Source organism: Mesorhizobium sp. M4B.F.Ca.ET.143.01.1.1 (assembly GCF_004792275.1).
Lineage (GTDB): Bacteria > Pseudomonadota > Alphaproteobacteria > Rhizobiales > Rhizobiaceae > Mesorhizobium > Mesorhizobium abyssinicae.
In genome coordinates this window covers 1-57671 of the sequence record NZ_SRSR01000001.1, presented here as the reverse complement: position 1 = coordinate 57671, position 57671 = coordinate 1, and the positions used below count along the sequence as shown (strand labels likewise).

The 57671-nt window shown below is 61.0% G+C and carries 47 protein-coding genes and 1 pseudogene; 24 read left to right on the top strand and 24 right to left on the bottom strand.

Features of this window, described 5'->3' with window-relative positions:
- Positions 1-71 precede the first annotated feature (71 nt).
- The 10 genes from EN786_RS00245 to EN786_RS00200 form a co-directional block, all read right to left on the bottom strand.
- Positions 72-287, bottom strand: a complete 216-nt coding sequence (locus tag EN786_RS00245) for a hypothetical protein (RefSeq protein ID WP_127308652.1) — start codon at positions 285-287, stop codon at positions 72-74.
- Positions 288-483: 196 nt separating this feature from the next.
- Positions 484-1650, bottom strand: coding sequence for an MFS transporter (locus EN786_RS00240; protein WP_189340159.1), 1167 nt, complete (start codon positions 1648-1650; stop codon positions 484-486).
- 432 nt (positions 1651-2082) lie between these two features.
- Complete coding sequence (locus EN786_RS00235) at positions 2083-3111, bottom strand: Gfo/Idh/MocA family oxidoreductase (protein WP_127308654.1); 1029 nt, start codon at positions 3109-3111, stop codon at positions 2083-2085.
- A gap of 1140 nt (positions 3112-4251) precedes the next feature.
- On the bottom strand, positions 4252-5256 hold the full coding sequence (locus EN786_RS00230) for a 2-dehydropantoate 2-reductase (protein WP_127308655.1): 1005 nt from the start codon (positions 5254-5256) through the stop codon (positions 4252-4254).
- 2 nt (positions 5257-5258) lie between these two features.
- Positions 5259-6785 carry an acyl--CoA ligase gene (locus EN786_RS00225; protein ID WP_127308656.1) on the bottom strand — a complete coding sequence of 509 codons (1527 nt, stop codon included), beginning with the start codon at positions 6783-6785 and terminating at the stop codon, positions 5259-5261.
- 67 nt (positions 6786-6852) lie between these two features.
- A complete protein-coding gene (ggt, locus tag EN786_RS00220; protein WP_127308657.1) occupies positions 6853-8439 on the bottom strand; it encodes a gamma-glutamyltransferase in 1587 nt (528 codons plus the stop codon).
- Positions 8440-8571: 132 nt separating this feature from the next.
- A complete protein-coding gene (locus EN786_RS00215) occupies positions 8572-9264 on the bottom strand; it encodes an ABC transporter permease (protein WP_127308658.1) in 693 nt (230 codons plus the stop codon).
- On the bottom strand, positions 9261-9974 hold the full coding sequence (locus EN786_RS00210) for an ABC transporter permease subunit (RefSeq protein ID WP_127308659.1): 714 nt from the start codon (positions 9972-9974) through the stop codon (positions 9261-9263). Before EN786_RS00210 ends, EN786_RS00215 begins: the two co-directional genes overlap by 4 nt.
- Before the next feature lie 71 nt (positions 9975-10045).
- Positions 10046-10897, bottom strand: a complete 852-nt coding sequence (locus tag EN786_RS00205; protein ID WP_127308660.1) for a transporter substrate-binding domain-containing protein — start codon at positions 10895-10897, stop codon at positions 10046-10048.
- Between the two features lie 90 nt (positions 10898-10987).
- Positions 10988-11629: a GntR family transcriptional regulator gene (locus tag EN786_RS00200; RefSeq protein WP_245478062.1), complete on the bottom strand. Its 642-nt coding sequence runs from the start codon at positions 11627-11629 to the stop codon at positions 10988-10990.
- 229 nt (positions 11630-11858) lie between these two features.
- On the opposite strand from EN786_RS00200, the gene EN786_RS00195 reads away from it, so the two are divergent.
- The 4 genes from EN786_RS00195 to EN786_RS00180 all read left to right on the top strand — a co-directional run bounded on the left by EN786_RS00195 (position 11859) and on the right by EN786_RS00180 (position 17714).
- Complete coding sequence (locus EN786_RS00195; protein ID WP_127308661.1) at positions 11859-12755, top strand: LysR family transcriptional regulator; 897 nt, start codon at positions 11859-11861, stop codon at positions 12753-12755.
- Between the two features lie 173 nt (positions 12756-12928).
- Entirely contained in the window at positions 12929-15304 is a 2376-nt protein-coding gene (locus EN786_RS00190; protein ID WP_127308662.1) for an aminotransferase class III-fold pyridoxal phosphate-dependent enzyme, read from the top strand.
- Between the two features lie 145 nt (positions 15305-15449).
- The gene (locus EN786_RS00185) at positions 15450-16547 is read left to right on the top strand and encodes a polyamine ABC transporter substrate-binding protein (RefSeq protein WP_127308691.1); all 1098 of its coding nucleotides are present in this window, start codon (positions 15450-15452) and stop codon (positions 16545-16547) included.
- 195 nt (positions 16548-16742) lie between these two features.
- On the top strand, positions 16743-17714 hold the full coding sequence (locus EN786_RS00180) for an acetylxylan esterase (protein ID WP_127308663.1): 972 nt from the start codon (positions 16743-16745) through the stop codon (positions 17712-17714).
- A gap of 928 nt (positions 17715-18642) precedes the next feature.
- On the opposite strand, the gene EN786_RS38450 is transcribed toward EN786_RS00180, so the two are convergent.
- Positions 18643-18783 carry a CocE/NonD family hydrolase C-terminal non-catalytic domain-containing protein gene (locus EN786_RS38450; protein ID WP_245478063.1) on the bottom strand — a complete coding sequence of 47 codons (141 nt, stop codon included), beginning with the start codon at positions 18781-18783 and terminating at the stop codon, positions 18643-18645.
- A gap of 218 nt (positions 18784-19001) precedes the next feature.
- A complete protein-coding gene (locus EN786_RS00170) occupies positions 19002-20045 on the bottom strand; it encodes a LacI family DNA-binding transcriptional regulator (RefSeq protein WP_127308664.1) in 1044 nt (347 codons plus the stop codon).
- 214 nt (positions 20046-20259) lie between these two features.
- On the opposite strand from EN786_RS00170, the gene EN786_RS00165 reads away from it, so the two are divergent.
- The 5 genes from EN786_RS00165 to EN786_RS00145 all read left to right on the top strand — a co-directional run bounded on the left by EN786_RS00165 (position 20260) and on the right by EN786_RS00145 (position 24969).
- Complete coding sequence (locus EN786_RS00165; RefSeq protein WP_127308665.1) at positions 20260-21303, top strand: ABC transporter substrate-binding protein; 1044 nt, start codon at positions 20260-20262, stop codon at positions 21301-21303.
- Between the two features lie 36 nt (positions 21304-21339).
- Positions 21340-22377 carry an ABC transporter ATP-binding protein gene (locus tag EN786_RS00160; RefSeq protein WP_127308692.1) on the top strand — a complete coding sequence of 346 codons (1038 nt, stop codon included), beginning with the start codon at positions 21340-21342 and terminating at the stop codon, positions 22375-22377.
- Positions 22374-23261, top strand: a complete 888-nt coding sequence (locus EN786_RS00155; RefSeq protein ID WP_127308666.1) for an ABC transporter permease — start codon at positions 22374-22376, stop codon at positions 23259-23261. Before EN786_RS00160 ends, EN786_RS00155 begins: the two co-directional genes overlap by 4 nt.
- Entirely contained in the window at positions 23254-24045 is a 792-nt protein-coding gene (locus EN786_RS00150; protein ID WP_127308667.1) for an ABC transporter permease, read from the top strand. Before EN786_RS00155 ends, EN786_RS00150 begins: the two co-directional genes overlap by 8 nt.
- A 63-nt stretch (positions 24046-24108) precedes the next feature.
- Positions 24109-24969 (top strand): 5'-methylthioadenosine phosphorylase, encoded by an 861-nt coding sequence (locus EN786_RS00145; RefSeq protein WP_245478064.1) that lies wholly within the window; start codon positions 24109-24111, stop codon positions 24967-24969.
- Positions 24970-25520: 551 nt separating this feature from the next.
- On the opposite strand, the gene EN786_RS00140 is transcribed toward EN786_RS00145, so the two are convergent.
- A complete protein-coding gene (locus EN786_RS00140; RefSeq protein ID WP_127214130.1) occupies positions 25521-26111 on the bottom strand; it encodes an amino acid synthesis family protein in 591 nt (196 codons plus the stop codon).
- 165 nt (positions 26112-26276) lie between these two features.
- Here EN786_RS00140 and EN786_RS00135 point away from each other — a divergent pair, with 165 nt between their 5' ends.
- The 10 genes from EN786_RS00135 to EN786_RS00085 all read left to right on the top strand — a co-directional run bounded on the left by EN786_RS00135 (position 26277) and on the right by EN786_RS00085 (position 37023).
- Positions 26277-28091 (top strand): helix-turn-helix domain-containing protein, encoded by a 1815-nt coding sequence (locus tag EN786_RS00135; protein ID WP_127308669.1) that lies wholly within the window; start codon positions 26277-26279, stop codon positions 28089-28091.
- Positions 28092-28227: 136 nt separating this feature from the next.
- Complete coding sequence (locus EN786_RS00130; RefSeq protein WP_127308670.1) at positions 28228-29214, top strand: flavin reductase; 987 nt, start codon at positions 28228-28230, stop codon at positions 29212-29214.
- 20 nt (positions 29215-29234) lie between these two features.
- Positions 29235-30746, top strand: coding sequence for an aldehyde dehydrogenase (locus EN786_RS00125; RefSeq protein WP_127308671.1), 1512 nt, complete (start codon positions 29235-29237; stop codon positions 30744-30746).
- Positions 30747-30787: 41 nt separating this feature from the next.
- Positions 30788-31867 carry an LLM class flavin-dependent oxidoreductase gene (locus EN786_RS00120; RefSeq protein ID WP_126098644.1) on the top strand — a complete coding sequence of 360 codons (1080 nt, stop codon included), beginning with the start codon at positions 30788-30790 and terminating at the stop codon, positions 31865-31867.
- Position 31868: 1 nt separating this feature from the next.
- Positions 31869-32678, top strand: coding sequence for an alpha/beta hydrolase (locus EN786_RS00115; RefSeq protein WP_127308672.1), 810 nt, complete (start codon positions 31869-31871; stop codon positions 32676-32678).
- Positions 32675-32989, top strand: coding sequence for an NIPSNAP family protein (locus EN786_RS00110; protein ID WP_127308673.1), 315 nt, complete (start codon positions 32675-32677; stop codon positions 32987-32989). The genes EN786_RS00115 and EN786_RS00110 overlap by 4 nt, the downstream gene beginning before the upstream one ends.
- 144 nt (positions 32990-33133) lie before the next feature.
- Positions 33134-34402, top strand: a complete 1269-nt coding sequence (locus tag EN786_RS00105; RefSeq protein WP_245478065.1) for a glycine betaine/L-proline ABC transporter ATP-binding protein — start codon at positions 33134-33136, stop codon at positions 34400-34402.
- The gene (locus EN786_RS00100; RefSeq protein WP_127308674.1) at positions 34395-35333 is read left to right on the top strand and encodes a proline/glycine betaine ABC transporter permease; all 939 of its coding nucleotides are present in this window, start codon (positions 34395-34397) and stop codon (positions 35331-35333) included. Before EN786_RS00105 ends, EN786_RS00100 begins: the two co-directional genes overlap by 8 nt.
- A gap of 159 nt (positions 35334-35492) precedes the next feature.
- On the top strand, positions 35493-36527 hold the full coding sequence (proX, locus tag EN786_RS00095; RefSeq protein ID WP_127308675.1) for a glycine betaine/L-proline ABC transporter substrate-binding protein ProX: 1035 nt from the start codon (positions 35493-35495) through the stop codon (positions 36525-36527).
- Between the two features lie 235 nt (positions 36528-36762).
- A complete protein-coding gene (locus EN786_RS00085; RefSeq protein ID WP_127308676.1) occupies positions 36763-37023 on the top strand; it encodes a hypothetical protein in 261 nt (86 codons plus the stop codon).
- Between the two features lie 1041 nt (positions 37024-38064).
- Here the strand turns inward: EN786_RS00085 and EN786_RS00080 are convergent.
- Complete coding sequence (locus tag EN786_RS00080; RefSeq protein ID WP_127308677.1) at positions 38065-39399, bottom strand: four-carbon acid sugar kinase family protein; 1335 nt, start codon at positions 39397-39399, stop codon at positions 38065-38067.
- A gap of 3 nt (positions 39400-39402) precedes the next feature.
- On the bottom strand, positions 39403-40653 hold the full coding sequence (oiaX, locus tag EN786_RS00075; protein ID WP_127283196.1) for a 3-oxo-isoapionate-4-phosphate decarboxylase OiaX: 1251 nt from the start codon (positions 40651-40653) through the stop codon (positions 39403-39405).
- A 188-nt stretch (positions 40654-40841) separates the two neighbouring features.
- Between oiaX and EN786_RS00070 the strand changes: the two genes are divergently transcribed.
- Positions 40842-41555: a transcriptional regulator NanR gene (locus tag EN786_RS00070; protein ID WP_127283197.1), complete on the top strand. Its 714-nt coding sequence runs from the start codon at positions 40842-40844 to the stop codon at positions 41553-41555.
- A gap of 4 nt (positions 41556-41559) precedes the next feature.
- Here EN786_RS00070 and EN786_RS00065 read toward each other — a convergent pair whose 3' ends face one another.
- From EN786_RS00065 to EN786_RS00035, 7 genes are all read right to left on the bottom strand, one after another.
- Positions 41560-43452 carry a hypothetical protein gene (locus tag EN786_RS00065; RefSeq protein WP_127283198.1) on the bottom strand — a complete coding sequence of 631 codons (1893 nt, stop codon included), beginning with the start codon at positions 43450-43452 and terminating at the stop codon, positions 41560-41562.
- On the bottom strand, positions 43449-44483 hold the full coding sequence (locus tag EN786_RS00060; RefSeq protein WP_127283199.1) for a Gfo/Idh/MocA family oxidoreductase: 1035 nt from the start codon (positions 44481-44483) through the stop codon (positions 43449-43451). The genes EN786_RS00065 and EN786_RS00060 overlap by 4 nt, the downstream gene beginning before the upstream one ends.
- A gap of 2 nt (positions 44484-44485) precedes the next feature.
- Positions 44486-45550: an ABC transporter permease gene (locus EN786_RS00055; protein ID WP_127283200.1), complete on the bottom strand. Its 1065-nt coding sequence runs from the start codon at positions 45548-45550 to the stop codon at positions 44486-44488.
- Positions 45543-47099: a sugar ABC transporter ATP-binding protein gene (locus EN786_RS00050; RefSeq protein WP_127283201.1), complete on the bottom strand. Its 1557-nt coding sequence runs from the start codon at positions 47097-47099 to the stop codon at positions 45543-45545. Before EN786_RS00050 ends, EN786_RS00055 begins: the two co-directional genes overlap by 8 nt.
- Entirely contained in the window at positions 47096-47755 is a 660-nt protein-coding gene (locus EN786_RS00045) for a DUF2291 family protein (protein ID WP_127283202.1), read from the bottom strand. The genes EN786_RS00050 and EN786_RS00045 overlap by 4 nt, the downstream gene beginning before the upstream one ends.
- Positions 47756-47833: 78 nt before the next feature.
- Positions 47834-48775: a D-ribose ABC transporter substrate-binding protein gene (locus tag EN786_RS00040; protein WP_127308678.1), complete on the bottom strand. Its 942-nt coding sequence runs from the start codon at positions 48773-48775 to the stop codon at positions 47834-47836.
- Positions 48776-49156: 381 nt separating this feature from the next.
- Entirely contained in the window at positions 49157-49984 is an 828-nt protein-coding gene (locus tag EN786_RS00035) for a phosphogluconate dehydrogenase C-terminal domain-containing protein (protein ID WP_006205031.1), read from the bottom strand.
- Positions 49985-51123: 1139 nt separating this feature from the next.
- On the opposite strand from EN786_RS00035, the gene EN786_RS00030 reads away from it, so the two are divergent.
- From EN786_RS00030 to EN786_RS00015, 4 genes are read left to right on the top strand one after another with little or no spacing between them, the layout of a single operon-like run.
- The gene (locus EN786_RS00030; RefSeq protein ID WP_127308679.1) at positions 51124-52131 is read left to right on the top strand and encodes a sugar ABC transporter substrate-binding protein; all 1008 of its coding nucleotides are present in this window, start codon (positions 51124-51126) and stop codon (positions 52129-52131) included.
- Positions 52132-52171: 40 nt separating this feature from the next.
- A complete protein-coding gene (locus EN786_RS00025; RefSeq protein WP_127282742.1) occupies positions 52172-53722 on the top strand; it encodes a sugar ABC transporter ATP-binding protein in 1551 nt (516 codons plus the stop codon).
- An 18-nt stretch (positions 53723-53740) separates the two neighbouring features.
- Positions 53741-54958, top strand: a complete 1218-nt coding sequence (locus tag EN786_RS00020; RefSeq protein WP_127308680.1) for an ABC transporter permease — start codon at positions 53741-53743, stop codon at positions 54956-54958.
- A gap of 47 nt (positions 54959-55005) precedes the next feature.
- Positions 55006-55782: a glucose 1-dehydrogenase gene (locus EN786_RS00015; protein ID WP_127282740.1), complete on the top strand. Its 777-nt coding sequence runs from the start codon at positions 55006-55008 to the stop codon at positions 55780-55782.
- A 20-nt stretch (positions 55783-55802) separates the two neighbouring features.
- On the opposite strand, the gene EN786_RS00010 is transcribed toward EN786_RS00015, so the two are convergent.
- Both EN786_RS00010 and EN786_RS00005 read right to left on the bottom strand, forming a co-directional pair.
- Complete coding sequence (locus tag EN786_RS00010; RefSeq protein ID WP_127308681.1) at positions 55803-57185, bottom strand: MmgE/PrpD family protein; 1383 nt, start codon at positions 57183-57185, stop codon at positions 55803-55805.
- Positions 57186-57539: 354 nt separating this feature from the next.
- Positions 57540-57671, bottom strand: a pseudogene (locus tag EN786_RS00005) (IS481 family transposase); the annotation flags it as partial.

Here is a 57671-nt window from a genome sequence, read left to right as displayed (position 1 = left end):
TGCGTTCCTAAGGGCAATCAGGTTCGACGGGCACGGCAATGCCCGTCACGAGATCGCAGCACGCTTTGAGTTTAGTTCAGCAGGATCGACAGGTAATGCTCCGCCGCCTTGGACTGCGCCTGGGCGATCATACCGCGCTGAACACTCTGGTCCGCCAGCATCGCCATCACGGCCGGGCTAAGTTTTGCAAACATTAGAAGCGCGAGAAGAGGGATGCAAAATTTCGCTATCTGCAGGAACACATTGCGCGTGTGATTATGCATGGCGCGCCCTTGAGGGGTTTTCACTTGATGCCTCTCGATCACAAGCCGCTAGGTGCCGACGGCGTCACTTGAAGAGTGGTAAACGTTTACAGATAACTGTCAATGGGTCTCGGACGATACGAGGCCGGCTCGATCAAAAGATACCGTTGCCGCGAGTAGGTCGGAGGCGACAGCCACTTACTTGAAGAAACAGCGGTCGAGTGTAAGGGGTCTCCGCAGTTCAGAAGCGATTGGCGACGCGGACGAAAGCCGTTCCGGCAAGCAGGAACATCCCGGCCAGCAGCAAGTAAATGTTGGCTAAGGAGGTTGCCTCGGCGAGGGTGCCGAAGCTGGGTGCCGCGGCCAGGGCGACTATGTAACCCGTCGCGAAGACGACCACTATGTTTGACGCATCGCCGCGTCGTCCCGCCATGCTCAATAGTGTGGGAAAGATATTCGATACGCCGATGCCCAACAGGACAAACCCGAATAGCGCCACAGGCACCATCTTGGCAGAGGCGACAATCGAGAGACCGACGATCACGAGGCCTGTCGAGATTGCAAGAAGTTGCTTCTCGCCCACGAGCGTTCTGAAGCGATCGCCAGCCAATCGACAGATTGCCATGGCGCTTACGAACGCCGCATAGCCGAGTCCAGAGAAGCTGAAATCGAGCGCAAAATGGCCAGTTAGGAAGAGGGGACCCCAGTCACGGACCGCTGCGTCTGTCGACATGCACACACCGGCAAGCAGGCCTGCAACAACTAGCAGCCACTTTGGGCTGATTGGCCGGGCTGCCGTAGCGCCCTCACTTGGCCTTGCAGCGAGAAGCTTGCTCTGGTTTGCCACGAAGAGACTCGAGAGTAATAGCGCGGCTATTAGCGCACCCAACGAGCTCCCCGCAAATTTGACAAGCAGGCCCCCCGAGGCGGCACCTGTAAGCCCGCCAAGGCTCCACATAGCGTGGAATGTCGACATGAGGGCCTTTTGGGATAAGCGCTCTGCCTCGACCGCCTGCGCATTCATGGCGACGTCCATGAAATTGCCCGCAAGTCCCAGCATCAGCAGGACCAGGGGGAACAGGTTTGGGGCATTCGTGAACGAGGCCAACACGACCGTCGCCAGGAGAAGGGGCGCCGACACTCGAACCACTTGTTTGCTGCCGAAACGCGTGATGAGAGACCGGCTCGCCAGCATGGCGAATAGTGAGCCCGCGACAATCATGAACAGCGACCAGCCGAACTGACTGTCTGGTATCGAGAGGCGCGCCTTGATTGTCGGCACAAGTGAAGACCAGGTGCCGAATATGCAGCCATGCAGGAAGAAAATGGAGAAAATAGCCGTGCGGCTCTTGCGGTCGTCTATTGAGGGCCAGGCAGGTTGATCTGCGAAGCGCTTCGGAATTTCCAACACCGTTTGGTTCTCCACTGGCGCCTTGCGCCTCGGTCAATGCCACCCGACGGCATGCCGGGCTCGGTCCAACGCATGCCGACTGGCCTGTCTCTTCTATGAGGCGAAAACCTTTGAATACACGCAGAGAACCCCTGCTAGGAGCACCTGATGGTCAGCTCACCGCACTCATCTTACATCGCGGCAGCTACAGGGCGATTTCGCAGGTAAAGCTTTGCATTCGCAATCTGACGCACGGGAGACGTCTTTCTAAGAGAAAGTAGATGTCGACCCTGCAGCGCAGTAGAATGCGGGTCTACCCGGTTCTAGTAACCTGAAGGGTTCACGTCATCAGCGAGCCGCTCAATGCGGCTGAAGATCCCTAGCGCATCGGAATATCCGCTGGATTCAAAATGGAGCGGTTCGACCGGAACCGCTCCTCGTGAATGAACCTCAGACCTGCACCGAGCGGCCGGTCTTTGCCGCTTCGCGTGCGGCCACGGCAAATTTCAAAGATTTCAAACCGTCGCGACCTGTTACCGTTGGTGAGCCATTGCCAGCCATGGCTGCATTGAAGTCACGGACAACCTTGTCGTAGGCATTCACATGGTCGATCTGCTCTTCGACCTGTTCGCCATTCTTGCGCACGAACACACGTCCACCACCACGCTGGAGCAGAACGTCGTCCGCAAAAACGGAAGCCTTTGTGCCAAAGAGCTCAACCGTCGTTCTAGCGTGATCAATAGCAAAGCTCTCGGTAATCTGAACAATTGTGCCGGTCTTCATTCGTGCGACGATCGCGACCGTATCCTCGACTTCCTTCGACGTTATCCCATTGTTGGCGGTCATCGCTACGACCTCCTGCGCCTCCGTGCCCAGGACGTAGTGCAAAAGGTCTGCGTCATGCACGGTAAGATCAAAGAACACGCCGGCTCCGGCGGTCACGGAATCGGTTCTCCAGCCGCGATTGGCGACCGGAAGCAGCACACCGAACGTCATGCGGGCCGCGACCAGTGCGCCCAGTTCACCATTCTTCACCAAATCGTGGAGCCTGATGTGGGTCGCCATGTTCCGCAGATGGTGATTGATGCCCAAAACGCGTTTGTGCGTTTCGGCGGCCGCAACCATGGCTTCGGCCTCGGCGATTGTCATTGCCATTGGCTTCTCGCCGAGCACATGTTTGCCCGCCACGATTGCCGCAATCGCATCGGGGGCATGCTTTTCATTGGTGTTGCTTATATAAACGGCGTCGACATCCGAGCGAAGCAGCGCTTCGATGGTATCGTAGACCTGCGGGATGCCGTTTCGCTCGGCGTAGGCGCGTCCACGGGCCGTATCGGAGGAGAACACTGCGGCGACCTCGCTGTTCGGAGCGCTGTTGATGGCCGGTATCAGCCACTCCTCGGCAATCCGGCTGGCGCCGACCAGTCCCCATTTGTAAATTTTGCTCATCGATTTCTTCCTGCTGGAATTCATGGTCATGGAGGGGGCTCATTCCAAGCTGACACACGAGGGCCCTCAAGCCCCCTGCAGAATGGAGAGACGAAACTCCGATTGCGCTCAGCCGATCCGCGGCTACCGGTTGCTATCGGCGGCGATTAGTTTCGTGACGATTTGGCTCGGAACGCGTGTGGCGCCCTTCTGGCAAGCATTTCTTCAGTGCGCCCTTTTGACGAACGGCTTGGGTGCTTGTTAGAGGTGGACGAAGAGCGCCTTCTCGCTCGGGCCTCTTCACCGCGCTTATCTTTACATCGGCGGGGTCCCACGGCGATTTCGCAGACAGAGCTTTGCATTCGCGATTTGACGCACAGGAAACGCCACTTTGTGATGAGAGTTCGCGGAAATCAGGTATCGCGCCGGCTATCAGTGCCGCAATGTAGGAAAAACACGGCGATATTAATTAGATGGGTGACAATCAAGTGGGCATCATTCCAGTTCGCGGCCCGCACAGGTAAGGCGTTCCTGTCTTTAAAGCGGTCTCGTAACTACGCGGAACGATACGGGAAGTTTTTCGATTATGGCCCACGAAAAACTCGTTTAAACATGTCCTCCGGGGCCACCAGAAGATCAATTTAAGTTATTGATCTTGCTGTGTATTTCCGAGGCTGTCCACAACGCGGACTCGAACCCCCTCTTTCTGACAATAAACTACCCAGGCGATTTTCCTTACCATCTCAGAATCGCTTGAGCCGATCGCATTGTTCCGAGGGTGGGCGGCGAGAGCGCTACTGTGTTTCCCTCCATTCGGAAACGCCGCGATATTGTCTAAGGGGCTGAGCCCTGTCTCGAAGCTTCAAAAGACCGGGGAACGGCCCCGAAGCCGACGTACGTTTTCCATGACACGAACGGCTGCAATGCGCCTGAAGTTGGCCATTGAACTTGTCATGGGCCGCCGTCCAGAAGCAGACATTCGAGCGGCTGGCCGCAGTGGCACCTCCGCGCCCAACAGCGGCCATCCTCCCCTTGCTGGTACAACCGCTTCTACTAGTTACAAGCTCGGAGCAGCGTGGACAGGCTGCTACACGCATTACACGGGCTACGGTCTCGAACTCGGTGCGGGGCTTATTTGGCGAAGCGGCTTCGGAATTCGGTAGCGACGGAAACTCCAAAATTGGTTTCAAATTAGCCAGTCTGCTTTCGGCCAACTGCGGAATAGCAGCCGCGCTCCACCGCCAGCCGCTTCAGCAGCGCCGACACCGCGTCGATCACCGGTGTCGGCCGGGCCGTCAGCCGGCCGAGTTCCTGAACGGCGGTCACCAGCGCGTCGATTTCCATCGGGCGGCCGCGCTCCAGGTCCTGCAGCATCGAGGTCTTGTGCTCGCCGACGTCGCCGGCGCCCTTGATGCGGCGGTCGACGGCGATCGGAAAGCGCACGCCGAGGCTTTCGCCGATCGCCTGCGCCTCCAGCATCATGGTGCGGGCGAGCGCGCGGGTGCCGTCGTCGGCGACGATCGCCGCCAGCGTCGAGCCGGTCAGCGCCGATATCGGGTTGAAGGACAGGTTGCCCCACAGCTTCACCCAGATTTCGCTGCGGATGTCGTCGCGCACCGGCGCCTGCAGCCCGGCCATGACCATTTCCTCGGCCAGTTGTGTGACGCGCTCGCTCTTCTCGCCGGAGGGTTCGCCGAGCGAAAAGCGCCTGCCCTCGACATGGCGGATGAGGCCGGGCGCGTCGACCTCGACGGCGGGATAGACGACCGAGCCGATGACGCGCTGCGGTCCGATCCGCTGCCAGATGGCGCCGCTTGGGTCGACACCGTCGAGCCTTGTGCCTTCGAGCGGGCCGCTTAGCCTGTGAAAATACCACCACGGCACGCCATTCTGCATGGTGACGACCGCGGTGTCCGTGCCCAGCAGCGGCGCGATCTGGTCGAGCGCCGTGGTCAGCGAATGGGCCTTCAACGCCAGCACCACATAATCCTGCACGCCGAGCTCTTCGGCCTTCGCCGCGGCTTTGACCGGCGCCACCGTCTCCGCGCCGTCCTCGATCAGGCGCAGCCCGCCCGCGCGGATCGCGTCGAGATGCGCGCCGCGCGCGACGATCGACAGATCGGTGCGGCCGGCAATGGCCAGCTTGGCGGCGAGATAGCCGCCGATGGCGCCGGCGCCGAAAATGGTGATCTTCATTGTCACAGCCCGAGCTTGGCGGCGAGCCCGATGCGCTGCAGTTTGCCGGTCGCCCCCTTGGGGATCTCGTCCAGGATCAGGATCTTGCGCGGCACCTTGAAGTCGGCTAGCCGCGTCGCAGCGTGGGCGCGGATATCGCTCTCTGAGGCGCTCATGCCTTCCCGCAGCACCACGGCCGCCGCCACCTCTTCGCCGAGCTTGTCATGCGGCATGGCGAAGGTCACCACCTGCACCACCGCCGGGTGGTCCATCAGCACGTCGTCTACCTCTAGCGGCGAAATCTTCTCGCCGCCACGGTTGATGATCTCCTTCAGCCTTCCGGTGACCCTGAGATAGCCATCCTCGTCGAGCACGCCCTGGTCACCGGTGTGGAACCAGCCATGCGCGAAGGCCGTCGCGTTGGCATCGGGGTTCTTTTCGTAGCCCAATGTGACATTGGGGCCGCGAATGACGATTTCGCCGGTCTCGCCGGCCTGCATCAGCCGGCCGTCGAGCGCCATGACGGCCACTTCGGGTCCGCCGGCGGCGCCGACGCTGCCCGGCTTGCGCAGGCCTGGCGGCAGCCGGTTCGAGGCCATCTGGTGCGCTGCCTCGGTCATGCCATAGGCTTCGATGACCGGGCAGCCGAAGGTCGCCTCGAGTTCGGCCATCACCTGCGCCGGCAGCGATGCCGAGGACGAGCGGATGAAGCGCAGCGAGGCCGCCGCCAGCACGTCCGGATTGCGCGCCGCGCGCGGCAGGATCGCCTGGTGCATGGTCGGCACGGCCGTGTACCAGCTAGGCCTGGCGTCGCTCAGCCACTGGAAGAAGCGCAGCGCGTTGAAGCCCGGCGTGCAGTAGATGCTGCCGCCGGCGGCGAGCGACGACAGCACTGCCGCGATGAGCCCGTGGATGTGAAACAGCGGCATGATGTTGAGGCAGCGGTCGTCGGCGCTCAGGCCGAGCGTCGCGCCGATATGGCGGGCGGAGGCCGCGACATTGGCATGGCTGAGCGGCACCAGCTTGGGGCGCGAGGTGGTGCCCGACGTGTGCAGCAACAGCGCGATGTCGTCGTCGCGCGCCATGTCGGGCGCCGCCTGCGGCCCCACTGACGGGCCCTCGATGACGAAGCTGCCGGCAGGGGCGCCGGCCGGCACGACCAGCCGCAGCACGGCGATGCCCAGACGCTCGGCCACCGTCACCGCCGGGCCACTCTCGTCGGCGGAGACGAGGATCGCCTTGGCGCCGATGTCGGTCAGGTAGAAATCGAGTTCGTCCGCCCGGTAGGCCGGATTGAGCGGCGCCGTCGAGGCGCTTGCCGCCACCGCGACGAAGCTCGTCGCCATCTCCGGCCCGTTCGGCAGCACGATTGCCACCCGGTCGCCCCGGCGGATGCCGCGCGCATGCAGCGCCGCCGCCGTGGCGCCTATCAGCTGGCGCAATCCGCCATGGGTGAGGGTGGGCCGGTCAGGCGCCAGGATCGCCGGCGCGTCATCGGCTCCGGAGGCGAGCGGGCGTGAAAGCCCTTGCGAATTTGCGTTGCTGGTCATGGTCACCGACTATCGTTCCAATCCGTCAAAATCCAGCCGCGACACACAGATGTGATGCCGCCGGCTCTCAATATCCCAACGCCATCCCGTCCTTGCGCGGGTCGGAGGCGCCGGTCAGCGTGCCCTTTTCCCAGTCGATCAGCACTGCCTGGCCGCCGCCAAGCGGGTGATGCGGTTCGACGATGCGATGGCCGCGCTTGCGCAAGCCCTTGATCGCCTCGTCGGGAACGTTGCGCTCAGCCTCCACGACGTCATCGTTGTAAAACACACGCGGCGCATCCATCGCCTGCTGTGGATCCATGCCGAAGTCGATCATGTTGGTCAAAAAATGCACATGGCCGAAAGGCTGGTAGCCGCCGCCCATGACGCCGAACGGCATCACCACGCGGCCATTCCGGGTCGCCATTCCGGGCATGATTGTGTGCATCGGCCGCTTGCCGGGCGCGATCGCATTGGGATGCCAGGGCTCGAGCCGGAAGCTCGAGCCACGGTTCTGCAGCACCACGCCGGTCTTCGGGCTGACCACGCCGCTGCCAAACGAATAATAGGTCGAGTTGATGAAGGAGACCGCGTTGCGGTCGCGATCGACCACGGTGATGTAGACCGTGTCGCTGCCCGGCAGGTCCAGCTTCGGCAGATGCGTCATCGCCCGCTCGGGGTCGATCTCGGCGCGCAGCCTGTCGGCATAGGCGGCGGACAAGAGCTGCTTGACCGGCACAGGGACCTGGTCCTGGTCGCCCACAAAACGGTCGCGGTCCTGGTAGGCCAGCCGCCCCGCCTCGATTTCCAGATGCAGCCGCTCGGCGCCATTGGGATCGAGCCCGCCAAGCTTGAAGCCGGACAGCACATTCAGCATTAGAAGCGCGGTCAGCCCCTGGTTGTTCGGCGGCATCTGGTGGAAGTCGTAGCCGCCGTAGGAGGTGCTGACCGGTGCCACATAGTCGCCTTTGGTCGCCGCGAAATCCTCTTGGCTATGCAGCCCGCCCAATTCCTTGAGCCGGCGCACCATATCGTCGGCGACAGCACCCTCGTAGAAGCCGGCGCGGCCCTGCTTGGTGATGATGCGCAAGGTAGCGGCGAGTTCCGGCTGGCGGTGGACGTCGCCGGCCCTCGGCGCCTTGCCGCCGGGCAGGAAGATGCGCGCGGCATGTTCGTCCGCGGCAAGGTCGATCTCCGGGTCCGCCCAGTCGAAGGCGACGCGGTCGTGCACGACATAGCCGTTCTCGGCATAATGAATGGCCGGCGCCAGCACCTCGGCGAGGTCCTTGCTGCCATGGTCCTCGAGCAGCCGGCACCAGGCATCGATGGCGCCCGGCACCGTCACTGCATGCGGTCCCTGTTTGGGAAGCTCGCTGAAACCCCTGTCCAGGTACCAGTCGACGGTCGCGGCCGCCGGCGCGCGGCCGGAGCCGTTGAAGGCCAGCACGTCACCTTGTCCCGCCGGGCAGTAGAGCACGAAACAATCGCCGCCTATGCCGGTCGATTGCGGCTCGACCACGGCCTGCACGGCGGCGGCGCAGACCGCCGCGTCCATGGCATTGCCGCCGGCGCGCAGCATCTCGATCGCCGCGAGCGTCGACAGCGGGTGCGATGTCGCGGCGACCGCTTCGCTGGCACGAACCGGCGAGCGGCCGGGAAACTGGAAATCACGCATTCTGTCTCTGTATCCCTTGGTCTGATCGAAGCGACATGTTCACCATCGCGTAACACAACACGGCAGCAGATCGTTTCGGCTTGTCGGCGCAGCCCATGTCGCCAATTCTCCTGATTATGCCCCGGTGATGTTTCATGCACGGACCCGATAGGGCGTTAGCCAGGTCTCCAGGGCATTCAGGGCCGAGATGATCGTGAAATTTATGGTGAGGTAAATCGCGCCCGCAGCCACGAAAACTTCGACGGCGCGATAAGTCTGAGAAATCAACCCCTGGGCTATGCCTGTCACTTCCATCAGGGTGACGATCGATGCCAGCGACGTACCCTTCACCATGAGGATGATCTCGTTGCTGTAGCTTGGAATGGCTTGGCGCAGCGCCAAAGGCAGAACGACGAGGCGCAGTGTCTGGATCCGTGTCATCCCGAAAGCGGAAGCGGCCTCGACAAGACCGCGCGGCACGCCTTGTATTGCGCCCCGCAGGATCTCGCTGCCATAGGCTGCGGTATTGAGACTGAGTGCGATGATGGCGCACCAATAGGGCTCGCGAAACAGCCACCAGAGCCCAACAGCCTGAAGCGTGGGACGGAACTGGCCGAGGCCGTAATAGATGAGGAATATCTGGACGAGCAATGGCGTGCCGCGAAAGACGGCGACGAAGGCGCGTATCGGCCAGACCAGCATCCGATGGTTTCCCTGCTGCGCCAGTGCGAGCAACAGGGCCAAGGCAAAGCCTATTGCGATCGACAGCCCAGCAAGCTGCAAGGTCAGCGGCAAGCCGGAGAGCAGGGTTGGAATGATCTCGACAAAGAAATGCAGGTCGATCATGCGTGGACCATGCCTCGCCACGCTCGTGTCTCGCCGTAGCGGAAGACCGATCCGGTCACCGCGGCGATGAGGAAATACAGTGCCGCGGCGGCCAGGTAAAAGACGAAGGGCTCCCTCATCGATCCTGCGCCGATCTGAGATTGCCGCATCAATTCCACGAGACCGATCACGGAGATCAGGGCCGAATCCTTGAGCACCAGTTGCCAGACATTTCCGAGGCCCGGCAGAGCGTGCCGCATCAATTGCGGTATGATGACGAGGCGTAGCGAATGGAATCGGGCCAGGCCCAAAGCCTTGCAAGCTTCGAACTGGCCGGGATCGACGGCGAGATAGGCTCCGCGATAGACCTCGGCTTGATAGGCGCCAGAAATAATGCCGATCGCCAGGACGCCGGTTGCAAATGTCGGGAGCCCGACGAAGCCGGCGCTGCCGAAGAGTTTTCCGATCTCGGTCAAGGCGATGCTGCCGCCATAGTAGAGCAGGTAGATCGTCAACAGATCGGGCACGCCCCTGAACACCGTGCCATAGGCCTTGGCCAACCACGACGGTACAGCTCTCGGTGAAAGCCCACCGCTCGCGGCCACTGCGCCGAAGAAGGCGCCGAGCAGGAAGCCTAGGATGGACAGCGCAAACGTAACGCCTGCTGCCAAGAGCAGCGCGCCGCCCCAGCCGCCCTTGCCGAGGGACAGGATATGGAGTGCATCGGTCATTTGAAACCTAGATGATCAGGGGCGTCCGGCCGATCGGTCGACACCGACCGGCCGAACAAGTCCCCAAATGGCTACTTGACCGGCGTCACGTCCGTTTTCACCCATTTTTCCGAGATGCTCTTGATGGTGCCGTCGGCGATCGCGGCGCTGATCGCGTCGTTGAGCATCTGCTTGAGCTTGGTGTCTTCCTTCCTCAGGCCCGCACCGGTTCCGGCGCCGAACAGACCGCCGACAAAGCCGGGCCCCGCTACCGTGAAGTTCGCGAATTCGGGTTTTGCAAGCGTCGCGGCGAGCGCCGTCTTCTGAGCGAATATCGCGTCGATGCGGCCCGCGGCCAGATCGAGATCGTGCTGCTCGGTCGTCTTGTACTCGCGGATCTCCACCGTGTCCCCGAAGTATTTCTTGACGAATTCGAGCATCGCCGTTGCCGCCTGGACGCCGACCACCTTGCCTTTCAGCAAGGGCTTCAACTTATCGATCGCGGCCTTGGTAGCAGCCTCATCGTCCATTTTGAATTTCTCGGTCGAAGCGCCGAGCTTGCCCAGGTCGCTGTCCTTGGCGGCTGCGAAACCACCCGGGTCGATCGCATAAGGCTGGGTGAAGTCGATGGTCTCGAGGCGTTTCGGCGTGATGAACATGCCGGCCATGATCACATCGAACTTGCCGACCTTCAGCGCAGGAATAAGACCGTCCCAATCCTGGGCGATGATGGTGCATTTGACCTTCATCCGCTCGCAAAGATTGTTGGCGAGATCGATCTCCAGTCCGTCGAGCTTGCCGTCGGCGTTGGTGAAGTTCCATGGAGCGTAGGCGCCCTCCGTGGCGATGGTGATGGCCTTGGGCGCGTCCTCGGCCAAGGCGGTGTGCATGAAGCCGAACATGCTGAGTGCGGCCGCAACTGCGGCCAAACGATTGAATTTCATTTGGTTCCCCTTTTTTTGGTAGGCTGATTGAACGATTCCCACGCCCGGCCGCATTGCCGTTCGAGGCCATTCATGCCCGGTCGGTTTTCGTCACCGGCCGGGACTCACGAGCTCGGCCAGCAGCGGCGCCGTGCCGAGAACATGTTCCTGCATCACCTGTTCCGCGTGCTGTGCGTCGCCCGAGCGCAAGGCAGCGATCACGGCGGCATGCTCCTCGCGCGCGGAAAGCGGCTTGTCACAATCGTCGAACCAGATGCGCATGTAAGGCTCGATGACCACATGCAGCGCCGATATCTGGTGGACCAGCTTGGGCCTCTGGCTCAACGCACAGATGCGGCCATGGAATTCCTGGTGGCGGACAACCCAGTCGCTACCGCCGCTCTGGCCCGCGCGTTCCATGCGTTCGAGCAGGCGGTCGAATTCCTCGAACTCCTCTTCGTCGATCCGGGGCATCGCCAGCCTGACGGCCAACCCCTCCAGAACCGAGCGAATTTCGAAAATCTCATAAAGCTCGTCGACAGTCAGCCCAGCGACCACGCATCCCCGATTTGGGCGAAGAACCACCAGCCCGTCGGATGCCAGGCGCCGAAAGGCTTCCCGCACCGGCATGCGGCTCATGCCTATTTCAGCCGCGATGTCTTCGGGAATGAGGCGGTCACCCGGTTTGTAACGACCGAGGCGAAGCGCTTGCTGAAGATGCCTATATGCCTCCTCCTCTGCGGTGGCGGGCAAGCGTGGCTCGACGGAGAAGGCTGCTGGCACTTTGCACCCAAAAGTATTTTTGTATCCACGTATTATCAAATCCGGATTTGGCTGGAGCGTCAAGACCCGATCATGACGAAGTAGGGAGGGAAGGTGGGCGATCTCGGCTGCTTCAAAGGCACGGGGCCTGGTTCCCAGAGGTCAAATCACGGTTGGCAGCCTCAATTGCCATCCAGTGCATTTGGTGCAATCTGCCCCCATGAAGATATCGGGCTCCGATCTCCATCTCTTTCGTGTCTTTGAAAGCGTGGTCCGCAACGGCGGCATGTCTGCGGCACAGATGGAACTGTCGCTCAGTCAACCTACGATTTCCAACCATCTGACGGCGCTTGAACAACGGCTCGGCGTGAAGTTGTGTGAACGAGGGCGGCGCGGGTTTTCGCTAACGGAGGAGGGGCGGCGGGTTTACGAAATCAGCACGGAAATCACCGGGATGCTGGACTCCGGTTCGGCCCGGCTTTCGCGTGTTAGAAGCGCTTTGGCGGGAAAGGTCGGCGTTGGCATTGTCGACTGCTTAACGACCGACCCAAGTTTCCGGCTCGCCGACGCTATTGCCGAGCTTTCCAAAGCTGCGCCGGAAATCGAGCTTGATCTCAAGATCATGTGCCCCAACGACATAACGAAGGCCGTGGCGGAAAACGAAATAGACATTGGGATAGGTGCCTCCGACATCAAAGTCGCAAGCGTGCAATACCAGATCATCTACCAAGAGGAGCACGCGGTATTTTGCGGTTCGGCTCATCCTTTGTTTTGCCGAAATGACGAGACGATTACGAGTGAGGAATGCTACGGCCATCCGTGGGTAGAGAGAGGATATTGGTACGGGATTAGGCGTCACCGCTTCGATACCGCCGCGAACCGGGTAGCCTTTGATATTGAGGCGCAGCTTCTGATGGTCCTGTCGGGCGCCTACCTCGGGGTCCTGCCGATACATTTTGCGAGCATGTTCGAACAGCAGGGGCGTCTTCGCCGACTTCCCATAGCCGACGAGGCCTATTCCGCCGACATCGAGGTCGCCACGCGAACAGGCGAGCAGGCTGCCAACGTCAGCTATGTCCGTGATGCGATCATCAGGGCGCACCGGATGCATTTGTGAAAACCAATGTATCCGTTCTCTGAATGATATTCTTGCCGTGTCGATAGAGGTCTAGCCTCTCGTAGGGCTGGCGATGCGCAGCGCAAAAGTGCCGCCTGCGGACTTGCCCGCCAAACGTGCAAGTTCGACGTGGTCGCCACGTCGGGTGTCGCTATTTAGCCTTAAGGCATGGGATGAGCACGGACGCACTGCTGCTTCGCAACCTTCCTAATTTTTCGCCGGAGACGACAAGGCGCCTCGTAGCAACCCGGTACGGGATCGACGGGACATACACGCAACTGGCTTCCGAGCGCGATCTGTCGTGGCGGATCGAGGGCACCGATGGCCGCGACGTCGTCGTCAAGATATCGAATGCCGGCGAGCCCGAAGGCGTCGTGGATATGCAGGTCAAAGCCCTGAACCATATCTTCGAGCGCGATCCGTCCCTGCCGGTGCCTCGCGTCGTTCCCTCCCTCGCTGGCGCCCCATATGAATGGATCGAGGACGAGCGCGGCTGCCGGCACATGATCCGTGTGCTTACTTTCCTTCCGGGGAAGATCATGGAGCAGGTTGAGGAAGCCTTTTCCGCCGCCACTCGGTTCAACATAGGAGCGATGGTAGGGCGGCTTGCCTATGCGCTGCGCGATTTTTTTCATCCATACGCAGGCAGCAATGTGCACCTCTGGGACATTTCACGTGCCCTGGCCTTGCGCCCGCAGATAGCAAAGATCTCCGACCTCGGGCTTCGGCAATTGTGCGAGGAAATCTTCGAGCGCGCCGAGCGCTTTACCCTTCCTCAATTGCTGAAAACGCGCCGGCAAGTCGTCCATCAGGATTCCCATGGCGGCAACATCCTTGTCGATCCCAACGACAGCACATCGCCGGTCGGTATCATCGATTTTGGCGATATGGGCTACAATTCCATTGTTGCGGACATTGTGACGGCTTGCGAGACATTCTCGAAATCCGATGATGATCCGATCGCCTACCTCTGCGATGTGGCGTCGGGTTTCGATTCGACATATCCGCTCGAAGAAAATGAGATCGATCTCATTTTCGACGCGATGCTGCTGCGCCTCGCACTGGCCACCGTCATCGTCGAAGCCAGGGAAGCCACGATCGAATCCGGCATTCCCCATATCGAAAACGCCGGCCAATACCCGCGAATGATGGAGTTGCTGAGCCGGCAAGGGCGCCCGGAGGCGGTACGCCGGCTTCGTCAGGCGTGCCGGTTTCCGGTCTATCATCCCTCGGGCAATGGCAGCGAGCCTCTCGCGAACGACTATGACCTGGTGAGGCATGAGCGCGACGCCCATCTTGGTCCGATATGGCATTTCTACAAGCGGCCCCTGCACATCACGCGCGCTCGAGGGGCCTGGATGTATGGCGCCGGCGGGACGGCTTATCTCGACGTCTACAACAACGTCCCCCAAATTGGTCATTGTCACCCGCACGTGGCGAGAGCCATATACCGTCAGGCCAGCGCGTTGAATACCAACACGCGATACATGTGCGACACGGCGGTCGAGTATGCGGCGCGATTGACCGCAGATCTGCCTGATCACCTGGACACCTGCATTTTCGTCAATTCAGGCAGCGAAGCCAACGATCTGGCGATGCAGATAGCCATGTCGCTCAGCGGGCATGATGGCGGTCTGATCATTGACCAGGCCTACCATGGATGCACCGAACTCACGACGACGCTCTCCAATGAAAGCTGGCGTCACTTGCCCGCCGGCGAGCATCCCAGGCAGATCGAGACCCTGATGGCCCCGGATATGTACAGGGGCCTTTTCGCCAACGACCCACAGGCAGCCGCGAACTACGCTGCGGATGCCGACCGGGCGATAGCCGCCTTGCGCGCCAGAGGGCACAGGCCGGCGGCATTCATGGTCGACACGGCCTTGTGTTCGAGCGGCGTGCTGCGGGCGCCTGACGACTATTTCAACCTCGTCGCGAGAACCGTCAGGTCGGCGGGTGGGTTCGTCATCGCGGACGAGGTGCAGGCCGGCTGCGGTCGCATGGGAACCTTCTGGGGGTTCAGGGCGAACGGGCTCTCGGATGACAATGTCGACTTCGTGACGATGGGCAAGCCGGTCGGAAACGGCCACCCGCTCGGCGTCGTCATCCTCGGTTCGGCACTTATGAAGCGTTTCCTCAACGGCACCTATCCGCTGTTGTTCAGCACATTCGGCGGCAACACCGTCGCATGCGCGGCGGGCATGGCTGTTCTGGACGTCATCGAGCGGGAAGACCTGATCGAGCGCGGCGCCGCCACAGGAGACTATTTGCGCCGGGAGCTTGGGCGTCTGGCGCAACGGCATCCCATCATCGGCGACGTACGCGGTCTAGGCATGATGACCGGCGTTGAACTGGTGACGGATCGCTTCACCAAGGAACCGGCGGCGCGGCAGACCGATCAGCTTGTCGAAGCCTTGCTCGCACGCAACATCCTGACAGGGAAAGGCACGCCGAACACCCTCAAGTTACGTCCACCGCTGATCTGGTCGCGAAAAGAGGCCGATATGTTCGTCACGGCTTTTGACGACAGTTTGAGCGGACTGCAATGACCTCTGCCAGGGCTTGCCTGGGCCAAAGCATGTCAGGCAAGCCCCCAGAAAATCGGGAACGATCGGAAGACCAGCACTGCTTCCGCTGAGAAGGGAACATCGGCCTGCCTGCAAAATGGCAAGCCGGACCAACAGGAGAACGAACATGAAGAAACAGCTACTCGGACTGGCTGTCGCGATGACGGCCGTCCTCTTTTCCGCAGGGGTCTCGTTGGCGGAGGACAAGGTCGTCAACGTCTATAACTGGTCTGATTATATCGACAGTTCCATCCTTGATGATTTCACCAAGGAAACCGGTATCAAGGTCGTCTACGACACCTTCGATTCGAACGAAATTCTTGAGACCAAGCTGCTTGCCGGCGGCTCCGGCTATGACGTGGTGGTTACAACCGGACCTTTTCTGGCCAGGCAAATTCAGGCGGGCGTGTTCCAGAAGCTCGACAAGTCCAAGCTGCCAAATCTCAAGAACATGTGGCCCGAGGTGATGGCGCGCTTGGCCCAATATGACCCGGGCAACGAATATGCCGTCAACTATATGTGGGGCACGACCGGCATCGGCTACAATGTCGACAAGGTGAAGGCCGCGCTCGGCGACATGCCGATCGACAGCTGGGATGTGCTCTTCAAGCCGGAGAATGCGGCCAAGCTAAAGGACTGCGGCATCAATATCGTCGATGCGCCGGAGGAGACTATGGCCATTGCCATGAACTATCTCGGCAAGGACGGCAACAGCAAGAAGAAAGAAGACCTCGAAGCCGGTGGTGGCATCTACACGAAAATCCGGCCCTATGTCCGCACCTTCAGCTCCTCTGCCTACATCAACGACCTGGCGAATGGCGATAAATGCATCAGCATCGGCTGGTCGGGTGACGTGCTGCAGGCCAAGAACCGCGCCAAGGAAGCCAACAACGGGGTCAAGGTCGAATACCTGATCCCTAAAGAAGGCACCTATATGTGGTTCGACAATCTGGCTATTCCTGCCGACGCCAGGCATGTCGATGAAGCGCACGCCTTCATCAACTACTTGATGCGGCCGGAAGTCATCGCCAAGTCAACCAACTATGTCCAAACTGCCAACGGCAACCTCGCCTCGCAGAAGTTCATCGACGAGGCCGTGTTGAAGAACCCTTCAGTTTATCCGACGCAGGAAACGCTCAAGAAGCTTTTCACGATTTCTTCGTATGGATCCAAGGAGCAGCGCGTCCTCACCCGTCTCTGGACCCAGATCAAGACGGGCAGCTAAACGGCACATGGATGGGGCGGTCACTGGCCCATTTTTTGGCGGCGCCTCTGGTGAAAGTCTGCCGCAATCTTATGGCTATGCGCGGAAGAATGGCGGGGGATGCGCTAGTCTGTTGGACCAGTAACGCGCAAATCCACGCTCGCCTGTGCAGCGATACATCGCCAATTTTGCTTCTAATTCAACGGCGAGGAACAAGTGCCATTCCAAGATCTGATCCAGCCTGAACTAGGCGCCTATGTCAGCAAAGTGGCCACGCCAGGCGACTTTGCCCAGTTCTGGGCCTCGACCATCGCCGAGGCCCGCCAGGCCGGCGGCAAGGTCGACATCGTACCGGCGCAGACGACACTGAAGGCGGTCCAGGCTTTCGACGTCACGTTTCCGGGATACGGCGGTCATCCGATCAAAGGATGGCTGATCCTGCCGACGCATCGTGAGGGGCGGCTTCCTCTTGTCGTGCAGTATATCGGCTATGGCGGCGGACGCGGCTTGGCACATGAGCAACTGCACTGGGCGACCTCAGGATTTGCTTATTTTCGAATGGATACACGCGGGCAGGGAAGCGACTACAGCGTAGGAGAGACCGCCGATCCGGTCGGCTCGACCTCTTCGTTTCCCGGCTTTATGACCCGTGGCGTCCTGGACAAGAATGACTACTATTACCGGCGCGTGTTCACCGATGCTGTGAGGGTGATAGATGCTCTCCTGGGGCTGGACTTCATCGATCCCGAGCGCATCGCGGTTTGCGGCGACAGTCAGGGCGGCGGCATTTCGCTCGCCGTCGGCGGAATCGATCCGCGCGTCAAGGCCGTAATGGCCGACGTGCCGTTTCTTTGCGACTTTCCGCGCGCTTTGGGGACTGCCGTGCGCGATCCCTATTTGGAGATCGTTCGTTTTCTGGCGCAGCATCGCGAGAAGAAGGCGAAAGTCTTTGAAACGCTCGGCTATTTCGACTGCGTCAACTTTGCCAGGCAGTCCAAGGCAGCGGCGCTGTTTTCCGTGGCCCTGATGGACGAAGTCTGCCCGCCTTCTACCGTTTATGGCGCGTTCAATGCCTACACGGGGGAAAAGACCATCGTAGAATACGAATTCAACAACCATGAAGGCGGACAAGGCTACCAGGAGCGCGAACAGATGGCGTGGCTCAGCGCGCGGTTCGGTGTCGACTGATGTCAGCGGCCCAGCACTGGCCGGTTTTACCTTCCCAAGGGACCTCTGCTTGCCCGGGCAACCGGGCTCCAGCGGCTACCAGCCGCCCGGCTGCACGCTTCCATGCCCGCAAACAGCACATGGCGTGCGCTTTGAGGGACCCGCGGCAACCTTAGCGGTCAACGACCTCGGAGGGGCTGGGCGGCCGCTGCGGCAGAGTCCCGCGCGACCTTGATGCCATCGGCCTCTCCTTGCTCGGTGTCAGCTTACCCAGTCCTTCCCGCAACCGGACCGGCAGCAATCGGCCTCACTACGGCCGTTCTGGAGGATGGCTGCCAACGTTCGTACACTTCGTAAACTACATCTGTTTAGCGCCACGAGACGATACGGAACGATATGGGAAGCTTTCAGATTTTTGCCCACGAAACTCAATGAGTTCAAGACGCCCTCCGGGCCTGACGCGCTGTTATGTTGCCGTAGGATAGAACCCCTACATCTGGTCACGCGAGATCCGAGCGTTGCGCTCGCGTTCGAATACCTTGTGACCGTCAGCCAGTGCTTCAACCCGCTCCGAAATCACCCATTCGGCCGCCGTACAGGAGAGACGGGTGGTGCAATGGCTTTCCGTTCGCCAGTCTGTCCGTTGGGCAGCGCATGTCCAGCGAATCTCGGCGGCCAATGACAGGGGATCGTCGGGGGCTATAGACCATACCTCTCGCCGGATGTCGCGCGTGCACAAGCCGTTCTCCGGATGTCGACTGACCCGTATCCTCATGCACGCGGTAATGAGTGACACCTTGCTGAAGGTCACGTTCGACCGAACGGGCAGACAATCCTTCCGTCAAGACTTCATAGCGGGGCAGCGGATCGGGATCGGGTGGTTGAGGCACTTCGATCCTGCGATGCCCACCAAGCAGGGGTAGTTGCAGTTGCAGCGCCGAGAGCTCGATCACCAGAGTCGCGTCGCAAGGCGGTGGCAAGATGGTCGGCCAATAGGCACTGGACAATGGCGCAGACGGTGGCCCGGCGCAAAGCGGTAGCCGCACGCATCAAGCACCAGTTCGACTGCGACGGTCTCGCCCGGCTTCATGGGCTGTGGCTCGTTAATCCCTTGCCGGGGATGGCTCAAATTCAGTTCCGAAATGCAGCCACGGCGTTGACCTTCCGGTGCATGAACATCTCCGCTGCAGGCATCAACCTGCCATCGGCAACAAATCGGCGTGTTGAAGAGGAGCGTCCTTGATCCGGATCTGCGCGCCGTTCGGCCCAGTCACCGATAATTGTCAGGGCAATGCGGATCTTCACTTTTCACTTTTTGAGTATTTGACTTACTCCCACTTCTTCAGGTCCGACCTGTTCGCCAGGGTCGAACTCACCTTCAAACAAGACTGTCGCGACCGACCCAAGCGGATTGGCGATCCGGTCCTCCAGCAGCTCGATCAGTTTGTGCCCGACGGCTGCCATGTCTACGGAATGAACGCCGATATTCGCCGGCAGGAAGCGCGACAGACGCGTGTTGTCGCGAGTGACGATGTGGACGTCTCGGCCCGGCTCAAGCCCCCGTCGGCCGAGCGCGTGCAGCGCCCCAAGCAGGCCCAGTTCATTGGCGCACGCCAGGCCCGTTGGCGGATCTGACGACGCCAGCAGCCGATCGAACCAGGCTGCGCTCGATTCCATCGTGAACGTGCCGTGGCCGATCAGCGATTGGTCGATCGGAAGGCCGGCCTCGGCCATCGCTCTCTGATAGCCTTTGAGCCGCGCGGCGCTCGCCTGGTCCTTCGCCACGAGAAGCTGCAGCGCTATGCGTCGGCAGCCCTTGCCCATGAGCCGTCGGGTCGCGTCATAGGCGATCTGCTCATTGTCGATATCGACATAGGGATAGGCGGCGTCCACATCGGTTCTGCCGAAGGTGACGAACGGTATGCCCTGGTCGAGCAGCAGCTTGATGCGCGGATCGCCCGAGACCATGCGCGTGATGATCAGCCCGTCCGCGCTGCGCGCCTGCAACAGGCGCCGCATGCTTTGGACCGGATCATCGTCGGGCGTGGTGGAATATATGGACAGGCTGTAGCCCGTTTGCCGCGCCGCCAGCGTCATGCCCTCGATCAGGGGAAGCTTGGCCAGATCGGACAGGTAATCGCTCGTCTCCATCGGCAGCACCGCCGTCAGCGTCATGGTCCGTCCGGTTTTGAGCGCGCGACCATGATGATCAGGCACGTAGCCGACGCGGTTGGCCACCTCCTTGACCCGCGCCACGGTCGAGGGGTGCACCTCCGGACCGTCCTTCAGAGCGCGCGATACGGTGGTCACCGAAAGAGAAAGTTCCGCCGCGATCTGTTTTAGATTGGCCATGTCGCCCGACTTGATTTGCGAATGCGTCGGCTGATTTTGCTGCGCTTCGTAACGTTACCGGATTCGACCTGACGGTCAAATCCGACGCCCCCCACTATCAAATATCCGCCGTAAAGCCGCTTGACTCAATGCCGTTTCGCTGCAATCGTAACGTTACGATTTCTAAAATGGCCACGTAATCGACGCTTTGATGAATCCTGGAGGAGGAAAATCCATGTCTTGGCTACCACGCATTTCCTTGGCGGTGATCGCAGTCTCGGCTGCCTTGCCCGTCTATGCTCAAACGGTCACCCTCACCACCGCAGGCGGGGACTATGGCAATGCCATCAAGGAGGCCATGTGGGCTCCCGCTGCAAAAGAGCTTGGCTATGAGGTCCGCGAAGAGACGCAGAGCGACGGCCTTGCCGCGTTGAAGATGCAGGTCACCTCGGGCGCGGTCACCACCGACATCATCCATCTCGGCTCACCGGAAGGCGCGCAGGCGGCCGCGCAGTCGCTGCTGGAACCACTCGACTACAAGATTATCGATCCCAAATCCGTTCCGGCCGGCGCAAAGTCCGACTACTGTTATCCGTTCGATTCCTACGGCACCGTCATGTCGTGGAACACCAAGGCCCTTGGCGACAACCCGCCGAAAAGCTGGGCGGAGTTCTGGGATGTCGCCAAGTTCCCGAACCGTCGCGCCTTGCGCGCCAACGCGCAGGACCTGATCGAGATCGCGCTGCTCTCCGACGGCGTGGCGCCGGCGGACGTCTATTCCGTGCTCAGCACCCCGGAAGGGCTGCAGCGCGCCATCAAGCGGATCGAGGCGATCAAGCCAAACGTCTCCGTGTGGTGGACCTCGGGCGCGCAGTCGGCGCAACTGCTGAAAGACGGCGAAGCGGATCTGGTCGTCACCTGGAACGGAAGAGCCCAGACCGTGAAGGCGGATGGCGGCGCCGTCGACTATACGTTCAAGGGTTCCGTTATCGGCACGGACTGCCTCGGTGTGCCGAAGGGCGCCCAGAACAAGGACGCGGCCATGAAGCTCATCGCGGCGATGACGCAACCCGCTCGGGTGGCGAAGCTCACCGATTTCATCGCCTACGGGCCGGTCAACCCTGCCGCCTATGAAGGAGGCCTTATTCCGAAGGACCGTCTGAAGACCCTGGCGACGGCGCCCGAAAACGCCGGCACTTCGGTGTTCTCGAATGCCGACTGGTGGCTGAAGAACGGCGAAGCCGCGCAAAAGGCCTTCGATGAAATGATCAGCCGCTGACGCTCCAGCGCATCAGATGCAACGACGGAGCGCATGATGAAATCGCTTCCGATCACCATCGACAGCGTGCGTAAGGCCTATGGGTCTTACGTCGCGCTGGACGATGTCTCACTCGACATCAGGGCCGGCGAATTCCTGACGCTGCTCGGCCCCTCCGGGTCGGGCAAGACCACTTTGCTGATGGCTCTGGCCGGTTTTGTCCGGCCCGATTCCGGAAAGCTCCTGTTGGGGGATCGCGACATCACTCGCCTTGCCCCCAACAAGCGGGAGATCGGCATCGTTTTCCAGAACTACGCTCTGTTTCCCCACATGAACGTCCTCGCCAATGTCGAATATCCGCTGGCCCTGCGCAGGATACCGAAGGCGGAAGCCCGTCAGCGGGCCCTGGACACCTTGGCCCGCGTGAAACTGGAAGGTCTGTCGGAGCGCAGTATTGCCGCACTGTCCGGCGGCCAGCGCCAGCGGGTGGCGTTGGCGCGGGCAATTGTCTTCGAACCGCGCGTGATGCTGATGGATGAACCACTGTCGGCGCTCGACAAGAATCTGCGCGAGACCATGCAGTACGAGATCCGGCGCCTGCACGATGATCTCGGGATCACAACCATCTATGTGACCCATGACCAGCGCGAGGCGCTGACCATGTCCGACCGGATCGCGGTGATGAACTCCGGCCGCATCCAGCAGATCGATGCGCCGCAGCACATCTATGACCGCCCATCGACACGCTTCGTCGCCGAGTTCATGGGCGAAGCCAACATTATCGCCCCGGGCCTGGCGCGCAAGGTCGACGGTACTGGGGCGTCGCGCGAGACGCTGATGATCCGCGCCGAAAGCCTGCATCTCGACGCGAGCCTCGCCGGACGCGACGGAGTTGCCCTCGACGGGACGCTGCGCGCCAAGGCATTTCGCGGCGAGAACTGGCTTTTGACGCTGGCGCTTGACGGCGGGCAGGAAATCCTAGTCTGCATTCCGGCGGCCCTGGCCGGTGGCTGCGTCGAGCTTGCCGCCAGTCAGCGGGTGACCGTCTATGCGCCGGCGCAAAAAGTTCATGTTCTGCCGGGAGCAATGGCGTGAGCGTCGCCGCCGATCCCGCGCTCGCCGCGGATGGCCGACGCGAGCGGCGCTTCTTCCTTTCGCTGTCGCTTCCGGCGCTTTTCATCGTTGGGCTGGCGGCGATACTGCCGCTCCTCTGGATCGTCCGGCAATCCTTCCTGACGACGGCGGGCCAATACTCCGTCGGCAATTACGAGAAGGTGCTGTCGAGCGGACTGACATGGTCGGCCTTGGCCACGACCCTTGAACTGTCGTTGGGCACGCTGGTGGTCTGCATTATTCTCGGCATTCCGCTGGCGCTCGCTCTGGCCAGCACTCGGCCGAGGGTGGCCAACGTGCTGATGGCCTTCGTCATGCTGCCATTGTGGACCTCTATTCTGGTGCGCACCTATGGCTGGCTCGTGCTGTTGCGGCGCGATGGCCTGATCAATGCGGCTTTGACGGGTTCAGGCCTGACCGCGGAGCCATTGCCGCTGGTCTACAACTTCACCGGCACGCTTATCGGCATGGTTCACTACATGCTGCCGCTGTTTCTGCTGCCCGTTTACGCCGCGATGCGCGATATCGACACAAACCTCACTCGCGCCGCCGCCAGCATGGGAGCCACGCTCGGGCAAGTGATCCGCACGGTCATTCTGCCGCTTTCGGCCGGCGGCATCTTCTCAGGCTCGATCCTCGTCTTCATCTACACGATCGGCTTCTTCATCACCCCCGCGGTGCTTGGCGGCGGCAAGGTGAATCCGCTCTCCATCCGGATCGAGCGTACGCTGTCGACCTTCCAGGATTGGGGCTCGGCGAGCGTCCTGGGCATTCTGCTCCTCGTGCTCATGGCGCTGATCGCGGTGATGTTCCTGACGGCAAGACGGCTGATGGCACACAACAAAATGGGTGCGGCCCATGCTTGAGGCCTATCCGGACAACAGGCTCGCCCGCGTCGCTCTGTGGGGCTTTGCCGCGCTTGTCATGGCGTTCTTGATACTGCCGACACTTGTCGTCGTGCCGCTCTCCTTTTCGGCGTCGGACCTGCTCGAGTTCCCGCCGCGCGCCTACTCGCTGCGCTGGTATGAAAACTTCTTCGGGTCGGCCACCTGGATGGACGCGCTTAGGACCAGCCTGATCCTCGGCACTTTGACGGCGGCGATTGCCGTGCCGCTGGCGCTGCTGGCCTGCATCTCGACGAACAGGCTCGGCGGCCGGGCCGCGGCGACCATTCAGGGTGTTCTGCTCACCCCTTCCATCGTGCCGGGAATCCTGCTTGCGATCGGCCTCTTCTTCGTGCTGGCGGCGCAGGGCCTGGTCGGAACGCTGTTCGGCGTGCTGGTAGGCCACGTGGTGCTGGCTATCCCGGTCGCCTGTATTGTGCTGGTGCCCGCTCTTGCCCGGTTCGACTGGAACCAGGTCCAGGCGGCGCGCAGCCTGGGCGCAGACTGGGCCAGAGCCATTGGCGGTATCATCGTTCCGCAACTCAGGATCAGCCTGTTGTCGGCGACGTTGATGGCCTTCCTGACCTCGCTCGACGAATCCGTCATCTCGATCTTCGTCGCCAGCGGCCGCAACAGCACGCTGCCGAAGCTCATGTTCCTGTCGCTGCGCGATCAGATCGATCCAACCATCGCGGCGATCTCGACATTATGGACCGCCATCGTCGTGGCCGTCATCCTGATCGTGACGCTTCGCCAGAAATCCTGACCGAGACCGGAAATCATGCCAAGCAATCCTATCGCAGCCGACCATCAGACAGACATCCCCAAGGTGGGGCTGGCGATCATCACCGGTTCTGCAAACTGGGGGCTGGCCTTTCCCGAAGATGTCGAAGTCGATGGCGTGCGCACCTTGCGGCGGGACATCAGCTTCGAGACGCCTTTCGGCTGCACTGACAACTGGAAGCTGATCGAGTTCGATGCCTCGATTACCGCCGAAGGCAGAACGAAACAGGCGCTGTGCATGTATTCGCATGGCAATCCCCGCGACCATATCGACCATTCCTGCCATCGCCGCGCGTTCTGGGTGTTGATGAACGCGGGTGTGAAACAGGTCGTCTCCTGCTCAACCATCGGTGCCGTCAACAAGGCGATCCAGCCCGGCGACATGGTGGTGAACGCCGATATCATCGAGCTAACGCAGACCCCATTCTCACTGCTTCCCGGCCGCCAGAGCTTCGACTGTTCCGGCAAGCAGATCGTATGCCCAAGATGCGCAGCCGTTCTGGTCGAAACCGCGCGCCGTCACTGGCCGCCGCAATGCCGCGTTCATGGCATCGAACAGCAGCTGGTGGCTGCCCACTGTTACGGGCCGCGTCTTACGAGCCCGGCCGAAGCCTTGGCCTTTCGAAGCATGGGAGCCGACGTGCTCAACCATTCGATTGCCCCCGAAGCCACCTTGTCGCGCGAGATCGGCGCCTGTTTCGTGCCCTTGGCGTTCGTCACGGCGGCCTTCAATGACTATATGGACCGTAATCGCCAGGAATTGCTGCAGCAGGACGTGTTGCCGAGCCTGTCCATGACAGCCTCGCGGGTTGCGCTGGAAACCGCCGCGCGGCTTCCGGCCGATCCGCAATGTTCCTGCCATGGCTTGAAATCGCCGCAGCCGGAGGAACGCTCCAGCCGGTTTTGAGCCAGGGCCAGAGCGACCTACTTCAGCCTCGCCGATCGGCGCCTCGAGTGCCCGGCTCGCAGTAAGAGACCGCGTCTATCGCGAAAGCTTTCTGCCACGGCTCTTCCCCGGCAGAGCGTCTCGCAGAGCGCTTGTGCTGAGGCGAAAGCCGTTTTCTGTGGCGACATGCGCTTGCCGGGAAACTAGTCGCCCTCCTAGTCCTTAGGTTCGCCGGACCATACGAGAGAATACGAAGGAAACGGGCTGGCGAACCACCCGCTAACGTATTGATTTTCCGTTGAGAACGATGACCCTCAGCGCCCATCACTATCGTTATTTATCAATGAGTTATTGACCGGTTCGCCAAAAGGTTCGCCAGGCTGTGGTTTGTGCGTCATCCCTAGAGGACGGGAGCCGCTCCGAACGCCGTGGAGGGTCGTTGCCCCTGCCGAAGAAATCGCGCGGTTGGGCACGTTCGGCAAAGAGCGCTGCCCACTCGACGCCGCTTTCGGCATCGGCATCATAGAGGAAGGTCATTTCGGCGCCCCGGGGATTGCTGCGAAAGACGAAGCTCAGCGTGCCTGCCCCTCAGCTTCCATTTCCGCCATGTCCTGGAACCTGTCGGCGATACGTGGATGCGCCCGCCCGCCATCACAGGCGCCAATGGCGATCAGCACCTCATCCGCACCGGGTGCGTCCGGAACCTGGAAGTTGGCCGTCAGGAAGTGGGAGCGCTTGCCGGTTTCGCTCTTGTGGGTCATCGGCAGGGAAAGAAGGGCGCCTGGCCCGTTGCGGGTATTCGTGAAGCTCAGATAGGTCGTGCCGTCTACCGCCGTGCGGAACATATTGCCGAACCGCAAGGTATGGATCAGCGCCGATGCATGTTCGATCTCGCCATTGATGCCGACCGAAGCCGCCTTGCCGTAAGCCTCGACCTTATCCGCCGACAAGAGCGCCACCAATCGCTTGGTCATTTCGGCGCCAAGACCCGGCGCCAACCGGAGGATCTCTGGGCGCAAATTTTCAACGAATCCTTGACCGGCCCACGGGTTCTTCAACACGGCTGCGACCACCACCATGGAGATCGGTTGGTCTGCTTTCTTGCCACCCTCGACGAATACTTCCTCGATGAATGTGCAAAACTTTCTCACTCCGAGATCCATGGATTCCTCATCTGTTCGCTGGATTGTGGCGCAACCTAATGAGCAACGACGGTGAATGTCTTCCTTCGTTAGGGAGGAAAAACAGAATGGCCGGCACTTCGAAACGATGTAGAATTCAGCTCCCGCGCATGCCTAACTCAGCGGGTCGTGGCGCAGGGAGCGATTGTGGACAGGAAGGCGCAAATCTCGGTTCTCAAAGATGTCGCGAGTGAGATCAATTCCGGCGGTGATCTTGTCATGATCCTGAAGCACTTGGTTCTCGCCGCCTGCCGCCATGCAAACTGGACGCTCGGTTCGATCATGTCGATCGATGCCGCTCATGGTTATGCCCATGTGATGGTTCGCTATGATCCGACGTTGATCGAGCGAACGCTCCCTGACCGTTGGGAACTGGCGACGAGCCCCTCGCTGATCGCCTTGAAGCGGAACGAGCCAGTCTATATCCGCGACGTGCGCGAATCCGAGGAGTTTCCAGGTTATCGCCGCGAAGCTTTCGAGCGAGATTACCGTACCGTCCTCGTCATGCCTATGAACTGCAGCGACTTCGAGGGCCGGCCAATGGTGCTGAGCGTTGTGTCGCGGGATATCATGGAGGTCCCGGAAGAGGATTTGGCGTTTCTGGGTATGATCGTCCATCTCGGCGCCATCGCGATCGAGAGGGAGCAGCGGCTGGAAGCCGAACGGCAGGCCGGAGACAGGTTGCAAAAGGCGCTCAAGGCGCACACCTCCCTACTTGAACACGTGCTTGCAGACGGCTCAGTTTCTTCATTGTCGGCGATGGTCGGCAGCCTGCTGCCCAATCCGGTCGTCGTCGTCGATTTTACTGCGAACCAGATTATCGCCGGCCGCTCGCCAAGCGAGGTGCAGTTCGATGATGCCGCTTGGCAATCAGCAGCGGCCGGTCCGCTGAGCCGACAACTGGGAAAGGCAGCACGCGATACAATTGAGCGGGGCGGCAACTGCGGGGCGACGCTTTTTCTCGATGACGGAAGCTCCCGGCTCAATCTGGCCGCCCGCATCGAGCCCTTGACGGTCGACCGCCAACTTGTCGGGGCATTGATCATCTTTTCCACGTCGCGTGCCTTCAGCGATCTGGACCAGTTGCTGCTTGACAGCGCCAAGTTCGCGCTCAGCGTCCAAATGATGCGCAGTTTCATCCGATTCCGTTTCGAAACCCGCACACAGACCGAGCTTTTCTTCGAGGTGGTGGAGCGGCGTTGGCGCGACGCGGCAGATGTCCAGCAGCGAGCCCAGCGGCTCGGCATCAATTTCATGACGACTCAGCAAATCGTCGTCGTCGACTTTCCCGAGAGCGCGAAGAATCTTGGCGGAACGTCCGTCGATCTGCATCACAGTCTCGCTCGTATCATGCAGCAAGCTTCCGTTCCCGCGTGCGTCGTGGCCATCGATGGCGGGCTGGTGTGCCTCATTCCCTATGATGACGTCTGGAAACAGGAGCGGACATCGAAACTGATGCGGCGCATCGCAGCGGATCTTGGCCAATATTTTGACGAAGAACCGATCGTCATCGCCAGCAACGCCTGTGCCACCCTGACGGATTATCCGTTGGCTTGGGATCGCTGCAGCCGCATGATTGCCATCGCCCGTTCGTTCGGTCGCACCGGTGCGCTGTCCGGGCAGGATTTTGGGCCGTTGCCGATGCTCGTAGCGGCCGCGGGCGTCGACGACGTACGCGCTTTCGTTCAGGAAAGCGTCGGCGCCATCGCCGCCCATGACCGCCAGCATGGCACGCCCTATCTGAAAACGCTGTCGACTTATCTGAGGGAGGGCTGCCGCAGCGGCGCCTGCGCCGATGCGATGGGCCTGCACGTAACCACGCTGCGCTATCGCCTGTCGCGAATCCAGGAAATGTTCGGCATCGATGTCGAGACGCCAGAGCGACGCTTTGCCATCGAATTGGCCATTCACCTGCATGGTGTCACGGAAGGTCGTTCTTCGGCGGAAGATCAATCGACCTGACCTTTCGGATCGGCCCCCCCGTCTCTTACCGCAAACAGCAGCAATATTTCCCGCGCTCTTCCAGCTGAGTGAAGGAAGAAGGTCGCTCTTCTTGCGGTTAGCCTTCAACTGACAACCAACAGGAGGCGCTGATCCCATGTTGACCACGGGAACCGCAAAGAATCCGACGCCTATCGACCCAATCGCGTTGCGTCGGGCTTTCGGAACCTTTGTCACCGGCGTTACCGTCATCACGACGCGGGACACGGACGGCAATCCGCGCGGCATGACGGCCAATTCCTTCACCTCGGTTTCGCTCGATCCGCCGCTGCTGCTGGTCTGCGTCGCAAAATCGGCGTCAAGCTTCGCTGCTTTTACGATGGCGGATTCCTTTGCCGTCAACCTGCTACATGAGGGACAGGTCGACATCTCGGCGACCTTCGCCTCGAAATCCCCCGATAAGTTCCACTCCGTCAATCACGACCGAGTTCATACCGGCGCTCCAATCCTGACGGACAGCCTTACCTGGTTCGACTGCACGACCTACAACAGGGTCGATGCAGGCGATCATGTCGTCCTGATCGGCCAGGTGCAGGCTTTCGGCACGAGCCCTTCGGCGCCGCTCGGCTTTTGTCGCGGCCGATATGCCAGCGTCAAGGATCCGCTGCCGTCCGGCTGGCTGGCCTCGCACAACATGATCATCGGTTATCTGATCGAAGCCAGCGGCGAGATTCTGCTGCGAGCGGATGGAAGCGGTGGCTGGGCTCTGCCAACGGCCAAACGCCGTAAGGCCGGCAGCGAACTGCCGCTCGACGACGGCAAATCCCTCAAGCTGCTGTCGGATAACACCTTTCTTTACTCGATCTTCGATGTTGCCGACTGCGACCCCGGTTATTTGATCTATCGCGCCCGACTTGCCGATGGCGGACAAGGGCGCGACCTGCCGGAAGACTTGCGGTTCTTTGCCATTGACAAGCTGCCCTATGACCTCATCCCGACCCGGGAATTACGGGCGATGCTTCGCCGCTATGTCCGCGAGCGCAAGCAGGAACGCTTTGGCATCTACATGGATTCCGGCGACGGCGGGCGACTGGCAATGATCGAGGGCGAGGCCCGCTCGTGGCATCAGGCCATTCAAGACTAACCCGAAATCAGGAAGCGACGATGAAGACGACGGTGAAATCGCTCGAGGGAATGCGCCTCAACCTCTTTGTCGACGGCCGGTTTGTCGAACCGACATCCGGTCGCTACCTGGACAGTTTCGACCCGACCACCGCGGAGGCCTGGTATCAGTTTGCGGAAGCCGACGCCAACGATGTGCGACTGGCGGTTGAGGCGGCGCAAAAGGCATTCGTCAATCCTGCCTGGCGACGAATGACGCAGACCGATCGCGGAAAGCTGGTGCGCAAGCTGGCCGATCTGGTTCTCGCCAATGCCGACGACCTGGCGCTGATCGAAACGCGCGACAATGGAAAGCTGATCAAGGAAATGCGGGCGCAGATGCGCTCGATCCCGGACTCTTACACTTACTTTGCCGGCATGGCTGACAAACTGCAGGGCGATACGATCCCGGTCAACAAGCTGGACCAGCTCAACTTCAACATGCGCGAACCGATCGGCGTCGTCGGCATGATCACACCCTGGAACTCGCCGCTGATGATGTTGACAGGAACGCTCGCTCCCTGTTTGGCGATTGGCAACACGATCGTCATCAAGCCTTCCGAGCACGCGACGGCCTCGACGCTGGCCTTGGCCGAGCTAATCATGGAAGCGGGGTTTCCGGCCGGCGTTGTCAACGTCGTCTCGGGAACGGGTGCGGTAACCGGCGACGCGCTGACGCGGCAAAAGGGCATCGCAAAATACGTCTTCACCGGCAGCACGGATACCGGCCGTAAAATTGCTGCTAACGCGGCGACCAACCTTGCGCAGTGCCAGATGGAACTCGGCGGCAAATCTCCCCACGTGATCTTTTCCGACGTTGATATCGAAAAGGCCGTTAATGGGGTCGTTTCGGGCGTCTTCGCAGCTGCGGGCCAGACCTGCGTCGCCGGCTCGCGCTGCTTCGTCGAGGCCAGCGTCTACGACCGCTTCATCGAAGCGTTGGTGGAACGCACCAACCGCATCACCGTCGGCCACCCATTGGAGGACAAGACGGATATCGGCCCGCTGGCGCTGTCGGCGCAGCTGACGAAAGTCGAGTCCTACGTTGCTTCGGGCGTCAAGGAAGGGGCACGGATCGCGTCAGGCGGCAAGCGTCCTCAGGCGGAAGAACTCGCCCGCGGCTGGTATTTCGAGCCGACCGTCATGATCGACGCCAAGAACGATATGTCCTTCATGCGCGATGAGCTTTTCGGACCGGTCGTTGGTGTCATGCCCTTTACCTCGGAAGAAGACATGATCGAACTCGCTAACGACACACGCTACGGCCTCGCGTCCGGGATCTGGACCCAGAATATCGACCGGGCGATGCGCTTCGCCAACCGGATCGATGCAGGTACCGTTTGGATCAACACCTACCGGTCGGCAGCCTACATGTCCGCAAATGGCGGCTTCAAGGAAAGTGGTTACGGCAGGCGTGGCGGTTTCGACGTCATGCGCGAGTTCTCCAGGGCAAAAAATGTCGTCATCGACTATTCCGGCGCCATGCAGGATCCCTTTGTCATTCGACTGCGCTGACCGTCAGAAACACTGGGGCAGACCATCCAAGGGAGATTGAAATGAAATTTGCCGTCTCATTGGGCATGGAGCGTTTCTCGCCAGAAACCTCGATGACGGCCGTAATGGACAATCTGCTGCAACTTGCCAAAATCGCGGACGCCGGCGGGTTTGAGACGATCTGGACGCCGGAACACCACACAATCGAGTGCACGATATCACCCAATCCGTTTCAGATCCTCACGTGGCTATCCCAGCATACGAGCCGTATCCGCTTGGGAACGGCAACGCTTGCCGCCGCCTATTGGAATCCAATCCGTCTCGCTGGCGAAGCCGCACTGTGCGATCACCTTACGAACGGGCGCCTGGAATTCGGCATCGCCCGCGGCGCCTATCAGTACGAGTTCGACCGAATGGCGCCGGGCGTCCAGCAGCAGGAGGGCGTGGGCTACATGAAGGAACTGGTGCCAGCCGTCCAGAAGCTTTGGGCCGGTGATTATGCGCATGAGGGCCAGTACTGGAATTTTCCGCGAGCGACCTCGGTGCCGAAGCCGCTGCAGAAGGGAGGTCCTCGCATCTGGGTCGCCGCCCGCGATCCCGGCACCTTCGACTGGGCGCTCGGCATCGGCGCCAACATCCTCTCCACGCCGCTCTCGCTTCCGGCGGCGGAAATCGGCGTGCTCGCCAGCAAGTTCAACAAGGCGGTCGCCGATCATCCCGAGGTGAAACGCCCAAAATTCATGATGCAGCGGCGCACTTGTGTCTATGACAAGGTCGATGACTGGCATCTCGCCGTCGAGCACAGCATGAACTATGGTCGCTATTTCGAAAACCTGATGCAGAACATTGGCACCGTGAAGAACGGTTTCCCGGAGGCCGTGCCCTTCGAAAGCGTTAAGGGCCGCGACAACTACAACCCGGAAAATATCCGCAAGAACCTGATGTTCGGAACGCCCGACGAAGTGATCGAGAAGCTGCTCGACTACGAAGCAGCTGGCGTCGATCAATATTGTCTCGGCCTCAGCTTCAACCTGCCCTTCGAACTGCAGAAGAAGACACTTCGCCTGTTCACGGACGAGGTCATGCCCTTCTTTGCGCAGCGCGAGCGCGAAACCCAGCAACTGGCCGCGGCAGGGTATTAGGATGACTGATACGCAGCGTCATACGGTCGGAGATGTGGTCCTGAACTATAGGGTTGACGGCAATGGGGCAGTGCCGCTGGTGCTCATCCACGGTGTCGGTTCCTACCTTGAAGCCTGGAGCGGGGTCGTTGAGCGGCTGAAGCATCGGTTCACCATCCTGACGTTCGACCTACGGGGTCACGGAAACTCGTCGCGCGTCAAAGGCCGCTACGAGATCGACGATTTCGTTGCCGAAACACTTGCGTTGGCGGACAGTGTCGGCTTCGACCGTTTCCATCTGGCCGGTTTTTCGCTTGGCGGGTTGATCGCACAGCGGTTGGCACTGACGCATCTTCCGCGCATTCAGCGCCTGATTCTCCTCTCGACGGTCGCGGGACGCACGCCCGAGGAGCGGGAGCGCGTTCTCGCCCGCCTCGCCGCTCTTCGCAGCGGCGAACCGGGATCGCACTATGACGCATCCCTGTCGCGTTGGCTGACTGAGGATTTCCAGAAGAAGAATCCCGACCTGATCGCAACGCTTAGGCAGCGAAATTCTCAGAACGATCCGGACTGTTACGCTTCTGCCTACCGGGTTCTCGCCGAGACCGACTTCGGCGGTTTTCTCGACCAGATTCGCTGCCCGACGTTGATTGCAACCGGCGAGGAGGATGCAGGCTCCAATCCGCGCATGGCAAGATATATGCATGAGCGCATCCCACGCTCCGAGTTCCGCGTCCTTCCGGGGCTGCGGCATTCGATCCTGACGGAAGCACCCGATCTCGTCGCATCGATGATGGCGGATTTTTTGACCGTGCCGGAGACCGTGAAATGATCGTTGAAGAGCGTATCTATCGCATAAGATCGGGCAAAACCTCCGAATATCTGAAGCTTGTGCGAGAGGAGGGGCTGGCAATCCAGGAACCGATTCTCGGCGGACTGATCGGCTATTTCGTCACCGGGGTCGGGCAGCTGAACCAGGTGGTCCATCTTTGGCGATATGCCGATTTCGCCGATCGCGTTGCGCGCCGCCGCACGTTGTCGGAAGATGCGCGCTGGCGGGCCTTCATTCCGAAACTGACGGCGCTGATCGAAAGCGCGGAAAACCGTATCCTTCTTCCGACCGATTTTTCACCACTCCAATAGAAGAAGGGAAACGCAAGGCAAACCCTGAAGCCAACCGGCGCACGGTGGAGTTGCACTGCAGTAAATGCACCTCGGTTTGGAGGAAGTGTAGCAGCAAAAATCCTCCGTGTTCGCGGAAGACGATCTAGCTGACATGCCCCTTAATTGATCCTCGTCAAGAAATTGCGGATCGGGAACATCCGTATCGTTGAAACATGGGAGCCATTGGTGACAGAGCGATTGAGAGTAGAGAATCTGTATAAGATTTTCGCCCCTTCACCCACCAGAGCCATGACGCTGCTCGCCACCGGCGCGGATAAGGCGCGTGTCCTTGCGGAGACCGACGCCGTCGTCGGTCTGAATAACGTCTCGCTTTCCGTTCCCTCAGGCGCGATCTACATGGTCATGGGTCTTTCGGGGTCCGGCAAATCGACGCTGGCGCGTTGCATCAACAGGCTGAACGAACCAACGGCAGGCAAGATCCTGCTCGACGATATCGACATCGTGCCGCTACGCGAGGACGCGCTTCGCGAATTGCGGCGCACGCGCATCTCCATGGTCTTCCAGCATTTTGCCTTGTTGCCAAACAAATCGGTGATCGAAAATGCCGAATTCGGCCTGAAGTTGCGTGGCGTTTCCGCCGCGCAGCGACGCAGGCGCGCTGAAGAGGTGCTGGCGATCGTCGGTCTCGCCAAATGGGCTTATCATCGCCCGCATGAACTCTCCGGCGGCATGCGCCAGCGTGTCGGCTTGGCGCGGGCCCTGGCGACCGATGCCGACGTCCTCATAATGGACGAAGCCTTCAGCGCCCTTGACCCGCTGATCAGGACCGAGATGCAGGATGAATTGCTGCGGCTGCAGCACACGCTGAAGAAGACCATCCTCTTCATCACTCATGACTTCCAGGAGGCGCTGAAACTCGGAACGCGCATCGCCATTATGTCCGAAGGCGAATTGGTGCGCGAGGGAACACCGCAATCGATCGTGCTCGAACCAGGCAGCGATTATGTCGCCGCCTTCACGCGCGAAGTCGACCGGTCGCGATTGTTTGATGCACGGTCGGTGATGCGCACCGGTTCGATGGTGTCGAGCGATGGTTCGGCACGGATCGTCGGCGACGCCGAGCATCCCGAGGCCATGAGTTTTGCCATCGACGCGTCGAACCGCATCGTCGGCTGTCTCGATGCTGCAGCCCTGCAACAGGTAAAGGCTGGCAAGCCGGTCGATGCCCTTTTGACGCGTGATTTCGTCGCGGTGAGCGGCACCACCAAGCTCGTGGATGTCGCTGGCTTGTATCAGAGCGGCAAGGCAATGGCCGTCATTGACGAGGACGGCTGCTTCCTCGGCATGCTTGAACCCGAACATATCCTTGGACGGATCGCCTCGGCGGCGAGATCGCCAGCGCCTGCTTCGATGGGAGGCCACAATGCTTGATGCCGACGATCTAGCCATCTTTCCGGTGGACCAGTGGATTGCGGACGCCGTCCAATGGGTCGCGCTCCACCTCCGTCCACTGTTTATTGCAATCAAGTGGCCGGTCGAAAACCTGTTGTCGTTCAACGATTACATACTGCACGAAATTCCGTTTCCGATCTTCATCGTTCTGGTGTTCTTGACCGCCTATCGGCTTGCCAGCATCGGCATCGCGGTGTTCAGCGCCATCTCACTTGTCGTGATCGCAGCCATCGGGGTCTGGACCGAGGCCATGACAACGCTTTCGCTGATTACCACGGCCATCGTGTTTTGCACCGCCATCGGCGTGCCGACCGGCATCTGGTGTGCTCGTAACGACAAGGTCTGGAGCGTGGTGCGGCCGGTGCTCGACATTATGCAGACCACACCGACGTTCGTTTACCTCGTACCGGTCGTCATGCTGTTCGGCGTCGGCACAGTGCCGGGCGAAGTGGCGGTCGTAACAGCAGCTGCACCGCCGCTCATCCGCTTCACCAATCTGGGTATTCGCATGGTAGAGCAGGAAATGGTCGAAGCAGGTCTCGCCTTCGGCGCCGATAAGCGCCAGCTTCTGTGGGAAATACAGCTGCCGTTGGCTATCCCCACCATTCTCGGAGGACTGAACCAGACCGTGCTGACTGCGATGGTGATGTCCGTAGTCGTCGCCATGATCGGCGCGGAAGGCCTTGGCCTCGTGGTTCTCCAAGGCCTCGGACGTCTCGATGTCGGTCGCGCCGCCGTCGGTGGCATCGCCATCGTCCTGCTCGCCATGATGCTTGACCGGATCACCCAGCAGCTTGCCCAGCCGACCGACCGCAAGCGCAGGTCGGTGCTGCACTACCTTTGCAATCTTTTCAAGGGCGAGCGATCGCACGAGGCCATCGTAACAACCGCAGCGAACCGCACGCATTGAGCGGAGCCGCTCCGGCGGTAACCACCACCGGAATGACGACAGACACCGGCGGCTCGTTCCGCCGGACAGGAATTCATTGCCTATCCCTTGCAGCGCCCGCGTTACAGCCGAACCTCGAACTCAGTGAAGTCCAAAGAAAAATCCAGAAGGAGAACATCGATGAAGCACAGCCTGAAAACCTTTTCCCTTTTTGTCACCGGCATGGTGCTGGCGGCCTCTCTAGGCCAAACTGCTTTCGCCGAAGACCTGCCTGGGAGTGGCAAGACGGTGCGGTACGCCCAGTCCGACAGCCTAGGCGCCAATTATGTCGTTGCCCAGATCGGCATGGCGGCGATGAAGGAACTCGGTTACGACGTCAAGCTGAGCACGCTCAACACCACCTTGTTCTTCCAGGCGGCGGCCCAGGGCGATCTCGATATCGCGACCGATATAAACTTCCCGCAGCGCGAGCCGGGCTACAAGAAGGTCGAGGCGCAGGCCGAGATCGTCGGCGGTGGCCTAATTCAAGGCGGCGGCATCAATGGCTATCTGATCGACAAGAAAACCGCCGACGCAAACAACATCACCACGCTCGATCAGATGAAGGATGCGAAGATCGCAGCTCTTTTCGGCACGACCGGCAAAGCCGACCTCATCAATTGCGACCCGGGCTGGAGTTGCGGCGACGTCGTCGACTTCCAGCTTGAGAAATTCGGACTCAAGGGCAGCGTCAATTCGGTCCGCGGCAAATACGAGGCGCTGATGGTCGAGGCCGTCGCCCGTGTCAAGCGCGGCGAGCCGGTATTCTTCTATGCCTGGAGCCCTTCGTGGATGAACAAGGCTCTGGTGCCCGGCAAGGATGTCGTCTGGTTGCCGACGCCCTTCGATGCCTTGCCGGAAAAGGTCCCCAACAAGGGCTCTGCCCTGGTGTCAGGCGTCAGCGGTTGCGCTGGCGGCGCTGATCCATGCCGCATGGCCATGGCGGCATGGAACTGGAACGCCGTCGCCAACCGCAAGTTCATTGCAGCCAATCCGGCAGTCAAGAAGCTCGTGGAGCAGATGTCGTTCCCGCTGGCCGACTGGTCGACCTGGGAACAAACGATCAGCGAAAAGGGCGGCAGCGACAGCAACATCAAAAAGCTGGCGCATGAATGGATCGAAACCCATCAGGAACAGTTCAATGCCTGGGTTGACCGCGCCAAAGTTGCAAGCTGATCACAATTCGCTGAAGTAGCCGCGTCAGGCCGACCCGACGCCGGGGTTGACGACGCAAAGAAGCTCCGGTGGCGCAAGCCGCCGGGGCAATTCGATTTTGCCATACTGCGGTGCTTTCGCTACTGAGTCCCTTGAGCCAAGCTAGGTAGCCGTGGAGCCTCAACAAGGTTTGCACCGCATTCGGACGAATACCGTCTCGCCTTCATGGTGATCAAAGCCCACCTCAAGCCCTACAATGCGGAGCAGCCCGAACAGGTCGGCGAAGGTTTTCGAACTGCTGGACAACCGGTCGCTTGCCTCCGATTCCGGCTGGTGGCTCGCGAAACGACGCGCCGCGCTCGGCGTCACCGACGATGTCCTGGAGCGCCTGAAGGCACGGCTCCGACGATCGAAGCACTACGCGCTGGGCGCGGAACCCGGCCACGCCGTGCTCGTCGAACCGAGGCGCGTGCTGCTCCCGGCGCAGACCGTCGACGCCGCCTTTGAAGGCGTCTGATGGTCGCGTCGCGAGAAACCCTTCAGGACCTCGCAGCCGAGAGCGAGCCTCGAAGCTGCCAATCCGCTTCTGGCCCAAGACAGCCGCGCTCGCACCCTTATGGTCAACACGGGTTCATCGACCCCTTTTGTAGGATGAAAGAGACACCGGGTGCATGGAATACTAGTCCTCCTCCTGGTCGTTAGGTTCGCCAGACCATACGAGAGAATACGAAGGATATGGGTTGGCGAACCAGCCGCTAACGTATTGATTTTGTGTAGAAGACGACGACCCTCCGGGCCCACCAAATTATAACATATCAATGTGTTACGCTTAATTCTTCAAGAATTAAGCGAGTTTTGCCAGATAAATTCATGAGTTTTAGATGGAATGATTTTGGGGCCCGTTGGTCAATTTTCTCCGTCTGGTCGATGTCACCTGTGAGACGTAGCGCAGGCCCCTGTATTTCAAAAGGCTCTCCGACGGCGAGTGCGGTGATCGGCGGCAACGGCGTGCGAAAGGGCGGGTGTGACTCATACCAGTCGTGCTCGCGACAGCTCAGCAATGGCCGCTTTGCGCCTCATAGCGGTCGTCAATGCCAGCTTGTATATCAACTGGAAGCGGTCGCCCTACCCGAAAGCCCTGGAAACTGCTTCCTGAGTCTCCACGCCCTCGCTATCGCATCAAACCTGTTCTGATCCAAACCTCCTGTCCAACCGATCTGACCGCTTGGAGAATTCTTAGCGTAATGCAGCATGCCAGAGGGCAGCAGGGCTAGACCCATTGGCCTGTCAAAGCTGCGATGAAGCGGCCTGCCAAAGGCCTGCCTTTTCGGCCGTGAAGAGCGATCCATAACTCGGCGTCCTGATCTAAATTCTCCAGGTAGATGGCACCCTGGCTGCCGCCGCCTCGTCTGCAATCAACTTAGGGGCTGTCTGTCGAATCTTGTCGATGAATGCCTTGCCACCGCGCCTCCCTTCCGGGAGCGATGGCAGCGAGAGGGCGCTACCGCCTTTCCCCACATTCAACTGCCAGTTTAGGTTTCGCTGCTTGGGTTGAAAGCTAACCGCCGAGGCCGTCGCGGATCGCTGAGAAATAGCGATCGGTTCCGACCTGGCCACCCTTCAGCGCGACCTGCAGCCCGTCGATCGCCGCGATGCGCGAATGGGCGACGCAGAGCGGCGAGCCGGGTGACGCTGGAAGCGGCATCCTGACCGTCAGCGCGTCGACGCCCATCTGCCCCAGTGCATGGCTCGACGTGTCGCCGCCGGCGATGATGACGCGCTTCAGGTTCTGCTGCTCGGTCAGTTGTCGCAGCAGCGTGCCAAGGCCGCGGCCGAGCTTGTGGCGGGCGCCTTGCTGCCGATCGATCTCGGCACCGCGATCAGCGGCAGGTCCGAGTGCCGTGTAAAGGATGACGCTGCGCCCGGCTTCCAGGCTGGCGCGGCCGCTTGCCGCCGCGCGCACGATCGCCTGTTCGGAATTGTCCGAGACCAGTTCGATGGGATCGACTTCGATGCCGTCGAAGCCGTCGGTCAACGCATGGCGGATCTGCCGTTCCGTGGTCGGCGAGCAACTGCCCGAGACGACCCCGACGCGGCCGGCAGCACCCGGCGCCGAAAAGCGGGACTCGGCCCGAACAACGGCGGTCTCTGCCCATTCGGCGAGCAACGCGTACTCGACGCCGGACGAGCCGACGACGAAGGAACCGCCTTGCTTGCGCGTGCGCCAGATCTCCTTGCCGGCAAACGCCTGGCTTTCCGGACTATCGACATCGATGAGTACGATGGCGGCGCCATCAGCGGCGAGGCGATCGAAGGCCGCTGAGCGGTCGGCCGAACGCAGCGTCGCCAGGTCGAGCAGACCCGAGGCAAGCCGGGTCTGCCGCGCCAGATGGATCAAAAGATCGGCCTCGTCCATCGGCGTCGCCGGATGGCGGCTCATCACCGGATGGCGGTCGATGCGGTAGTATTTGTCCCGATAGCCGGCGAACAGATGGCCGAAGGCGGTGTAGCGCTTGAGTTGCGGCGCGCCGACCACCAGCGGCACGCTGTCCTGCGCGAACACCGAACGGCCGATCTCGATCGCCCGGCCGATGCTGCCGATCGTCGGGCTGGAATCGAAGGTCGAGCAGACCTTGTAGTGGCAGATTTCGGCCTCAAGCGTCTTCAGCCAACCGAAGGCCACCTTGAGATGCGTGTCCATCCACTGCTGCGACTCGCTGCGGCTGGTGCCGGCCAGGCCGACGGCACGGCAATGCGAGAATTGCGCCAGCTGTGCGTCATCCGGCTGGCGCATGAACAGCACGGTCGGCACGCCGCCGAGTTCGAGCGCCTCCATCACATCGGTCGAGCCGGTGAGGTCGTCGCCATAATAGCTGAGCAGAAGGTCCCGCATTGCTCAGGCCGCCTTGCCGTCGCCGAACTTCTCGATCGAGCGCGCCAACTCGACATGCCTCTTGGCGAAGTCCGCGAGCGGGATGCCGTCGACCGCTGCTTGCCAGGCCTGCTGCACGGCGCGCACGCCGGCGCCCGGTCCGTCCGGATGGCTGACGATGCCGCCACCGCACAGATAGAGCAGGTCGACCGTGCGGCCGGTACGTTCGTAGGTTTCAGGCGCCTGTCCGCCCCATTGGCCCGAGCCCGCCACCGGCAGCGCGCAATCATCAGGCGAAAACAGCGGCGTCGTCACCGCCTCGAAGGAACGGATGAAGGAGTCGTCCGGCTCCCAGTATTTCGAGCCGATGCCGTTGATCTGGAACTGGTCGACGCCAAGCAGCCGCCAGAACTGCTGCCAGACCATGAAATCCATGCCGAGGCCGGGATGGCGGGTGAGGATGTCCCAGCCATTGCGGTGGGCGTGCAGCACCAGGCCGGAGTGCTTCCTGAGGTAAGCCATGCCGCCGAAGCCGACGGAATTGATGTTGATGACGGCGCAATTGCCGCCGGCTTCGACCACAAGGTCATGGTTGCGCATCATCTGGTCGGGATCGGCATGCGAGATGCCAAAGGCATACATCACCTTCTTGCCGGTCTTCTGCTCGTGGTTGAGGATCAAAGGCATGATCGCCTTCACCCGCTCCGCTAATGGCGAATAGGCCGGGCTCATCAGCTTCTCGTCGTCCTTGATGAAGTCGATGCCGGCATCGATCAGCTCGCCCACCATCGCGGCCGTCTCGTGCGGCCGCAAGCCGAGCGCCGGCTTGACGATGGTGCCGATGATCGGGCGGCCCTCGACGCCGGTCAGCCGGCGGCTGCCGGCGACGCCGAATTGCGGGCCGGGGTGGGCGCCCCTGAACTCCTTCGGCAGCTTCATGTCGACGACGCGGATCCCGGAAAAACCCCTGATCGAATAGGTGCCGCCAATGGCGATGGTCATCAGTGCCGCAAGGTCGGTGCCGATCGCGTCGAACGGGAAGCCGATGTCGACATCGGCGCGCTTGAATGGGCCAGGGCCGGCGTCGGGAATGGATGGCTGCTCCGCATCGGGCAAATGCCGGATCGCCAGCACATGGGCCGCGACGCGCGCCTTCAGCTCCTCAGTCTCGCCGGGCAGCGCGACGAAGGTTCCGGTCGACTGGTCGCTGGCGATCTTGGCCGCCATCGCCTCGATGCTGCCGGACGTTTCGATGCGATAGGTGAGGATGATCATGGCCGGCCGTCTCGGGTCGAAAAGGGGTTCGAAAACAATTCCCTGTCGTTCGAAATCTGGTATAATGAGTACATAAGTATTGCAAGCAATATCCTGCCCAAAGGATACAGTCCGACCGGCGGACGGGCATTCCGGGAACCGCCGCGGCAATGCTAGATAGAGCAGGGTCAAGGGAGTGATTCGCGACGATGAACCGTTCGGAGCCGATCGTCCGGCGAAAGCTTTCCGATGAAGTCTTTGCGCGACTGAAGCGCCTGATCACCAGCGGCGAATTGCAGCCGGGCGACGACATGCCGTCGGAGCGCGAATTGATGGAGCGTTTCGAGGTCGGCCGGCCAGCAATTCGCGAGGCAATGCAGGCGCTAAGCAATATGGGCCTCGTCGCTATCTCGCATGGCGAGCGTGCCAAGGTGCTGCAACTGACCGCCAAGTCGATCATCAGGCAGGTCGATGGCGCGGCCAAGATAATCCTGTCGTCGTCGAAGGACACGCTGGAGCACCTCAAAAGCGCGCGCATCTTCTTCGAGCGCGGCATGGTCCGGGAAGCCGCCGAGAAGGCCACGGCCGAGGATGTGCAGCGGTTGAGGGCCACCATTGCAGAGCAGCGCAGCTTTCGCGGCGACTCCGAAGCCTTCATCTCCGCCGACATGAAGTTCCACACCCAGATCGCGGCGATCTCGGGCAACCCGATCTATGTCGCCGTCAGCGAGGCGATGCTCGGCTGGCTGAAGGAATACCACACCGAGATGCTGATCTGGACCGGCAAGGAAAAGTTCACGCTGACTGAGCACGAGGAGATCATCGGCCGCATCGAGAAGAAGGATGCCGATGGCGCCGAGAAGGCAATGATCAAGCACCTTGAACGCTCGCGTGCCCTCTATGTGATGAATTCCGAGAAGTGACGGTTCAGCCGATCCGGGCGATCGCGTAAGGCGGCATCGCCAGCCTGCCGCCCGCATCCAGGCTGATGGCGCGCTCACTCCCATTCCGCATGATGAGCGATGCCTTGCCCAGACCGGAAATGTCGACCTCAACCTCGCCTGCTGTCAGGTTGGCCAGGCAGACGATCGTCTCGCCCATCGAGGAGCGGCTGGCGAGTGCCGCTACCCGGGTGTCATCGCTGACCGTAGTAGGGACATGCTGATGACCGACGAGGTCGCAAAGCATCTTCACGGCATGGAAAAGCGGCCGGGGCGCGCCGTCCTTGGCGGGCTCGCCCAACGACGCCAGCAGTCCGAACGGTCCGGCGAAACTCGACGGCGTCAGCATCTCCAGCCCGGCTGATGCCACACGCGCGGCATAGCCGATCGCCCAGGCGGCCGCGAACTGGCCGGCGTGGCGCGGATCGCGATTGGCCATGGCGATGCGCTGGCCATCCGGATTGTCCTTGGTCGCGCCGCCATAGGGGTTTTGGCGCATGGCAATGGTCGATGGTCCTATTCGGTACGGCTTGTCGCCGAAGATCGCCCGCGCCGATTGCGTAATGAAGGGCAGCGCCTCCAGTGACTGCATGATGCTGAGATCGTCGGCCGCGTGCACGATCGGGCAGGTGCAATGGGTGATGAAGTCGAGCGGGCCGACGGGAACGCGCTTGCGGTTGAGTTCGGTGAAATAGCTGAACATGCCGCCGCCGAGGCGGATGTCCGGGAAGGCGCGCCGCGCCGCCGCATAGACATTCTCGAGTGGCGGGCAGGGCGGCCACGCGCTGCCCGGCGGTGTCGACTGCCGGTCGACCGAAGGCGAGACGGCGATGGCATCGAGTCGCAAGCCGGCCCGGCGCACCATGCCGGCGATGCCGGAAAGTTCGGCATCGAGATCGCCGTCGCAGGCAACCACGCATTCGAGCGTCGTGCCCGACTTGTAGGCCTCGGCGAGTTGGGCGAAGGCGCGCAGCGCCTCGAAGCCATGGCCGCGCGTCGGATCGTAGTGGAACAGCAACTGGCGTGGCCCCAGCACTGTTAGTAAGGGCAAGATCGCCAGCGTTGCCTCGACATTTTCGGGGTAGATGACAACGCCGATCTCGGGCAGCGCCGCACCGGGTTCACCAAGCGCCACGCGGACCGGTTCGGAGGTAGTGGCGACTGCCGGCGCCTTGCCGTCGCCGGTGATGCGCAGCGTGATCGTCTGGCGGTTGGTTTCGCCGGCCGGCAGCTTGTAAGGCCACGGCAATGCGAGAGGCCGCACATAGGTCTTGTAGGAGGCGTCCGACCAGTTGCGCTGGTCTTCCATTTCGAAAATGTCGCCTTCCATACGGCATTCGGCGGCCACACTTGGACGGACCTGATGCGTGATGGCGCGAATATCCTTGAACGGCTGCCAGGGATCGATCTGCAGCGGCAACTTGGTATCCACCACGCTGCCGTCGGTGTGCTCGACCGTCACCGGGCTGCCGGCCAGCCCGGCGATCGGATGCAGGATGCAGAAGCCGCAGCGGTTGGTCTCGAAATCGCTCTCGGGCAGGGCGCTGACGTCAAAGAACAACTCGCCGCTGGCAGAGCCCTTGATGGTGGCGCGAAAGCCGAGCTTGCTGCCGTCCGGTCCCGTGCAGTGTGCCGCATAGCTGACCGAGAATGCATCGACGCGCTGGTCGATGACCAGGTCGGTCAGTACGGGCTCATACGTGCCCCAGTCGCGGTCGCGCACGATATAGGCGATCGCGCGCAGCACCTCGGTGCCGCCATGGCGGATCGTGCGCAGATTGCCGTTGACGAAATCGGCGCTTAGCGCGCCCGCACTCAGCCTGACCGGCGCGGCTTCGACCGCGTGCGTGCCATAGAGCTGGAAAGCGTCGGCGGTCATTTCAGCAAGGCATCGAGGTGGACCGGCTCGTGGCTCGCCGCGCCCGCATAGGCGGCCTCGACCAGCGCGAAGGTCTTGAGATTGTCGGCGCCGGAGGTCGCAGGTTCTTTTCCTGTCGCCAGGCAGTCGACCCAGTGCTGCTGGATCGCGACGACGCTTTCCTGGATGTTGTGCCAGGGACGCGATGCCCAGGAGAGCAGCGGCGGCGAGACGTCGCTCACCACCGTTCCGCTCTTGCCCGTAACAGTAAGCTTGTAGCCCTGCGCCAGGCGGATCGTGCCGTCGCTGCCGTCGATCTCGATCAGCGTCTCCGGAAACGGCTCGACAGCAAGTTTCGTCGCATAGCTGCAATCGACCACGGATGTGGCGCCACTCGCATGATCCATCAGCATGGTCACGACATCCTCGCCGGCAATGGCGGGATTGACGCGCGTGGTCCGCGTCGTGATCGTCGAGGCGTCGCCGAGCAGGAAGCGGCCGATGTCGAGAATGTGGATGCCGAGATCCTCGATGATGAAGCGCTTGCCGGTCGCCAGATAGGGCTGGCCGGAAAACACGTCATAGGCGGAGCGGAACGAGATGCGGCCGAAGAACGGCGTACCGATCTCGCCGCTGTCGAGCACGGCGCGCACCGCCTGGATCGGCGACTGCCAGCGGAAATTCTCGTGCACCATCAGCGGCACGTCGGCGTCCGCGCAAGCCTTCACCATCGCCTTGGCATCGGCAAGCGTCGGCGCGAACGGCTTCTGGCAGATCGCGGGTACGCGTTGCGCGGCCGCCATCTCGACCAGCGCCCGATGGCTGGGCGCGGTGGTGGCAATGTCGACAAAGTCGAGCGTCTCGTTCGCAAACATGGCGGCCGCGTCGCTATAGCGCCTCGCGATGCCGAACTGGTCGCCGACGATCCTGAGCCGTTCCGCATCGCGGTCGCAGATGGCGACGATCGAGGCGCCTTCGATCTCGCGCCAGCCCTGCATCTGGTTGACGGCAAAGAAGCCGCAGCCGATCAGCGCTCCCCGCAACCCCGCCATGCTCAGCCCACCATTGCCATCTGCATCAGTGTAACGCGGCTTTGCAGTCGGCGCTGCGCCTGGTCAACGACGACGGCGACGATTATGACGAGGCCCTTGATCACCATCTGCCAGAACGAGCTCACCCCCATCATCACCAGTCCGTCGGAGAGGATACCGATGACGAAGGCGCCGACGATGGTGCCGCCGATCGTGCCGCGCCCGCCCGACATCGAGGTGCCGCCGAGCACCGCGGCCGCGATGGCGTTGAGCTCGAAGCTCTCGCCCGTCGCCGGATGCGAGGCCATCAGCTCGGACGAGATGATCAGGCCGACGATCGCAGCGCAGAAGCCGGAGAACATGTAGACGAACATCTTGACCATGTTGACCCGCACGCCCGAAATGCGCGCCGCCCGCTCGTTGCCGCCGACAGCAAAGATATGGCGGCCGAGCGGCGTGTATTTCGCGAGATAGGCCGCGCCCAGCGCGACGACGATCAGGATCCAGATCGACACCGGCAGGCCGAGCAGCTTGCCGGCGCCGAGATAGCCGAAGCCGGTGGTGCCGAGTTCCGTCTTGCCGACCAGATTGGGGAAAGTGCGGCCATCGGACGACAAGAGCGCCAGGCCGCGCGAGACATAGAGCACGCCGAGCGTGGCGATAAATGGCGCGACGTTGAGCCTGGTGATCAGCAGCCCGTTGACGGCGCCGATCGCTATGCCGACGGCCAGCGTGATCAGCGCGATCTCGACGACGTTGAAATAGATCGTGTAGCCGATCTGCAGGTCGATGCCGTTCAGCACCAGATAGCCGGCAACCATGCCGCACAAGCCGACGATGGAACCGACCGACAGGTCGATGCCGCCGGTGATGATGACGAAGGTCATGCCCATGGCCAGGAAGGCGTTCAGCGCCACGTGCTTGGCCATTAGGATAAGGTTTGCCGCCGACAGGAAATTGGGCGCGGCGATCGAGAAAAACACCAACACCGCGATCAGCGCGATGAAGGTCCTGAGCTTCATCAATGTAAGAAGCAGCGAACCGCTGGAAGCGGTGGGGGCAGCCGCCTTGGCCGGAATGTCAGTCATGGGCGTTTGTCTCCGTTGGCCCTGCGGGTCCGTGGCCAAGCGCCGATGCGGCGACGATCGCCGCTTCCGTTGCCTCGGCGCGATCGAACATGCCGGTCAGCTTTCCATTGCTCATCACCGCGATGCGGTCGGACAGAGCCATCACCTCGTCGAGATCCGAAGTGGCGAACAGGATGCCGAGCCCGTCGCGCGACAGTTTACGCATAGTGCGGAAAACGTCGGCCTTGGCGCCGACATCTATCCCGCGGCTGGGCTCGTCCATCAGCAGCACCTTCGGACCGGTGAGCAGCGCCTTGCCGATCACCACCTTCTGCTGGTTGCCGCCGGACAGCGACGAGACTTCCTGCGCCGGGTCGGCGACCTTGATCGCTAGCTCCCGCACCATGCCGGCCACCGCCTGTCTTTCCTCGGCGCCGCGGATGTGGAACAGGCGGGCAAAGCGCGACAGGCTGGCCAGCGTCAGATTGCTGGCGACGGACAGGATCGACACCAGCCCTTCGCGCTGGCGGTCTTCGGGGATCAGCGCGAGGCCACGGCGGATGCGCCGCGTCGTGTCGCGTTCCCTTACCTTTTTGCCATCGATGAAGATCGAACCCGTGGCATGGCCGTGGCGGCCCATGATGCAGTCGAACAGTTCGCTGCGCCCGGCGCCCATCAGGCCGTAGATGCCCAAGATCTCGCCGGCGCGGAGCGACAGCGAGACATGGTCGACTGCAAGGCCGCCGGTCGCGCGCGGCAGGCAGATTTCTTCGGCGCGGAAGATCTCCTCACCGGGAGCGTGGCCGTCGGCCTTGGCGAAATCCTTGGCATCGGAGCCGATCATCTGCCGCACGATCCACTGCGTGTCGACGTTCTTCATCTGCTCCTGGCCGGTGATGCGGCCGTCGCGCAACACGGTGATGTAGTTGCCGATGCGGATCAGCTCTTCCAGCCGGTGCGAGATGTAGACGATGGCGACGCCGCGCGCCTTGAGGTCGGCGATGACCTTGAACAGGATCTCGACTTCCGCCGCACTCAGCGCCGAGGTCGGCTCGTCCATGATCAGGATGCGCGCGTCGAGAGAGACCGCCTTGGCGATCTCGACCAGCTGCTGCTGGCCGATGCGCAGATCCTCGACGAGTATGTCCGGGCGGATGCCGGCCTGCAGCCTTTCGAGGAATTCGGCCGCGCGGCGCTCCTGCTCCTTGCGGTCGATCTTGCGGAACCGGTTGGTGATCTCGCGGGTGGCGAAGATGTTTTCGGCGACGGTCAGGTTGCCGAACAGGTTGAGCTCCTGGAACACCATGCCGATGCCGCGGTTCACCGCATCGCCGGATGAGGCGAACGACACGTCTTCACCCTCGAGCAGGATGCGTCCGGCGGTCGGCTGCTCGACGCCGGCGATGATCTTCATCAGCGTCGACTTGCCCGCGCCGTTCTCGCCTACCAGAACGTTGACCGCGCCCCTGCGCACCTCGAAATTGGCGCGCTTGACCGCGACCGTGCCGGAATAGACCTTGGAGACATCCTCCAGCTTCAGGATGACGTCGCGCTCGGCTTCCGCGCTCATGGCTTCGGCCCGATCTCGGCCTCCGCCGGCGTCACCAGCGGCAGGTCTTGGCCGCTGCCCAGCGTATAGGCGCCGAGCACCTTGGCGCTGCGGCCCTCGAGCGCCTCGCGCGGCAGCTTGGACAGCGCCGTCTTGTCGGCATAAATGTTGAATGCCTTGCCAAACTGGGCGAAGTCGATCTGGTTGGTAAAGTCGTTGAACTGGATGAAGTCGAGGCTGTCGCGCAGCGCGGTGCCGCGCACCGCCGGTCCGATCTGCAGCCGCGCATCGGCCTTGCCGTCGCCGTCGACATCGACATCGATGGTCGCCGCGCGCGACTGGGTGTTGGCGGCGACGATCTTGCCCTCCAGCCGCACCGCGAAGGTCCAGGGCGAATTCGCCTGCTTGTTCGGATTGCCGTATTTGGCGCCGGCGGCAGCCGGATCGGTGGTGGCCAAGGCGTGCACTTCCGGGAACGGTCCGCCCTTCTGCTGCAGATAGGGGATTACCTTCGGCGCCCAGATGTCCTCGATCATCTTGTCGGGATTGAAGGCCGGCGCGTTGCCGCCGCCCTGCATCGACGGTGTCGGCAGGATCTTGCAGGCGGTGAGCCCGAGGCCGGCCATTCCGGCAAGAATTGGCACGGCGTAGCTCAACCAGGTCAGTTTGTTCGGCATGGCGGTCAGGAAGCACCCACGGAAATTGGGCAAGGGACGAACCGGAGGTCCGTCCCTTGCGATTGATGTGATGCCGGCTCAGTTGGTGAGCGCGAAAGTCTCCAGCTGCTTGGCATTGTCGCCATTGACCAGCACGCAGTCCATCAGCTGCTTTTCCTGGGCGGGAGACTTCTTGTTCTTGATGAAGTCGTCGGCTTGCACGACAGCCATCTGCGCCTGCGCGAAGGCCGGCTGCAGCACGGTCGCCTTGATGCCGCCGGAGGTGATGGAGTCGCGCACGTCGTTCGAGCCGTCGAAGCCGACGACAATGACATCCTTGGCGCCGGCGGCGGCGAGTGCTGCATAGGCACCCATCGCCATCGTGTCGTTGCCGGAGATCACGCCCTTGATGTCCGGGTTGGCCTGCAGGATCGATTCCATCTTGGAATAGGCTTCCGTTTGGCTCCAGTTGGCCGACTGCTGCGCCACCATCTTGAGGTCCGGATAGTCGTTGATGACGTCGTGATAGCCCTTCGAGCGGATGCCGGCATTGGTGTCGGATTCCTTGCCGACCAGCTCGACGAAATTGCCCTTCTCGCCCATCAGCTTGACGAACTCCTGCGCGCCGAGCTGGGCGCCCTGGTAGTTGTTGGAGACGATCTGCGCCACGGCGACGCCGGTGGCGTTGATCTCGCGATCGATCAGGAAGGAGGGGATGCCGGCGTCCTTGGCTTTCTGCACGGCAGCGACCGTGGCGTCAGCGCCGGCATTGTCGAGGATGATCGCCTTGGCGCCGCGGCCGATCGCCGTGTCGATCAGCTCGGACTGCTTGTTGGCGTCGTCGTCATGGGCCAGCACCAGCGCCTCGTAGCCGAGTTCCTTGGCCTTGGCTTCGGCGCCGACGGCTTCCGCCTTGAAGAACGGATTGTCGTGCGAGGGAGTGATGATGGCGATCAGGTCCGCCGCATAGGCAGGCATCGCCGTTCCGAGCGCCAGCACGCCGGCGAAAGCTGCAAGGGTCATTCTGCGAGTGAGTTTCATGAAGTCCTCCCGTTGAAAAAATATTTGCCCTGGCAAATCGGGCCTCTGTCTGCGTCTGAATTGGTCAGGCGGCGGATCGCGTCGGAATCAAGCCGCGTGCGGGCTCCTCCCGAGCAGATCGTCACTCCCCCGTCCTCCACTCGTTCAGGCTTCGACTCCCGCGAAACCTGATTATCCGAGCTCGAGAACAGCTTAGCCAACTGGTATAATGAGTCAACCACTATTTCAGGTGATATGTATCTGATGTGCGATTCACGCCTTTCCTTCTCCCCTGTGGGAGAAGGTGTATCGGCGCCCAGCGCCGAGACGGTTGAGGGGTGCGCGAAGGATCGCCGTCGCCGGCAGCTGGAGCATCTCCACAAGGGGAGAAGGAGGAGCGCCTCAGGTAATGCGCTGGATGCTCGCAGCGATTTCTTCCGGTTCGAAGACACGCTTCCAGTCGTCGCGCATCAGCACCGGCTTGCCGAATTCGATCGCCTTGTTGCAGGCGTCGGAGAACACGCCCTTGGTCTCGCCGAAGATGACGGCGCCGAGCACGTTCATGTGGCCGAGCAGGAAGTCGAGTGCGGCCTGCCGTTCGACGCCGCGCGCCACGACTTCGTCCATCGCCTCTTTCATGACGACCAGCAACGAGGCGCACACCGTCTCTGAAAGGCCGGGCTCCAGCAGCGCCATCTGCTCGACGGTGACGCGATGCGAGCGCATCACCGGTGCCCAGATGATCCGGGCGATCGCCTCGCCCTTGGCGTAGTCCGCCTCCGGCCCCTGCATCAGGGCGCTGACGAAATGTTGCTTGGCCTTGACGCCGCCGAAGAAGTCCTTCTTGGCCGCCATGTCGGTCTCGTCGTTGAAGATCGGCGGATGGCAGGGATGGGTGACGAAATAGGTGAGGTCGGGACGGTCCGGCAGATGGCCGGCGAAGGGAGCGGCGGCATCGAGAACCACCACCATCGTGCCCGCCGCCAGCTTGCTCTCGATGCTCGCCGCCACCTTGCCAATATGAGTGTCCGGAACGGCCAGGATCACCACGTCGGCACCTTTGAGCGCCTCGTCGGCGCTGACCGCATCGAATCCCAGTCCGGTCTTCAGCCGCTCGCGGCCCGCCTCGCTGACCTCGACATGGCGGATCGTGTAGTCCGATCTGCGAAAATTGGTCGACAGGCGGTAGCCCATTTTGCCGCCGGCTCCGAACAGCGCAATCGTTGTCATCTATGCTTGCTCCCGTTTTCCAACGATGGCTGCGCCGATCGTCACGTTATCAACTGGTATAATCACTCTACCACAACATAGTGGTTTGACCAGAGCCTTCCTTGCCGTTTCACGCAGGCCTGTCGCCAGTCTGTATTGCGGGATTGGCGTCTCATATGGACGGTATCCGCGCCCAGCTGAAGACAATCGGGCTCGAGCCCTACGACTGCCTCGGGCTTCAAAGCTCGGTCCTCGCTAGTTGGTTCCACTCAATCCAGGCGGGGCCATATCCTTAGGTAAGATTTGCCTATAAGCCTTCGGATTTGATGCAGCCCTAGCGTCAACCCGCACAAGGATGCCCTGGTAGGGTTGCGACATAAATGTTCGACTTTCAATCGACGAGAAATTCAGGGAAGCATCGCAGATGCGCAAGGCGATATTGCGCCTTCGATCAATCCGACGAACGCTATTGCCACTACTTTGGTTTCGATGACTGGCACGAGGCGTTAAACGAGGCCGGAAGGCCTGTATGGGTGCCGGTATGCAGTTAAGTCGGACTCGTGGGAGTTCCGGGCGATGTCATCTGAAGAGGAAGTCAACGCTTTCTGGTGGTGCCAACCGCCCCCTATTGAATGCGGGGCTGCTGCAAGGCGGCGGGCTGCCTCTCGCCCCAGAAGCCGGCGGGCGGTTCTAGGTCGAGTTTTCCATATCGCATCTAGCGGTCGCATCAAACCGGCCCTTGAGAGGCGGCGCTGCACATCAGCCAACGCGCTGCTACTCCATCGCAGGTCGACCATCCTACCGGCCCGTGACTCCAATCTTGCCAAGCCATAGTTTGACAAATTTGCGAAAGCACTAGGATTGCTAGTTCGATCCGCCAGCTCGGAATTCATTACCGCGATCGAGCTTCATGTGGACTGAGCTAATAATAAAAACTTATAACGTGCTTCGCGGCGCAACTCGCACGCCCTGTCTTGAAGACCTCCGCTATGTTACGGAATTGATATTCGAGAGGATTGCTCAAAGCTCTACTGCCTCTCGAAAATACGCAGCGCCACAGGTGACGCGTTCATCGATCTCGGAAAAGTTTTTCCCCTTTCATCGAGGGCGATGACGCACGCCTGGAAGCGTGAGCTAGGCATGGTCAAGGGAGGAATAACATGCGCGAACTTAACAAAGACGTTGGCATCAGGGTTCTCAATACGTCGAGTGGAATCCGTTGCTTGATGGCAACTGCGGCAGCAGCTCTGCTATGGGCGGGGCCCGCCAATGCCAAGGAACTTACCTTCGGCTATGTTCCGGCCAGCTTGGAGTATCCGTACAACGTGTCCACGGCCGACGGCTTCAAAGAGGCTGCGGCAGCAGCCGGCGTAAAAGCGGTCGTTCTCGATCCGCGCGGCAGTGTCGAAAAGCAGGGAAACGCTCTGGACGACCTGATCACCCAGAAGGTCGACGCCGTCGGCTTCCTCCCACTTGATTCCGTGGTGTCCGAATCCTTCGTCGACAAGCTCAACGCTGCGAAAATTCCGGTTGTCGCCATTGCTCTTCAGGTCGGCGACTCGGCGAAGCGGAAGGTCAACGATCCTTATCCGGGGTTGTCGGCGCTGGTCGCGACAGACAACTACAAGGCCGGCTATGTTTCCGGGGAAATGGCTGCCGACATCCTGCCCAAGGACCACACGGCCAAGATCGGCATCGTGATGGGCGACCCGGCCTATACCATCGTCAAGCTCGATACGGAGGGCTTCCGCGCCGCGTTGGACAAGGCCGGCGCGAAATACGAGATCGTCGCCGAACAGCCGACCAACTGGACGCCGGACCAGGGCGAGTCTGTATGCCAGAACTTCCTGACGGCACATCCCGATTTGGACCTGATCTTCAGCCATGCCGACGACATGGCCATCGGCTGCGCTCGCGCCATCAGTGCTGCGAGTTCGAAAGCTACGCTGATTGCCACGGGCGGCGGTTCCAAGCTTGGCCACGACGCCATTCTGGCCGGCGAGATGTACGGGTCCGTCTGCACCCGGCCGAAGCTGCTCGGGAAGCTGATGTTCCAGGCCATGTATGAAGCAGCGACCAAGCCCGATACGCCCAAGGCTCGTTTCGTCAGCTACGACATGCCCCAGATCACAAAGGACAAGATCAACGATTGTCCGGAGCAGTGGTAGGATAGCTGTCGCAGCGATCCTATCTCGGGAGCATCGATCCATGCACCTTGACCAGCCGATCATGCAATTGCGTGGCGTCGCAAAAGCGTTCCCAAACGGGACGCTGGCGCTGCGCGGCGTCGATCTCGATATCAGGCCGGGCAGGGTGCATGGCTTGCTGGGCGCCAATGGCGCCGGCAAGTCTACTCTTATCAAAATCCTCTCCGGCGCCTACCGCGCCACGCTAGGGGAAATCATCTGGCGGGGTCAGCCCGTTTCCTGGGATAGTCCCAAAGCCGCCAACGACATGGGTGTCGCGACAATCCATCAACACATCCCGCTGGTTCCAACTCTTTCCGTTTTGGAGAATGTTTTCCTCGGGAGCCACGGTCGTTGGCGACGCTCCTCCAGCTCTCGGCTTCAGTTCGAAGAGTTATGCAAGCGCATCGGGTACCGGTTGGATCCGGGCGAATTGGTCGGCTCCTTGTCTATAGGGGCACGGCAGATGGTTTCCATCTTTCAAGCCCTTGGCACGGGCGCGGATCTGATCGTGATGGACGAACCGACCGCTTCGCTGGCGTCGGAAGAACGGGAACTGGTCTATGCAACGGTGAGGCTCCTATCCAAAGGAGAGAACAAGGCCATCCTGTTCGTTTCGCATTTTCTCGACGAAGTGATGTCTCTCACCGACGAGGTAACAGTGCTCCGTGACGGCAAGGCCGTGCTGCGGGCCGCAACGGCCGATCTGGACGAGAACCAGATTGCGGAAGCGATCGTCGGAAAGCAGATCGTCGCCCTAGAGCACGAGGCACAGCAGCGCCATACCCTTGAGCCGGTTTCCGCGAACCAAGACCCTGCCTTGCGGGTGCGTGAACTCGCCTCGCCGGGCAAGCTCTCTGCCACGTCTTTTGATGTTGCGCGTGGCGAAGTCGTCGGCGTCGCTGGCCTGCTCGGTTCGGGTCGTAGCGAATTGCTTCACGCGATTTATGGTTCTGACAAGTACGCGACCGGCTCAGTCGTTGTCGACGGCAAGAGCCTACCTCGAAACACCGGCGCCGCGGTTAAGGCCGGCATCGGCCTGGTGCCTGAAGATCGTATGGCTCAAGGCCTCGTCCCCGACTTTGAGATCTGGCGCAACGTATCTCTCCCGGCCCTGCAGGGAGTATCTGTTTTCAATTCTCTTCCCGTGGCTCAGCGCGAGCGCGAGCGTGGTTGGGAAGCTATCCGCTTGCTCTCGATCAAAGCGGATTCCCCGGAAATCCTTGTGAAAGAACTGAGCGGAGGGAACGCCCAGAAGGTCACCATCGCCAAGTGGCTTTTCAGCGACGTGAAGCTTTTCCTTCTGGATGAACCCACGGCGGGGATCGATATCGGCGCCAAGACCGAGATTTTGCGCCTGGTCCGTCAACTCGCGGGGGAGGGCAAATCGGTCATCATTGTGTCGTCGGAGTTTGAAGAGCTTCTTGCCGTCTCCGACCGGATCCTTGTCATGCGAGATGGGCGGTGCATTGCCGAGCGAAAGATCCACGAGACGACAGAGACCGAACTACTGCTGCTGGCGGGCGGGCAAAGTGCAAACCCTGAAGCCTCAAACCTCCCAATCGACTCCTGAGTGACAGCGAGAAAAGCGATGAACACAGCAGGCTATACCCAGTCGCAAAAGAATAACATGTCGCAGGTTTCCGCAACGAACCTGCCGAAAACGGATTGGCGTCGTTTGTTAGGCCTTCGCGAGATGGGCGTATACTACGCCTTATTTCTACTCATCATCACACTTGCGATCGTCACGACCTATCTAGGACGCGCGAACTATCTGAGCGTGCTTAATCTTTCCAATGTGATCTACCAATCTTCCCTCATCGCCATCATGGCCGTGGCCATGACGGTGGTGCTTATCAGCGGCAACTTCGATCTATCCGTCGCCTCGGTGGCGGCATTTGCGGCGGTTCTGCTGATAGGCAATGCCGATGCGATCGGGTTCTGGCCCGCTGCCGCATTGGCGCTGACCGGGGCGATGGGCATAGGATTGATCAACGGTGTCATCGTTCAGTATGTCGGGATAAACGCATTTATCGTGACACTTGGCACCATGACCGCCGTACGCGGTCTCGTCCTCATCTATACCGATGGTCGCTCACTTTCGGCATCTGATCCCGCGGTCGTCGCAACGATGAAGGCCGTTGAGGGCGGTAGCCACGACGTGTTCTGGCTGTTGCTGGTCGCCGGTATCCTGCTTTTAGTCCTTGGCGCATCTGGCTTGTTCAAGGCCTACAGTGCCGGTGGCGCATTGCGGCCGGTCTCAATTGGCACGGCGGCAGGGGGAGCTGCGTTTCTCCTCGTCGCTTGGGCTTGCGGCGGAGAGTTGGTTTTACGCAATCCCGTGATCTATATGGGATTATTTTCGGGCGCCGTCTGGTTTACGCTAGGCTACACAATGGTGGGACGTCGCATTTACGCATCTGGAGGCAATCCCGAAGCAGCCCGCCTCTCCGGCATCAATGTCACACGCTACAAGCTGTTGGCGTTCGTATTCTGCAGTGCCACTGCGGGCCTTGCCGGAATCCTCTTCGCGAGCCGCTTGCGTTCGATCAATCCGGCGGGCCTGCAAGGTGCAGAGCTGACCGTTATCGCGGCGGCAATCCTGGGCGGCACATCGCTATTCGGCGGCGCGGGCAGTGTCGTGAAGACCCTCGCTGGCGCTTTGCTGCTCTATTCCCTGACCAACGGGTTCAACATCATGAATCTCGGCGCGAACTGGCAGGGCCTGATCGAAGGCATGGTGGTCGTTGCCGCAGCCGCTATCTACACCGTTGGCGGCAACAAGGCCAAGTCCAAGACGGGCGGCTGAAGCTCGGACATGAGCGATCTCGAACGCATCAGAATGGAATACAAGACATGACCAACATACCGCTCGTCGATTTTGTCGGAAAAGTCGCCTTTGTTACTGGCGCCGGCAGCGGCATCGGTCGTGCAACGGCCGTGGCCTTCGCCCGTGCCGGCGCGGCAGTGACCGTAGCAGATATCAGCGAAGAAGGCCTCCAGGGCACTGTGGCCGAAATCGAGGGATTCGGCGGCAAGGTCCTCTCGATCGTGTGTGACGTGACAAAAGCCTCGGATGTCAAATCCGCTCTCGACCTGACGGTAGCAACCTTCGGACGCCTCGATGCTGCCTTCAACAATGCTGGCATCGAACAGCCAGGCACAATGATCGCGGACATTTCGGAAGATCTCTTTGACCGGGTAATTTCCGTGAATCTCAAAAGTGTCTTTCTCTGCATGAAATACGAGATCGAAATCATGCTCGGCAACGGCGGCGGCGCCGTCGTCAATACGTCGTCAGGCGCCGGCGTGCTCGCCATCCGCCAACAATCCGCCTACTGCGCTTCAAAGTTCGGTGTCACCGCGATGAGCAAGGCTGCTGCACTCGAATATGCGGACCAAGGTATTCGCGTGAATGCGATTTGTCCGGGTATCATCGATACTCCGATGATTGCCCGCTACACAGGCAACACCGAGGCAGGCAGAGCTCGAATTATCAAGCAGGAGCCGGTTGGGCGCATGGGGCGACCGGAGGAGATTGCTGGAACGGTGCTTTGGCTTTGCTCGGATGCGGGCGGCTTCGTCACGGGTCATGCGATGGTCGTCGACGGTGGGCAAACCGCCGGCATATAGATTTCTCGTTTCGGGTGACGTCAGGCTGCGGCGCGGATCAACTCACTTGCGTCCGGCAACTCCTCGAGGGAGCGAGCCAGGGATTCTGCGCGCAGAATCTTGGTCGCGGCGACAGGGGTCATGCTGACCGAAGCGCATTCCCTAAATTTTGCGCATATGTCATCCCACGACAGGGGATTGTCGGAATTGCCGGGCACGGCAATTCCCTCCCGGACCCAAGACCTTCCATCCCGCGCCAGGATTTGGACCCGACCCAACGGAAGTTCCAATTTCCAGTCCAGCGCTGGGTCGCTGATGAGATGCATCTTGCGTCCAACGGCCAGCACCTCGTGGTCGGACAGGCCGACGGAGGAAAAATCCTTGACGCTCATGCCACGACGGACAATCGCGACAGAAACCAGGAATGGCAGGCTGAACTTCGCATCTGCCAAGGTCGCCGGCGCGCGGCGTTCTTCCAAAGGTTGGCACATCAGGTCATGGTAGTCTCCAACGTGCAGTCGGATCTCGGAAATCTGTTCGGGTTGCAGATCGTTTTCCGTCATGATGTCGATAGCCGCTTTCATATGGCTATGCGCCGTTCCGACACACGGCCAGCGTTTGTAAAGCGTTCCGCTGCCAAGGAACTCGGAGCCGAGGTTCCGGACGATCGCCTGACGGTCATACTGGCCGTTGAAATACGTTCTCATAAAACCGTATTCACCCTCGAAAGCCTTATCGATGCCTGTAATTCCGCGTTCAGCCATCATTGCCGCGAGAACGGCTCCCCTGGCTGAAAACCCGGCATAGAGACCGCGCAGATCACTACCCCGGCCTGCAACCATCTCCATGATGCCGCTCGACTGCATCGTTGCGATACCGAGAGCATCGGCGGTCTGCTTAGGAGACAGCGACATCACCCTTGCCGCTGCGGCGGTTGCGGCAAACACTCCCAACACTGTTGAGAGGTTCCAGTCCTTTTTCCAACCTACGTTGCAGCGCAAGCGCGCGAAAATGTCCTGTCCTGCCGCGATCGCTGCTATCAATTCCTTTCCCGACACGCCGCCCTGCCGTTCGGCGACCGCTAAGACGGCAGGAACGATTGAACTCCCAGAATGCTGCCCCCACGGAGTTTGGTCGTCATAGTCAAGGCAATGCGCCAGGGCGCCATTGGCTAACGCTGCCGAGAGGGCAGGGACTTTGCCTGGCAAGCCGAGCACCGTGGACTGTGGTGCTCCAGCACTCTCTCGAATGATATCGATGACGCCGTGTACGGCCGGCTCCAGGCCACTCGCCGCCAACATGACCCCGATCGTGTCCAAAAGGGACTTTTTGGCCGCCTCGCGCGCATCGGAAGGAACATCATCGTAGCTGAGTTGGACCGTATGATCAGCCAGAACGTGTACAAGATCAGGGACATCAGACATCGTAGGGCCTGCATTCAGATTGGACGACGGCCACATTAATCGGAGGCCGCATCTCAATGCCACGTTCCGGGCGATCTATCATTTCCCATGTCGACTTCGTCTGAGTGATATATAATCCAAAATTATATGCGAGGCCGCTCGCGTGCGTTTTGCGGTTTCAAAATTGATGTGAAGATGGAAACTTCCACCCCGTCCAATCGCAGTCATGTGCGGGTTGGGATGGGAAGAGCGGTTTGAACGTTCGCGTTAGGTTGAAGCTGCGGACGCGTTCTCGCCCTTGGCGCTTTCTAAGCAAATCGGCGTTTGGCGCCGCGCATTTTTTGCAGGATCTGCGGCCCGCAAAGGACCGCTACGCTAGCTGTGGAGCCTCAACAGGTTGTCCTCGGTTAGAGCGAGGCGACTGATAGGTGTTTTGGACTTTAGGCTCCCGTGGGGACGGTGCCAATTGTATCTGTGCAGCCAGACCGGCAACTCTGCGGCGCGGTG

What these genes read in the sequence shown, in the direction of transcription:
- EN786_RS00170 (WP_127308664.1), bottom strand. Translation starts at nt 20,045, where the DNA reads ATGGCCAATCTAAAACAGATCGCGGCGGAACTTTCTCTTTCGGTGACC.
- EN786_RS38450 (WP_245478063.1), bottom strand. Translation starts at nt 18,783, where the DNA reads ATGAAGCCGGGCGAGACCGTCGCAGTCGAACTGGTGCTTGATGCGTGC.
- EN786_RS00060 (WP_127283199.1), bottom strand. Translation starts at nt 44,483, where the DNA reads ATGGCGGGGTTGCGGGGAGCGCTGATCGGCTGCGGCTTCTTTGCCGTC.
- ggt (WP_127308657.1), bottom strand. Translation starts at nt 8,439, where the DNA reads ATGCGTGATTTCCAGTTTCCCGGCCGCTCGCCGGTTCGTGCCAGCGAA.
- proX (WP_127308675.1), top strand. Translation starts at nt 35,493, where the DNA reads ATGAAGCACAGCCTGAAAACCTTTTCCCTTTTTGTCACCGGCATGGTG.
- EN786_RS00205 (WP_127308660.1), bottom strand. Translation starts at nt 10,897, where the DNA reads ATGAAATTCAATCGTTTGGCCGCAGTTGCGGCCGCACTCAGCATGTTC.
- EN786_RS00065 (WP_127283198.1), bottom strand. Translation starts at nt 43,452, where the DNA reads ATGACCGCCGACGCTTTCCAGCTCTATGGCACGCACGCGGTCGAAGCC.
- EN786_RS00115 (WP_127308672.1), top strand. Translation starts at nt 31,869, where the DNA reads ATGACTGATACGCAGCGTCATACGGTCGGAGATGTGGTCCTGAACTAT.
- EN786_RS00190 (WP_127308662.1), top strand. Translation starts at nt 12,929, where the DNA reads ATGAGCACGGACGCACTGCTGCTTCGCAACCTTCCTAATTTTTCGCCG.
- EN786_RS00130 (WP_127308670.1), top strand. Translation starts at nt 28,228, where the DNA reads ATGTTGACCACGGGAACCGCAAAGAATCCGACGCCTATCGACCCAATC.
- EN786_RS00140 (WP_127214130.1), bottom strand. Translation starts at nt 26,111, where the DNA reads ATGGATCTCGGAGTGAGAAAGTTTTGCACATTCATCGAGGAAGTATTC.
- EN786_RS00025 (WP_127282742.1), top strand. Translation starts at nt 52,172, where the DNA reads ATGCACCTTGACCAGCCGATCATGCAATTGCGTGGCGTCGCAAAAGCG.
- EN786_RS00215 (WP_127308658.1), bottom strand. Translation starts at nt 9,264, where the DNA reads ATGATCGACCTGCATTTCTTTGTCGAGATCATTCCAACCCTGCTCTCC.
- EN786_RS00185 (WP_127308691.1), top strand. Translation starts at nt 15,450, where the DNA reads ATGAAGAAACAGCTACTCGGACTGGCTGTCGCGATGACGGCCGTCCTC.
- EN786_RS00055 (WP_127283200.1), bottom strand. Translation starts at nt 45,550, where the DNA reads ATGACTGACATTCCGGCCAAGGCGGCTGCCCCCACCGCTTCCAGCGGT.
- EN786_RS00235 (WP_127308654.1), bottom strand. Translation starts at nt 3,111, where the DNA reads ATGACCATGAATTCCAGCAGGAAGAAATCGATGAGCAAAATTTACAAA.
- EN786_RS00085 (WP_127308676.1), top strand. Translation starts at nt 36,763, where the DNA reads ATGCGGAGCAGCCCGAACAGGTCGGCGAAGGTTTTCGAACTGCTGGAC.
- EN786_RS00050 (WP_127283201.1), bottom strand. Translation starts at nt 47,099, where the DNA reads ATGAGCGCGGAAGCCGAGCGCGACGTCATCCTGAAGCTGGAGGATGTC.
- EN786_RS00125 (WP_127308671.1), top strand. Translation starts at nt 29,235, where the DNA reads ATGAAGACGACGGTGAAATCGCTCGAGGGAATGCGCCTCAACCTCTTT.
- EN786_RS00045 (WP_127283202.1), bottom strand. Translation starts at nt 47,755, where the DNA reads ATGCCGAACAAACTGACCTGGTTGAGCTACGCCGTGCCAATTCTTGCC.
- EN786_RS00120 (WP_126098644.1), top strand. Translation starts at nt 30,788, where the DNA reads ATGAAATTTGCCGTCTCATTGGGCATGGAGCGTTTCTCGCCAGAAACC.
- EN786_RS00035 (WP_006205031.1), bottom strand. Translation starts at nt 49,984, where the DNA reads ATGACAACGATTGCGCTGTTCGGAGCCGGCGGCAAAATGGGCTACCGC.
- EN786_RS00150 (WP_127308667.1), top strand. Translation starts at nt 23,254, where the DNA reads ATGCTTGAGGCCTATCCGGACAACAGGCTCGCCCGCGTCGCTCTGTGG.
- EN786_RS00070 (WP_127283197.1), top strand. Translation starts at nt 40,842, where the DNA reads ATGAACCGTTCGGAGCCGATCGTCCGGCGAAAGCTTTCCGATGAAGTC.
- EN786_RS00030 (WP_127308679.1), top strand. Translation starts at nt 51,124, where the DNA reads ATGCGCGAACTTAACAAAGACGTTGGCATCAGGGTTCTCAATACGTCG.
- EN786_RS00110 (WP_127308673.1), top strand. Translation starts at nt 32,675, where the DNA reads ATGATCGTTGAAGAGCGTATCTATCGCATAAGATCGGGCAAAACCTCC.
- EN786_RS00100 (WP_127308674.1), top strand. Translation starts at nt 34,395, where the DNA reads ATGCTTGATGCCGACGATCTAGCCATCTTTCCGGTGGACCAGTGGATT.
- oiaX (WP_127283196.1), bottom strand. Translation starts at nt 40,653, where the DNA reads ATGATCATCCTCACCTATCGCATCGAAACGTCCGGCAGCATCGAGGCG.
- EN786_RS00010 (WP_127308681.1), bottom strand. Translation starts at nt 57,185, where the DNA reads ATGTCTGATGTCCCTGATCTTGTACACGTTCTGGCTGATCATACGGTC.
- EN786_RS00015 (WP_127282740.1), top strand. Translation starts at nt 55,006, where the DNA reads ATGACCAACATACCGCTCGTCGATTTTGTCGGAAAAGTCGCCTTTGTT.
- EN786_RS00230 (WP_127308655.1), bottom strand. Translation starts at nt 5,256, where the DNA reads ATGAAGATCACCATTTTCGGCGCCGGCGCCATCGGCGGCTATCTCGCC.
- EN786_RS00020 (WP_127308680.1), top strand. Translation starts at nt 53,741, where the DNA reads ATGAACACAGCAGGCTATACCCAGTCGCAAAAGAATAACATGTCGCAG.
- EN786_RS00165 (WP_127308665.1), top strand. Translation starts at nt 20,260, where the DNA reads ATGTCTTGGCTACCACGCATTTCCTTGGCGGTGATCGCAGTCTCGGCT.
- EN786_RS00195 (WP_127308661.1), top strand. Translation starts at nt 11,859, where the DNA reads ATGAAGATATCGGGCTCCGATCTCCATCTCTTTCGTGTCTTTGAAAGC.
- EN786_RS00160 (WP_127308692.1), top strand. Translation starts at nt 21,340, where the DNA reads ATGAAATCGCTTCCGATCACCATCGACAGCGTGCGTAAGGCCTATGGG.
- EN786_RS00225 (WP_127308656.1), bottom strand. Translation starts at nt 6,785, where the DNA reads ATGACCAGCAACGCAAATTCGCAAGGGCTTTCACGCCCGCTCGCCTCC.
- EN786_RS00210 (WP_127308659.1), bottom strand. Translation starts at nt 9,974, where the DNA reads ATGACCGATGCACTCCATATCCTGTCCCTCGGCAAGGGCGGCTGGGGC.
- EN786_RS00040 (WP_127308678.1), bottom strand. Translation starts at nt 48,775, where the DNA reads ATGAAACTCACTCGCAGAATGACCCTTGCAGCTTTCGCCGGCGTGCTG.
- EN786_RS00080 (WP_127308677.1), bottom strand. Translation starts at nt 39,399, where the DNA reads ATGCGGGACCTTCTGCTCAGCTATTATGGCGACGACCTCACCGGCTCG.